Here is a 57,671-nt window from a genome sequence, read left to right as displayed (position 1 = left end):
GACTTCGGTGACTACTGCGAGCTCGACAATGTGTTGCAGCGCGGGGTGTTCTATGCCGCAGGCAAACTGTACGGACTGCGATTCATCGAACGAACCGACCTGCACGGCTATCACCCCGACGTGCGGGTGTGGGACGTGATCAACGAGGCGGGGCGCAGCATCGGCCTGTTCCTGGGTGACTTCTATGCACGCCCGTCCAAACGGGGCGGCGCCTGGATGAACAACATCGTCGATCAGTCGATGGTGTTGTCCACACAACCGATCGTGGTGAACGTCGCCAATCTGACCAAACCCGATGACGGCGCGCCCTGTCTGCTGACGATGGACCAGCTGACCACTCTGTTCCACGAGTTCGGACACGCCCTGCACGGTTTGTTGTCGGCTGTCGACTACCCGTCGCAATCGGGTACGTCGGTGCCGCGGGACTTCGTCGAGTTCCCGTCGCAGGTGAACGAGATGTGGGCATTGCATCCAGATGTGTTGTCGCAGTATGCCCGGCACCACGCCACGGGTGAACCCATTCCGGCGGCGCTGGCCGATGCGGCACGCGATGCGGCGAAGACCGAGAGCGCGCACTCCACGATCGAGTATCTCGCTGCCGCGCAGCTCGATCTGGCCTGGCATCGGATCACCGCCGACGACACGGTCGACGATGTCGCGCAGTTCGAACGAGATGCGTTGCGGGCGGCAGGTTTCACCGGTGACCTGATCCCGCCGCGGTATCGCAGCGCGTACTTCAACCACATCTTCGGCGGCGGCTATTCCGCGGGCTACTACTCCTACATCTGGTCGGAGGTACTCGACGCCGAGACCGAACAGTGGTTCCTCGCCGAGGGTGGACTGCTGCGCGACAACGGCCGGCGCTTCGCCGAGGCAACACTTTCGCGCGGCGACAGCATCGACCCGTTGGCCGCCCACGAGACGCTCATCGGGCGGACTCCACGCATCGAACCACTGCTCACCCGGCGCGGACTCGTCGCGTCCGAGGAACGCTAGCCGCGGCGATGGAATCCGGGGCCGGTTCTTGTCGCGACAGCCGCGGCGATCTAACGCGGTTCGCTCTGCTCAGTATCGCGGCTGCCGTGGTCACCATCGCGATGAAGGTGATCGCTTGGCAGATCACCGGTTCCGTCGGCCTGCTGTCCGATGCGGCCGAGTCGGTGGTGAATCTCGTTGCGGCGGTTGGCGCGTTCGTGGCCCTACGAGTAGCCGCCCGGCCGGCCGACACCGGTCACAACTTCGGCCACACCAAGGCTGAGTACTTCTCGGCCGTCATCGAGGGTGTGATGATCTTCGTCGCGGCCGGCGCGATCATCGTCACCGCGATCAACAGGTTGATCAACCCCACGGAACTGGAGGCGGTGGGCCCCGGTCTGGCCATCTCGGTCGGGGCCACGGTCATCAACGGCGTAGTGGCGGTGGTCTTGTTGCGGGCCGGGCGACGTCATCGATCGATCACCCTGGAAGCCGACGGCAAACACCTGATGACCGACGTCTGGACCACAGTGGGGGTGGTGTTCGGGGTGTTCCTGGTTGCCGTCACCGGCTGGCTTCGGCTCGATCCGCTCATCGCCATGGCCGTCGCGATCAACATCCTGGTGGTGGGCAGCCGACTGATCTGGCGCTCCGCGGCGGGGATGATGGATGCGGCGCTACCGGAATCCGACCTGGCGGTGATCGACACGACGCTGAGCCCACATCGCGACCGCGGCGTGGTCTTCCACGACATCCGCACCCGTGAGGCCGGACATCGTCGGTTCGTCCAGATGCACATGCTGGTGCCGGGTGAGTGGTCGGTGCAACACGCCCACGACCTCGCCGAAGAGGTCGAAGGTGAGTTGCGGGCCGCCCTGTCACACCTCGACGTCGCCATCCACGTCGAACCGGTCGACGATCCGCGCGCCTACGAGTCCTGGCGCCTGAGCTAGTGTCCCGTCAGTGGTGGGCGGGCTGGAACGTGCCGTGGCTGGCGGCCTCCTCGGCCCGGATCACGTGCATCACCGCGTTGATCAACGCCAGGTGGGTGAACGCCTGCGGGAAGTTGCCGAGATGCTGGCCGGTTTTGGCGTCGATCTCCTCGGCGTAGAGCTTGAGCGGGCTGGAGTAGGAGAGCAACCGCTCGCACAGCACCTTGGCGCGATGCAACTCACCGATCTCAACCAGCGCCGAGACCAACCAGAACGAACAGATGGTGAAGGTCCCTTCCTCGCCGGAGAGTCCGTCGTCGGTCTCCTCGACGCGGTAGCGCAGCACCAGTCCGTTGTCGGTCAACTCGTCGGCGATCGCGAGCACAGTGTTGCGGACCCGGTAGTCGTCCGAGGGCAGAAAGCGCAGCAGCGGGATCAGCAGTGCGGACGCGTCGAGCGCTGGGTCGCCGTAGCGCTGGGTGAACACCGCACGCTCATCGACGCCGTGTTCGAGGATGTCGGCGCGGATCTCGTCGGCGATGCCCGCCCATGTCTTTGCATACGACTTCTCGCCATGAAGGGCGGCGAGCCGGGCGCCGCGATCGAGAGCGACCCAGCACATCACCTTCGACGAGGTGAAATGCTTTGGTTCGCCGCGCACTTCCCAGATCCCGCGATCGGGTTTGCGCCAGTTCTTCACTGCCTCCTCGACCTGTGCCTTCAACACCGGCCACAGGGTCTCCGGGACCGCCTCGCTGGACTTGGTGTTGAGGTAGACCGAGTCGAGCATGGTGCCCCAGATGTCGTGCTGCGCCTGGTTGTAGGCGCCGTTTCCGATACGCACCGGACGGGCGCCGTCGTATCCGGACAGGTGATGGAGTTCTTCCTCCTCGAGGGTGCGCTCGCCGCCCACCCCGTACATCACCTGCAACGGATGGTGCTCGCCGTTGGTGGCCCCCGACACGTCGGCGATGAACGAGAAGAAGTCATCGGCCTCACGGTCGAGTCCCAGGGTGTACAGGCCCCACAGCGCGAACGTGGAGTCACGCACCCAGGCATATCGGTAGTCCCAGTTACGTTCCCCGCCTGGTGTTTCCGGCAACGATGTGGTCGCTGCGGCGAGGAGTGCGCCGGTGGGCGAGTAGGTGAGGCCCTTGAGAGTCAATGCCGAACGCTGCAGATGCGTGCGCCACGGGTGGTCGGGGAAGGTGCCGGCATTGATCCATTGCCGCCAGCACTCGGAGGTCGACCACATCTTCTGCGCCGCCTCTTCGTAGTTCTGCGGCGCGGGCTGTCGTGACCAGGACAGTGCGACGAACTTGCTGTCGCCCTCGACCAGACGTGTGCGGGCCCGGGCCTCGCGGCCTTCGAGCCCGAGCCGGAGATCGGTCGTCAGTTTGAGCGTGGGACCGGGGGCGGTGGTACCCGATCCGGTGGCGATCGCCTCGCCGTAGGCAGGCCCCGAATACTCCCACACTGTCTTGCCACGGTGATAGTCGAATGCCGGTTCGCAACTCAAGGCGAGTTCCACGGTCCCTGAGACACAACGCACCGTCCGCAAGAGAATGTGTTCGGCGTCCCAGTCGGTGGGGGTGCGGCGATGTGTGGTGGACCGACGTTCGTGGTCGTGCCAGGGACCCATCACCAAGGCATCGCGCACCACGATCCACCCGGTGTCGGTCTGCCAGGTCGTCTCCACCATCAGGCTGCCCGGCAGGTACCGCCGATCGACCGGCACGTTCACGCCGTACGGGGCCAGTCGGAAGTGCCCGGCGCTGCGATCGAGGACGGCTCCGAACACGCTGGGCGAATCGGGACGTGGCACACACATCCACTCGACCGAACCGTTACGCGCGATCAGACAGTTGGTCTCGGTGTCGGAGAGGAAGGCGTAATCGCCGATGGGTGGGAACGCGTTGTGGCTTGGTGTGGCGGGCGAGAAGGCCTTTGCCTCCGGGTCGATTCCGGTGGCATCGGAATGTGTGCTGCCGGCGGCGTCGATGTGCGTGGCGTTGTCGATGGGCAGCGCAGTGACGGCAGCGTCTTCCGGTGGAGTCATGGCTATATCATTGCGATCAGGCCCGACCGTCGCCACTCGGCCGACGTCGGGATCTCGCCGGGTTTGAATCAGCCTGAGCGAAACCCGGGTGCGCCCACGAGTCGGGCCGGAAAGACGATGAGGTGATACGTCATGTCGCTGCTCACCTGGTGGGACGGGGTCGAGGAGTGGCTGACCGGTCTCTCGTTCGTTCCGCAGCTGCTGGTGACCCTCGTGGTGGTGATCCCGTTCGCCGTGGTGGTGGCAGCGGTGCTCAATGTGCTGGTCGACGCGGTCTCGACGGTGTTCGATCGACGACGATTCGCCGACGACGATGGAAAGGGGCTGTAGGCGATGTTCCGTTCTCGCGTGACGTTGGCGTTGGTGGCACTCATCGTGCTGGTGATCTTGGCCTGGGTCCTCACCCGCTGACCTGGCCGCGGTAGTGAGGTGGCGCCGGCGCGAACGCATTGGTGGCACGGCCCCGGGCGTTGCTAGCGTCTATGAGTTCGGTGTGACGCAGCGTGGGAGGAAGTGAGCGTGACGAAGTCGGTTGGCGTGCGCTCGAGGCGCCCCGCGATGGCGGTGGCCATCGCGGCAACCCTGACGCTCGTCCTCGCGGCCTGCGGAGGCGGGTCGACCGATGAGCCCGGCGGCGAGGACATCTCCACCGGCTCGCGTCATGTGAACCTGATCGCCTACGCGACCCCCAAACCGGGTTTCGACGTGGTGATCCCGGCCTTCCGCCGCACCGAGAGCGGCCACGACATCGGGTTCTCCCAGTCGTACGGCCCGTCCGGTGACCAATCCCGCAAGGTGGCCCGTCGCGTGCCCGCCGACGTCGTCAACGTCTCGGTGCAACCGGACATGACCCGACTCGTCGACGCCGGCGTGGTGGACGCGGATTGGCAGCAGCGCGAACCCAACAACAGCGTTGCGTTCGGGTCGGTGGTCGCATTTGTGGTGCGCAAGGGCAACCCCAAAAACATCCGCGGCTGGGACGACCTGCTCAAGCCGGGCGTGCAGGTCATCACCCCCAATCCGGGCAGCTCCGGATCGGCTAAATGGAATCTGCTCGCCCCCTACGCGGTGAAGAGCAACGGCGGCCGCGACAACCAGGCAGGCCTCGACTACATCGCTGAACTGATCCGCGACCATGTGACCGTGATCCCCAAGTCGGGACGCGAGGCCACCACGGCCTTCGAACAAGGGCAGGGCGACGTCCTGATCAGTTACGAAAACGAGGCGATCATGCTGGATCGGGCCAACGCGACTGCGAGCCCGGACCAGCAGGTGGAGTACTTCGTGCCGCGCGAGACCTTCCAGATCGAGAACCCGGTGGCCGTGGTCAATACCACCTCCGACGAGCCCGCCGCACGCGCCTTCGTGGACTATCTGTTCACCGACGAAGCGCAACTCCTGTGGGCCGAACAGGGTTTCCGGCCGGTGACCGATTCCGTCGCGGCGGCGACCAAGGAGATGTTCCCGGGACAGATCGAGAAGCTGTGGACCATCGACGAACTCGGCGCGGTTCTCGGTCCGCAGGCCGGCCCTGCCGCCGACGGCTCGATCCGCACCGGCTGGGCGGCGGTGGACACGGTGCTGTTCGGTTCGGACGGTTCGATCACCGAGCTCTACGACACGGGCGGCCGACAGTGAGCACGCCGGTCACCGACAGTGGTTCCCAAAGAGCCGTTAGCAAGGCGCCGCCCCGAGGTTTCCTGGGACGCAGCCGCACATTCAGCGGGGTGAGTCCGCTGGGCATCGGCGTTGCATCATTGTGGCTGACCGTCATCGTGCTGTTGCCGCTGGCCGCGATCACCGTCTCGTCGTTCTCTGATGGGTGGTCTGGGTTCGTCGACGCCGTCACCGACCCCAACGCGCTGGCCACTTTGCGGATCACCGTCATCGTTTCGCTGGTGGCCGCATTGATCAATGTGGTCTTCGGCACCATCATCGCGTGGGTGCTGGTGCGGGACCAGTTCTGGGGCAAGGGATTCGTCAACGCCATCATCGATCTCCCGTTCGCGTTGCCGACCATCGTGGCCAGCCTGGTGTTGTTGTCGCTGTACGGCCCGAACAGCCCGATCGACGTTCACATCAACGCCACCAAACCCGCAGTGGTCGTGGCGTTGACGTTTGTCACATTGCCGTTCGTGGTGCGGCAGGTACAGCCGGTGCTGATGGAACTCGACACCGACGTCGAAGAGGCCGCTGCGGTGTTGGGCGCGACCAACTGGACCACCTGGACCAAGATCGTGCTGCCTGCGCTGCTCCCGTCGATCCTGACCGGTGCAGGCCTGGCGTTCACCCGCGCGATCGGCGAGTTCGGTTCGGTGGTGCTCATCGGCGGCAACATTCCGCGCGACACCCAGGTCGCCTCGCAATACATCCAGCAGCAGATCGAGGTCGACGACCCGGTCGGGGCGGCCGCTGTCTCGGTGATGCTACTGCTGATCGCCTTCTGTGCGTTGCTCGTGTTGCGACTGGTGGGTCACCGGCAACGGATGCGAGAGGAGCGCGACCAGTGAGATTGTCGCCGTTGACCCGCTACGGTCTGCGTGCCGTCGCGCTCATCTATCTGTTCGTGCTGTTGATCGTGCCGGTGACCCTCATCTTCTGGCGGTCGTTCGAACACGGGGTCGGGCAGTTCTGGGAGTGGATCACCACACCCGCCGCGATCTCCGCCCTCCAGTTGAGCCTGGCGATCGTTGCGATCGTGGTGCCGCTGAACGTGGTGTTCGGCATCGTGACCGCGCTGGCCCTGGTGCGCGGCCGATTCCCCGGCAAGGGGATTCTGCAGGCCGTGGTGGACCTCCCGTTCGCTGTGTCGCCGGTGGTGGTGGGCGTCGCATTGATCCTGCTGTGGGGCTACGGCGGATGGTTCGGCGGCATCGAGAGCGCCGGGTTCCGCATCATCTTCGGTTTCCCCGGTCTGGTGCTCGCCACCATCTTCGTCACGCTGCCGTTCGTGGTGCGCGAGGTGGAGCCGGTGCTGCGCGAGATCGGTACCGAGCAGGAACAGGCGGCTGCGACGTTGGGGGCCAACGGCTGGCAGACGTTCAGCCGGATCACGCTGCCGGCCATCCGGTGGGGTCTGACGTACGGCATCGTGCTGACGGTGGCCCGGTCACTGGGCGAGTACGGCGCGGTGATGATGGTGTCGTCGAATTTCCCCGGCATCTCGCAGACCCTGACCCTGCTGGTTCACTCTCGTTACGTCGACGACTACAACGAGTACGGCGCGTATGCTGCGGCCACATTGCTGATGTTGGTGGCCATCGCGGTGTTGATCGCGATGACACTCATCGAACGCGGTGCCCAGAGCCGGGTCGGCGACACCGACGAGGCGGCCGGTGACGAACCGTCGACTGGTGAGGCGCCTGCCGAAGATGTCGCGCCGGCTGTCCCGTACGGCCCTGCCTCGACCGAACCGCACAAGGAAGGCATGTGACATGTCGATCTCGGTGATACGCGCGAACAAGAGGTATGGCGATTTCGCCGCTCTCGACGACGTCTCCATCGACATTCCGGAAGGGTCGCTGACGTCGTTGCTCGGCCCGTCCGGCTCGGGCAAATCGACGCTGCTACGGGCGATCGCCGGTCTCGACAGCCTCGACTCGGGCACCGTGCTCATCAAGGGCAACGACGTCTCCACCGCATCGCCGCAGCAACGCGACATCGGATTCGTGTTCCAGCACTATGCCGCGTTCAAGCACCTCACCGTGCGCGACAACATCGCGTTCGGCCTCAAGATCCGCAAGCGTCCCAAGGCTGAGATCGCGGCGAAGGTCGACGAGCTGCTCGACGTGGTCGGGCTGACCGTGTTCCAGAAGAGGTTTCCCGCGCAATTGTCCGGCGGCCAACGCCAGCGGATGGCCCTGGCGCGTGCATTGGCCGTCGACCCGCAGGTGCTGTTGCTCGACGAACCGTTCGGTGCGCTCGACGCGAAGGTCCGGGAGGATCTCCGAAAGTGGTTGCGTCGCCTGCACGACGAGGTGCACGTCACCACCGTGCTGGTCACCCACGACCAGCAGGAGGCGCTCGACGTGAGCGACCGCATCGCGGTGCTGAACAAGGGGCGTATCGAACAGGTGGGCACACCCGACGACCTCTACGACCGACCGGCCAACGTCTTCGTCGCGTCGTTTCTGGGGTCGACGGTGCGCCTCAACGGCGAACTGGTCCGTCCGCACGACATCCGCATCGGGCGCAACCCCGAACTGGCACTGCCGGCAGCAGACTCGGCATTGGACACCGGGGTCATCAAGGCGACGGTGACGCGGGTGGTGCATCTCGGATTCGAGGTGCGGCTGGAGCTGATCGCCGCCACGACCGGTGACGAGTTCCAGGCGCAGATCACCCGAGGCGACGCGTACGCGTTGAATCTGAAACCCGGAGAGGTGATCTACGCCCGCGCGACGAAGGTGGCCGCGCTCAGCGACTCCTGAGTAGAGTCGCGGGTCGCCACCGCCCGGTATTGACGGCAGACGGCCTCGATGACGTCACGGTGGGCGCCCAGCGGTCCCGCGACCACCGCATCGCTGGTGTGGCGATCGACTGCGGCCTCGACCCGCTCGGTCAGCAGGCCGGCGGACAAGAAGTACGGGCTCACCGCGATGCGCTCCGCGCCGGCGGATCGTAGGCGACGGATGGCGGTCCGCAGACGATGATCACGCGCGCCCAGTTTGGTCGCGAACACCACCTCGACCGGTCGGTTCAGGAGCGTGGACAACTCGATCGCGCGCCGGCGGACGTGGCGGTCGGCGGCGGCGTCGGAAGAGCCCACGGCGGTGAGGATCACCCCGACACGATCGGCGACCGGATCGGTGACCCCGGCCTCCACGAGGCGGTAGGCCAAGGCCTGGGCGAGTGGTGACGAGCCGATGACGTCGGTCTGGGTGACCGCACGCCCGCGACCGGTGTGGTCGGCGATGATCGTCGGCAGGTCGATCTTGCTGTGATAGCCCGCCGCGAACAGCAGCGGAACCACCACGCAGTCGCCGGTGACCTCCTCGAGCGCCGTACCGACCAGCGGAGCGTCGAGGTCCAGATAGGCGAGTTCGGTGTCGACTCCCGGCATGACGCGGCCGACCGCGTCGCGGATGCGCGAGGCGGTGGCCGCGAACCGGGGGTCACGGCTGCCGTGTGCCACCAACAGCAGTGTCGGGTTCATCAGCTTGTCCAACCGAACGGGATTCAGACGAGCTCCGGCGTCTGCGACAGGTGCAGATGCGCCAGCGCGTCACCGACGAGGCCGGCCCCGAGGGTGTTACCACCCTGCGGATCGATCAGCAGGAAGCTGCCCGATTCGCGGTTGACCTGATAGTCGTCGGCGGCGATGGGCTCGGCGGTCTGGATGGAGATGCGGCCGATCTGGTTGAGCTCCACGGTGTCCGGGGCGTCGATCAGCGACAGGTGTTGCTCGTCGAAGAGCACCTCGAGGCCGCCGATGATCGCCTGTGTGGTGCGGGTGCCGTGCTTGAGCAGCAGACGGGCACCGGGGCGCAGCGGCTTCTCGGCCAACCAGCAGACCGTCGCGCTGAACTGCTGCAACGGTTCCGGGGCGTCGGCGACAGCGGCGATGAGGTCGCCGCGCGAGATGTCTACGTCGTCGTCGAGCAGCAGCGTGACACTGCGGCCGGTGTGCGCGGTGGCGAGCTGCCCGTCGGCGGTATCGATCTGCCGGATGGTGCTGCGGGTGCCCGCAGGCAGGATCACGACCTCGTCACCCACGGAGACCCGGCCGGCGGCGATCTGTCCGGCGTACCCGCGGTAGTCGGGGAACTCAGGTGTGCGCGGGCGGATCACGTACTGCACCGGGAAGCGCAGGCCCACCGGCCGAGGGTCGGTGACATTCGGCACCGTCTCGAGATGCTCGATGAGTGCCGGACCGTCGTAGTACGGGGTGGACTCGGACCGGGTGGCGATGTTGTCGCCGTGCAGAGCCGAGACCGGGATCGCGGTGACCTGCTCGGCCGACCAGCCCAGCGAACGGGTCAGCTCGGCGAACTCGGCGGAGATCTGCGCAAAGGCGGTGGCCGGATCGTCGACGAGGTCGATCTTGTTGACCGCCAGAACCAACTGCGGCACACCGAGCAACGCCATCACGGCGGCATGGCGCCTAGTCTGCGCGACGACACCGTTGCGGGCGTCGACCAGCAGGATCACCAGCTGGGCGGTGGACGCACCGGACACCGTGTTGCGGGTGTACTGCACGTGGCCGGGGGTGTCGGCGAGCACGAAAGAGCGTGCCGGCGTGGCGAAGTAGCGGTAGGCGACGTCGATCGTGATGCCTTGCTCACGCTCTGCGCGCAGCCCGTCGACGAGCAACGAGAGGTCGGGACCCTCCAGGCCGCGGTCGACCGAGGCCTTGGTGACGGCGTCGATCTGGTCGGCGAGAACCGATTTCGTGTCGTAGAGCAGGCGGCCGACGAGGGTGGACTTGCCGTCGTCGACGCTGCCGGCCGTCGCAATACGCAGGAGGTCGGGGGCGTGCTTCATCTCAGAAATATCCTTCGCGCTTGCGGTCTTCCATGGCGGCCTCGGAGACGCGGTCGTCGCCGCGGGTTGCGCCGCGTTCGGTGAGTCGGGAGGCGGCGACCTCGGCGAGCACGGCCTCGTTGTCGGCGGCGTCGGAGAGCACCGCGCCGGTGGTCGAGCCGTCGCCGACGGTGCGGTAACGCACCACGCGCTTCTCGACGACCTCACCCTCGCGGGGTCCGCCCCACGGGCCGGTGGTCATCCACATGCCGTCGCGCGAGTAGACCTCACGCTCGTGCGCGTAGTACAGCGGTGCCAGCAGGACCTGTTCGCGGGCGATGTAGCGCCAGATGTCCAGCTCGGTCCAGTTGCTCAGCGGGAACACGCGCACGTGCTCGCCGGGTGCATGGCGGCCGTTGTAGAGGTTCCAGAGTTCCGGGCGCTGACGCTTGGGGTCCCACTGCCCGAAGGCATTGCGCAGCGAGAAGATCCGCTCCTTGGCGCGCGAGCGCTCCTCGTCGCGTCGGCCGCCGCCGAACACCGCGTCGAAGCGGTTCTCGGTGATGGCGTCGAGGAGCGGGATGGTCTGCAGTGGGTTGCGAATGCCGTCCGGTCGTTCGGTGAGGCGACCGTCGTCGATGTACTCCTCCACCGACGCGACGTGCAGGCGCAGGTTGTACCGCTCGACGATCTCGTCGCGGAACGTGATGATCTCCGGCAGGTTGTGTCCGGTGTCCACGTGCAGCAGCGAGAACGGCAGTGGCGCAGGCCAGAACGCCTTGATCGCCAGGTGCAGCAGCACGGTGGAGTCCTTGCCGCCGGAGAACAGGATCACCGGGCGTTCGAACTCGCCGGCGACCTCACGGAAGATGTGGATCGCCTCGGATTCGAGGGCGTCGAGGGTGGTGAAGTCGTCGGCGGAGTCGACCACGGCCCGTGCGGTGTCGGGGGTGGTGGTGGACGAGGTGTCGGCGATGGTCATGCGTGCAGCCCACATTCTGTCTTGGCGCGACCGGCCCAACGGCCACTGCGCGGATCGGATCCGGGTTCGGGTTTGGCGGTGCAGGGTGCGCAGCCGATCGACGGGTAGCCGTCGTCGACGAGCGGGTTGACCAGCACGCCGTTGGAGTCGATGTAGTCCTGCATGGTCTCGTCCGACCAGGCGGCGATCGGGTTGATCTTGACCAGCCCGAAGCCCTCGTCGAAGGAGATCAGCGGCGCGTTGGCGCGCGTGGGTGCCTCCACGCGCCGGATGCCGGTGATCCAGGCGTCGTAGCCGGCGAGCCCGTTCTTGAGCGGAACCACCTTGCGCAGCCGGCAGCATTCGCCGGGGTCGCGGGCGAACAGGTTGCGGCCCAACAGTTCGTCCTGCTCGGCGACGGTGTGTTCGGGGGTCAGGTTGACCATCTCGACGCCATACACCTGCTCGACCGCGTCCCGGGTGCCGATGGTCTCGGCGAAGTGATAGCCGGTGTCCAGGAACAGCACCTTGAGCTTGCTGCCGTGCAGCGCCTCGTCGTCGATGTTCTTGGTGGCCAGGTCGACCAGCGCTGCGTCCTGCATGTTGGACGCGACCACGAAATTGTCGCCGAAGGTTTCGGCGGTCCAGCGCAGCAGGTCGGCGGGAGTGGCGTCGGGGCCGAGGTCGGCCGCGCCCTTCTCGGCGATCGCGCGTAGCTCGTCTTCGCTGAACCGTCGGCCGGTCGCTGTCGTGTCGGTGGACGTGCTCATCGCAGTGCCTCCTCGTCAGCTCGAACGGCCCACTGCGCGAACCGTTCTCCGTCGTGTCGCTGCTCCACGTACTGGCGGACCACCCGGTCGATGTAGTCGCCGAGTTCGGTGGAGAGCACCTTGTGTTGCCGCAGCTTGCGGCCGAATCCGGCGTCCTGGCCCAGGCTTCCGCCCAGGTGCACCTGGAATCCCTCGGTCTGTCCGCCGTTGCCGTCCTCGACCAGCTGACCCTTGAAGCCGATGTCGGCGACCTGCGAACGGGCGCACGAGTTGGGGCAGCCGTTGATGTTCACGGTGATCGGGGTGTCGAGGTCGGCGTTGATGTCGGCGAGGCGCTCCTCGAGCTCCGGGACCAGCCGCTGCGAACGCTTGCGGGTTTCGGTGAAGGAGAGCTTGCAGAACTCGATGCCGCTGCACGCCATCAGGTTCCGTCGCCAGTTGGATGCCCGGGCACTGAGGCCGAGCTTCGCCAGGTCGGCGATGAGCTCGTCGACCTTGTCGTCGGCGACGTCGAGCACCACGAGCTTCTGGTACGGGGTGAAGCGGATGCGGTCGGACCCGACTCGTTCGGCTGCCTCGGCCACCTTGGTCAGGATGGTGCCGGAGACACGGCCGGCCATCGCGGCGAAACCGACCGAGTTGAGGCCGTTCTTGAGCTTCTGCACGCCGACGTGGTCGCGCGGAGCGGTCAGCGGCTCGGGTGCCGGACCGTCGATCAGCTTGCGGCCGAGGTATTCGTCCTCGAGGACCTGGCGGAACTTCTCGATGCCCCAGTCCTTGATGAGGAACTTCAGTCGTGCCTTGGTGCGCAGTCGGCGGTAGCCGTAGTCGCGGAAGATGGCGACCACGCCCTCCCACACGTCGGGCACCTCGTCGAGCGGAATCCAGGCGCCCACCCGCTGCGCCAGCATCGGGTTGGTGGACAGCCCGCCGCCGACCCAGAGGTCCAGGCCCGGGCCGTGTTCGGGATGGTTCACGCCGATGAAGGCGACGTCGTTGGTCTCATGCGAGACGTCCTGCAGACCGGAGATGGCAGTCTTGAACTTGCGCGGCAGGTTCGAGTACTGCGGGTCACCGATGTAGCGGCGGACGATCTCGTCGATCGCCGGGGTGGGGTCGAGCACCTCGTCGACGGCCTCACCGGCGAGCGGGGAACCCAGGATGATGCGCGGGCAGTCGCCGCACGCCTCGGTGGTATAGAGCCCGACGCTTTCGAGCCGCTCCCAGATGGTGGGGACGTCCTCGATGCGAATCCAGTGGTACTGGACGTTCTCGCGGTCGGACAGGTCGGCTGTGTCGCGGGCGAACTCGGTGGACAGTTCGCCAAGGGTGCGCAGCTGGGCGACGTTGAGGGCACCCGCGTCGCAGCGCACCCGCATCATGAAGTGGCTGTCCTCGAGGATGTCGATGTTCTCGTCGCCGGTCCAGGTGCCGTCGTAGCCCTCGGCGCGCTGGGTGTAGAGGCCCCACCAGCGCATCCGGCCGCGCAGATCCTGCTTGTCGATCGACTCGAAGCCCTGCTTGGCGTAGATGTTCTCGATGCGGGCCCGGACATTGAGCGGGTTGTCGTCCTTCTTGACCTGCTCGTTGGGGTTCAGCGGCTCACGGTAACCGAGTTTCCACTGGCCCTCGGCGCGGCGCTTGGCCGGGCGCTTCTTACGAGCGGGGCGGTCCGCGGCCGGCGCGGCCTTGGCGGCTGCGTCGGGCGTGGTCACGGACAGATCGTCGGTGGTGGACGTCATGAAGTCTCCTGAGCTGACGCAGGCACACGTCAGCGATCACGAAAAGGTGGGCTGGAAACGTGTCGGCATCCCGCGTCGAGCGGGGGACTTCTCAGGGCCGAACTGTCGTCTGCCGACGACAGGGCAACACGTCGTCTAAGGACGACAGAATGCGCTGCAGACGCGCTTGAGATCGATGTGGCGTCGGGCTGCGAGCCACACCCCTGGGGAAGTCACGTCGTTCATAGTGCCACGATCACCCTTGCCGCGTCTACTTGGGGTTATTTTTCCTCACGATGAGGCAAATGTCCGTTACCGGTGCACCTCGAGGTCCATTCCTTTGGGGTCAAGGCGTTCGGTGCGACGTCTATTCCGCGTCCGCGAAGTGGCGCCGAAACGGTCGAGGTGGCGCTCATCACACCGCACCGAGCGCGCATGATGGACCCATGAAGGTCGAAACCGAGCCGGCAGTCGACAGCGCCGTCGAAGTAGCGTGTGGTGCGGTCGACCCGGCGACACCACTCGGCCTGTATCTGCATGTGCCGTTCTGTGCGACGCGCTGCGGGTACTGCGATTTCAACACCTACACGGCAGGGGAGTTGGGCAGCTCCTCGTCGCCTGAATCATGGCAGCAGGCGGTGGAGCGGGAGCTGGACAGCGCCGCACGGCTGCTGAATCCGGCCCGAGGGGTCTCGACGATCTTCGTCGGCGGTGGCACGCCGTCGCTGCTGGGGGCCGACGGTCTGCGGCGCCTCCTGGACGCGGTGCGTGCCCGGTTCGAGCTCACCGACGACGCCGAGGTCACCACCGAGTCGAACCCCGAATCGACCTCGCCGGAGTTCTTCGACGGTTTGTTGGCAGCCGGATTCACCCGGGTCTCGCTCGGGATGCAGTCCGCGGCACCGCATGTGCTCGCGACACTGGACCGCACTCACACGCCGGGGCGGGCGGTGGCCGCCGCCCGCGAGGCCACGGCCGCCGGTTTCCGACATGTCAATCTAGACCTCATCTACGGAACGCCGGGGGAGACCGATGCGGATCTGCACGCCAGTGTCGACGCCGTACTGTCCACCGACGTCGACCACGTGTCCGCCTACGCCCTGATCGTGGAGGACGGCACCGCGTTGGCGCGTCGGATTCGTCGTGGCGAACTGCCCGCACCTGACGACGACGTGCTCGCCGATCGCTATCAGATCCTCGACAGCCGCCTGCAGGCCGACGGATTCGATTGGTATGAGGTGTCCAACTGGTCACGCGGTGAGGACAGTCGCTGCCGCCACAATCTCGCGTACTGGTACAGCAGTGATTGGTGGGGTATCGGACCGGGTGCGCACTCCCATGTCAATGGTGTGCGGTGGTGGAACCAGAAGCATCCGGCCCGATACGCCGACGCGCTGACCGATGCGCGGCTGCCGGTGGGCGGTCACGAAGTACTCACCGACGAAGACCGCCACGTCGAGTCGGTGATGTTGACCGCGCGATGCCGCAACGGGCTGCCCGTCGAGCACCTCACCGCCGAGGAGTTCCGGCGGGCATCGGGCTTCGTCGACGACGGGCTGCTCGCCTTCGTCGGTTCGGTGGGCGCACGGTTGGTGCTCACCGACGCCGGACGGCTGCTCGCCGATCGGGTGGTGCGGGAGATCCTGTACGCCGGGTGACGGTGGCTCACCACTGGGGAGGGGTAGTCGACGGGAGGGTCCAGCCGGTGCTGCGGGTGGCCTTGCGATGGGCGCCGCCGGGCACCGGAGCCCGGCCCGGCGACGGTAGGCGTTCGGTGTCGAGTCGGTCGGCCACCGAGTCCGCGTCGGCGTCGAGGTCGATGGCGTCGAGATCGAGCATGCGGGCATGGATGATGTGCCGGTTACGGAGTGCCGAGCGCACTGCGCGGTGCAGCCCGTCCTCCAGATACAGATCGCCGCGCCACCGCACGACATGCGAGAAGAGATCGCCGTAGAAGGTCGAATCCTCGCTCAGCAGACGGTCGAGCGCGAGGACCGTGGTGACCGTGGTGAGTTCGTCGAGCCGGAACTGACGGGGCGGGATCTTGGCCCACGCACTCGCCGACATCCCATGGTCGGGATAGGGCCTCCCGTCCCTTACCCCCTTGAAGATCATCGAACACTTCCTGGTCCGGCGTGCGTGGCGACGGGCGCGTGGATGATGCGTCCGGCGGAATGCACGCAACGGTTCGTAAGATGGACGTCACCTACTGTATGGCAGAGTGCACGATCGGGAGGTGTAGTCGGATGTCGACCACGGACGATCGCAGATTTGAGATCTTGCGTGCGATCGTGACCGATTTCGTCTCCACACAGGAGCCCATCGGTTCGAAGGCGCTCGTGGAGCGCCACCAGCTCGGGGTGTCGAGCGCGACGGTCCGCAACGACATGGCGGTGCTGGAGGCCGAGGGCTACATCGCCCAGCCGCACACCAGTTCCGGCCGGGTACCCACCGATAAGGGTTACCGGATGTTCGTCGACCGGATCAGCGAGGTCAAGCCGTTGTCGGCGGCAGAGCGACGCGCGATCCTGTCGGTCCTCGATTCCGGGGTGGACCTCGACGACGTGCTGCGACGCTCGGTCAAATTGCTCGCTCAGCTCACTCGGCAGGTCGCCGTCATCCAGTACCCCGTACTGTCGACGGCCACCGTGCGGCACCTCGAGGTGGTGTCGCTGTCGCCGTCGCGGCTGTTGCTGGTGGTGATCACCGATACCGGTCGGGTCGAACAGCGCATGGTGGCGCTCGGTGACGACCTCGACGAGGACGACTACATCCGCTTGCGCGACATGTTCTCCGCGGCCTTGCACGGCAAACGTCTGGAAGAGGCGTCGGTGGCGGTCGCCGAACTGGCCAACGATGCCCCGAACGACATCCGCGATGCGGTGATCGCGGTGGCCACGATTCTCGTCGAGACGCTCGTGGAGCGTGGTGACGACCGTCTCGTTCTCGGCGGCACGTCCAATCTGGCCCGTTCGGCCGCCGACTTCGCGCCGGTGTTCGGCGGGATGGACACGGTGCTCGACGCCCTCGAAGAGCAGGTGGTGGTCTTGAAGTTGCTCGCCACGAGCCAGCGTATGGGACGGGTCACCGTCCAGATCGGGGAGGAGACGCAGACCGAGAACCTGCGTGGCACCTCGGTCGTGTCGACAGGGTACGGTGCTTCGGGCACGGTGTTCGGCGGCGTCGGCGTGGTCGGTCCCACCCGTATGGACTATCCGGGAACAATCGCGTCTGTCGCAGCCGTTGCCAAATATGTCGGCGAGGTGTTGGCCGATCGCTGACCCGTGCGGCCGCCCGCAGCGGCCCGGGAGCGATGCCGGACCACCCGAGCCCAGTGTGACCAGTGAGACGACAGGACCGAGACGACCGTGGCACGTGATTATTACGGAATCCTGGGTGTGGCCAAGGGTGCCTCCGACCAGGAGATCAAGCGCGCTTACCGCAAGAAGGCGCGTGAGCTGCACCCCGACGTCAACCCGGGCGAAGAGGACCGATTCAAAGAGGTCAGCACCGCATACGAGGTGCTGACCGACCCCGAGAAGCGCCGCATCGTCGACGCCGGCGGGGACCCGATGGCGGGTCCGGGCCAAGGCGGCTTCTCGGGCGGCGGCTTCGGAAGCGGCGGTCTGGGAGATGTCTTCGAGGCATTCTTCGGTTCCGGCGGCGGCGGAGGCTTCGGTGGGGGATTCGGCTCAGGTCGTGGACCGCGCAGCCGGGTGCAGCCGGGCGAACCCGCGTTGGTCGCCGTGGAACTCGACCTCGACGAATGCGCGGCCGGAGTCAACAAGGAGATCACCGTCGACACCGCGATCCTGTGTGACCTGTGTAAGGGATCGGGTACCCACGGCGATTCGAAACCGACCAGCTGCGACACCTGTAAGGGTCAGGGCGAGATCCAGGCCGTGCAGCGATCCTTCCTGGGCCAGGTGATGACCGTGCGCGAGTGCCCGACGTGCCACGGCGTGGGCGAGGTCATCCCCGACCCGTGTCGAAAGTGCGGGGGCGACGGCCGTGTCCGCTCCCGCCGCACGATGACGGTGAAGATCCCCGCCGGCATCGAGAACGGCATGCGCGTGCGACTGTCCGGACAAGGTGAGGTCGGCCCGGGCGGTGGGCCTGCCGGTGATCTCTACGTCGAGGTCACCGAGCGTCAGCACGAGGTCTTCGTCCGCGACAAGGACGACCTGCACTGCACCGTCCGCGTGCCGATCGCCGACGCCGCGCTCGGCAACGAGATCGACGTCGACACGATCCTCGACGGCACCGCGCGCGTCACCATCGCGCCGGGGACCCAGCCCGGACATGTGGTGAAGGTGAAGGGCCAGGGCATGCCGCACCTCAACACCGGGGTCCGCGGCACTCTACACGCGCACCTCGAGGTGGTGGTTCCCACCAAACTCGACACCGCCCAGACCGAGGCGCTGAACCAATTCCGCGAGGCATCGCATGAGCAGCCGGAGGTCGTCAGCTCCGCGACGGGCGCCGCAGCCGGTGGGCTCTTCTCGCGACTGCGTAACGCTTTCGCCGGACGCTGAACCCGACGACGAACTGACAAGAGCTACGCGTGAGTCCACCACTGTTCTGGGTCGAGGACGTACCGCGTGCCGGTACCGACGTCGTGGTGTCTGGTTCCGAAGGCCGCCATGCGGTCACGGTCACCCGACTGGCCGTCGGTGCGGAGTTGATCGCCGGCGACGGACGAGGGTCCACCGCCCGCTGCGAGATCGTGGCGATCACCGGCAAGGACTCACTGGTGGCCCGGGCGCATTCGTACGCCTACGTCGACCCTCCGCGGCCCCGCGTGACGGTGGTGCAGGCACTGCCGAAGTCGGAGCGGTCGGAACTGGCGGTCGATCTCGCCACCGAGGCCGGGGCCGACGAGATCGTGCCGTGGCAGGCGGCGCGGTGCGTGGCCCGGTGGACCGGCAAGGCCGACAAGGGGCGGGACAAGTGGCGGGCGGCTGCGGTGGCTGCCGCGAAACAGAGTCGGCGACCGTGGATTCCGTCGATCGCACCGCTGGCGTCCACGACAGATGTCCGCAGTCGCTGCGCTGACGCCATCGCCGGCGGCGGTGTGGCGGCGATCCTCCACGAGGATGGCGGCGTCGGGCTCCGCGACCTTCCGATCGCCGAGGCCTCCGAGATCGTGTTGGTCGTCGGACCCGAAGGGGGCGTCGACGACACCGAGATCGCCGATCTCACCGCGCTCGGCGCAACGCCGGTGATCCTGGGGCCGGAGATCCTGCGCACGTCGAGCGCCGCGGCCGTCGCGCTCGGCGCGATCGGAGTCCTGACCGATCGGTGGGTGACCCGGTGAGACGATGCGCCGTTCATCGGACCAAAGTGGAATACGGTACGGCGCCATCGCAATTCGGGCATGTATATCTCCCCGCAGACGGCGTCGGACCCGAGGACACGGTGCGGCCGGTGGTGCTCATCCATGGCGGCTACTGGAGCACCGAGTTCGCTCTGACCATCGAGACCGCGATCGCTCGTCTGATCGCCGAACGTGGTTGCCTGGTCTGGAACATCGAGTACCGCCGTGTCGGCGAGGAAGGCGGCGGCTGGCCGGGCACCGGCCGAGATGTGCTGGCCGCGCTGCGGGCTCTCGACGGTCCTGTCCGCGATGTCGTACCGCCCGAGATCGGCTCGCGAGTGGACTGGGATGCGGTCGCGGTGGTCGGCCATTCGGCGGGCGGACAACTCGCCGTCTGGGCGGTGGCGCAGCTGGGGGCGCGCACCGCGGGCACCACGATCACCCAGGTCATCGCTCAATCGGCGGCACTGGACCTCGAAGCAGGCGCGAACCGGCCGTCAATCCGTGGGCTGATGGGTCGACCGGTCGACGAGATCCCACATCGCTATCGGGAGGCATCCCCGCTGTGTCAGGAGCCCTTCGAGGCGCATGTGGTGGCACTGCACGGTGAACTCGACAGCGCGATTCCGGTGGAGTCGAGCCGGCGTTACGTGCAGACGGTCACCGCGGCCGGCCAATCGGCCGAACTCGTGGTGGTGCCGGGTGAGGGCCACGACGCGTTCGTGGATCCGCACAGCGTCTCCACTCGGCAGACGATCCGGTTGCTGGGTGTGTGAACCGGCGCCCGGCCTGTGTACGAGCGGAATAATGCCTGCTGATGCCCCGTTCAATCGCGTTAGACTGGCACCATCGCGGCGCAACAGCTGCACCGAACATGGACCCTGAGGAGGGATTTCATACGTGAGTGACGACACCCCGGACGCGAGCACGTCGTCGAACAGACCACCCGCGGGCCGATCTGTCACCTCCAACGTGGAAATCTCTTCCGAGGTGGTGTTCGGCCTGCTCGGAGCAAGTGACGTCAATCTCCGTACTCTCGAACAACTGCTGCCGGCGGATATCCATGTACGGGGCAACCAGGTCACGTTGACCGGCGCACCCGCCGATGTGGCGGCGTCCGAACGCGTCATCGCCGAGCTGGTCGATCTCGTCGGTCGCGGCACCCCGCTGACCCCCGACCTGGTTCGGCACAGTGTGTCGATGCTGTCGGAAGGTTCGAGTGAATCGCCCGCCGATGTGCTGTCGCTGGACATCATCTCCCGCCGCGGCAAGACCATCCGGCCCAAGACGCTCAATCAGAAGCGCTACGTCGACGCGATCGACAACCACACCGTCGTGTTCGGTCTCGGCCCAGCCGGTACCGGCAAGACCTACCTCGCCATGGCCAAGGCCGTGCAGGCGCTGCAGTCCAAGTCGGTCAACCGCATCATCCTGACCCGCCCGGCTGTCGAGGCCGGTGAACGTCTCGGCTTCCTGCCGGGCACGCTCAGCGAGAAGATCGATCCCTACCTGCGGCCGCTGTACGACGCGCTGCACGACATGATGGACCCCGAGGCGATCCCGAAGCTGATGGCGGCCGGGGTGATCGAGGTGGCGCCTCTGGCGTATATGCGTGGCCGGGCGCAACCCTTGTCGACCCGAGTGCTGACACCGGGGGGGTTCCGCCCGATCGGCGACCTGGAGGTCGGCGATCAAGTCATCGGCTCGAACGGCAAGCCCACCGAGGTGCAAGGCATCTACCCGCAGGGCTTCAAGGACATCGTGCGGGTGACCGCACAGGACGGCGCCTCCACTCTGTGCTCCACCGATCACCTGTGGTCGGTGTACACCCGCAGCGACCGACGTCGCGGCAAGGGGCCCCGGGTGCTCGCCGCCAAGGAGATGATCGGCAATCTCCGCGCGGCGCACTACCACCGCTACGAGCTGCCGATGCTGGCTGCGCCGGTCTCCATCGACGCCCAGCCGGTACCTCTCGACCCGTACGCCCTCGGACTGATGCTCGGTGACGGATGTATGGCGGGCATGACGACACCGTCGTTCACCACCGCAGACCCCGAACTCATCGACGCGCTCGTCGCCGCAGTTCCCGGCATCCGGGCCCGACAGAAATCGGACGTCGACTATGTGCTCAACCGCATCGGCACGCCGGGCGAGGTGATCACGATCGAGAACCCGGTCACGCATGCGATGCGTGCACTGGGGCTGTGGGGGAGCAAGTCGTCCACGAAGTTCGTGCCCGCCCAGTACCTGCAGAACTCCGCCGACGTCCGACTGGCCGTATTGCAAGGACTGCTCGACACCGACGGCGGACCCGTCGGCCAGTCGGGACGCACCTGCCGCGTCCAGTACACGACGGTGTCCGACCGCCTGCGAGACGACGTCATCTTCCTCGTGCGCTCTCTCGGGGGCGTGGTGTACTCACGCACCCGGAAAGCAGCTGGTCGTGCTCCGGGCAAGGCACGCGGACGTGAGGTTCCCTACCGCCATGATGCGCACGTGCTCGACATCCGGCTGCCGGCCGGCCTGGCGCCGTTCCGGCTCGGCCGCAAGGTGGAGAAGTACGCGGCGGGCGCATGCAAGGAGCCGAAGCGCTACATCGAGAGCATCGACGAGGTGGGCACCGAGGAGGCGGTCTGCATCAAGGTCGCCGCCGAGGACTCGCTGTATGTGACGGAGGACTTTCTGCTCACGCACAACACCCTCAACGACGCCTTCATCATCCTCGACGAGGCGCAGAACACCACCGGCGAGCAGATGAAGATGTTCCTCACCCGTCTCGGCTTCGGCTCCAAGGTCGTCGTCACCGGCGACACCACCCAGGTCGACCTCCCGGGCGGGGCGCAGAGCGGCCTGATGGCCGCCACCCGCATCCTCGACGGCATCGACGACATCCACTTCTCCACCCTCACCAGCCAAGACGTGGTCCGGCACCGCCTGGTTGCCGACATCGTCGACGCCTACGGCCGGGCCGAGGAGAATCAGCGGTCCGGTGGCCTGCGTGACGCCGATAGATTGCCCGGCAACCGCGCGTCGCGTCGCGCCGCCAACCACGGGCGTCGGTCATGAGCATCGAGCTGGCCAACGAGTCCGGCGTCGAGGTCCCGGCCGATCTGATCATCTCGGCCGCTCGTTTCGCGGTGGCGGCGATGGATGTGCATCCGGCGGCGGAATTGTCCATCCTGTGTGTCGATCAGGACGCGATGGCCGACATGCACATGCAGTGGATGGACCTGCCCGGACCGACCGACGTGATGAGCTTCCCGATGGACGAACTCGCGCCGGGCGGCCGGCCCGACGCAGCCGAACCGGGACCGGCCATTCTCGGTGACATCGTACTGTGCCCGGAATTCGCGGCCGAACAGGCGAAATCGGCGCGACGGTCGTTCGAGCACGAGCTGTCGATGCTGACCATCCACGGGGTGCTCCATCTCCTGGGCTACGACCACGCCGAGCCCGAAGAGGAAAAGGAGATGTTCGGTCTGCAGAACCGAATCCTCGAGGACTTCTATGCCGACCGGCATCGTCAGGCGCAGCAACGTCGACAGTCCGACCGCGACACGCGGCTGCTGACCAACATCGGCTTCACCGATCTCACTGCGGGCGACAACGCCTCCACCGAGGACGAGTGACGGTGCCTGACGACGTCATCTTCGTCGTGGCCGCGATCGTGCTGCTCTTGTTCGGCGGGATCTTCGCCGCCATGGATGCCGCCCTGTCGACGGTCTCGATAGCCCGTGTCGAAGACATGATGAAAGAACAGCGCGCCGGTGCCGTCCGATTGGCGACCGTGCTCCAGAGCAGGGGCACCTACGTCGGTCTGGCGGTGCTGCTGCGCGTCACCTGCGAAACGGCCTCGGTCGCGTTCATCGCACTTGCCTTGACCGACTGGCTCGGCGTGGGATGGGGACTGTTCGCCGCGATTCTCGGCATGGCGGTGGTGCTGTACGTGGCCGTCGGTGTCGGTCCACGCACCCTCGGCCGCCAGCATGCGTACACCATCTCGCTGGGTTCGGCGATCGTGCTGCAGGCCATCGGGTTGCTACTCAAACCGCTGACCCGGCTGCTGATCCTGATCGGTAATGCGATCACCCCGGGCAAGGGCTTCCGCAACGGACCATTCGCCACCGAGGTGGAACTGCGGGAAGTCGTCGACCTCGCCGAGGCCAGTGGCGTGGTGGCAGCCGATGAACGCCGGATGATCCAGTCGGTCTTCGACCTCGGCGACACCAACGCCCGCGAGGTGATGGTGCCGCGTCCGGAGATGATCTGGATCGAGCAGGACAAGACGGCGGCACAGGCGATGAGTCTGGCGGTGCGGTCCGGTCACTCCCGTATCCCGGTGATCGGCGAGAACCCCGACGACATCGTCGGGGTGGTGTATCTGAAGGACTTGGTGTCAGGCGAATCCTCGACGACGGCGCGGGTACACGAGGTGATGCGCGATGCCGAGTTCATTCCCGACTCCAAACCGCTGGACAAGGTTCTCGCCGACATGCAGCGCACCCGCAATCACATGGCTTTGTTGGTCGACGAGTACGGCGGCATCGCGGGTCTGGTCACCATCGAGGATGTCCTGGAGGAGATCGTCGGCGAGATCACCGACGAGTACGACACGGACGAGGTCGCACCGGTCGAGGAACTCGACGACGATGCGGTGCGGGTGTCGGCCCGGCTGCCGGTGGAAGATCTAGGCGAGTTGTTCGACATCGATATCGACGACGACGAGGTGGAAACCGTCGGCGGTCTCCTCGGCCTCGAACTCGGTCGTGTCCCACTGCCCGGGGCGCGGGTGGAGTCGCACGGACTGCTTTTGGTCGCCGAGGGTGGCCCGAACCGTCGAGGGCGTCAGCGCATCATCACCGTGCTGGTCACCCGCATGGATGAGCCCGAGACCGACGACACCCGATCTGGCCGCGGTGAGCACCATGACAGCGACATTCCCGATGATGAGGTGGCCGATCGGGATCGAGGTGGGGAATACTCCATGTCCAGCCGAGGGTCGTCGCAGCGATCGCGCGGCGAACGCACCAAGCACACCAACAGCAGCGAGGACAGAACGTGAGCACAGCCCCGGGTGAGAACACCGACCTCTCCGACGAGGACCATAAACTCGTCGTGCTCGCCCGGGGAGCACTTGCCCGCGCCGAGACGAGTACGGCGGCAGCCGTCCGTGACGGCGATGGGCGCACCTACGCCGGTGCGCCGGTCAGCACTAACTCCCTGGAACTGTCCGGACTGCAGGTGGCGATCGCGACCGCGCTGTCCTCGGGAGCGCGTGCCTTTGAGGCGGCCGTACTCATCAACGGCGCGGCCGACGATCCGGGGATGGCCACCCTGGTCGAGATCAGCGCCGACGCCTACGCGGTGCTGACCGACCTGAAGGGTGCGCCGATCGACCGGGTGGGTTCGGTCTGATGGCCGAATTCCGGTCGGGGTTCGTCTGTTTCGTCGGCCGGCCGAACACCGGCAAGTCCACCCTGACGAACGCCTTGGTCGGTGAGAAGATCGCGATCACCTCCAACCGGCCGCAGACCACCCGGCACACCATCCGCGGCATCGTGAACCGCGACGACGCGCAGCTCATCCTGGTGGACACACCCGGACTGCACCGTCCGCGGACACTGCTGGGCCAGCGACTCAACGACCTCGTCCGCGACACCTACTCCGAAGTCGATGTGATCGGCGTGTGTGTGCCCGCCGACGAGGCCATCGGCCCTGGTGATCGGTGGATTCTGTCCCAGGTGCGGCAGATGGCGCCCCGCACCACCGTGCTCGGTGTGGTCACCAAGATCGACCGCGTCACCCCAGACAAGATCGCCGCCCAGCTCATCGCGTTGTCCGAATTACTCGGGCCCGACTCCGAGGTGGTGCCGGTGTCGGCCAGATCCGGCAAACAGCTCGACGTGCTGACCGATGTGCTGGTGAGCCTGATGGAGCCCGGGCCGGCGTTCTACCCCGATGGCGAGCTCACCGACGAGCCCGAGGAAGTGCTGATGGCGGAGTTCATCCGCGAGGCGGCGCTCGAAGGGGTGCGTGACGAGCTGCCCCATTCGCTGGCGGTCGTCATCGAGGAGATCATCCCGCGCGACACCGACGACGCCACCGCAGAGTCCGACGGACCGACGATGGTCGATGTGCACGCCATCCTTTACGTCGAACGTGACAGTCAGAAGGGGATCATCATCGGCCATCGGGGGTCGCGTCTCAAAGAGGTCGGTACCGTCGCCCGGGCACAGATCGAGAAACTACTGGGCACCAAGGTGTACCTCGACTTGCATGTGAAGGTCGCCAAGGACTGGCAGCGCGACCCCAAGCAGCTCGGTCGGATGGGTTTCTAGCCGATGGGGCGTCACGAGAGTGCCGACGACACCGCAGGCGCGCCGGTTGATGACGTTTTGCCCGAACAGCACGAGGCGGAGGCCGGCAGCACCATCGCCGAAGTCCTGCGCTCACCACGGTTCTGGCTCGCACCGCTGGTTCTGGTGGTGGTGATCATGTCCCTGATGGCCGCGCTCTACATGGGCGCGGTCGCCGATCCGCAGAAAAATCTGCACGATTTCCCGATCGCGCTGGTCAACGAAGATCGTGGCGGTGAGGTCGACAACCCCGACGGCAGCACCAGCACCCAGAACTTCGGCAACGAGGTCGCCGACGGCGTGGTCTCGGCCGCGGCCGCGAGTGGAATCGCCGTCGAGCGCACCGACCGCGTCACCGCGCTGGGCGAACTCAATTCCGGCAAGACCTACGGCGTCGTGGTGATCGGGCCCAACTTCACCAACCGCGCCGTCGCATTGGGGCGGTCGGCGGTTCTGCAGGCCAAACCTGCACCGATGGCCATCGACGTGTTCATCAACCGTGGTTCGGGCACCTTCGCGTCGGCCGTCACCACCACGTTCGCCGACGAGATGTCGGCGCAGGTCAATCAACAGGTCGGCGAGCGGTTGGTGGAGACGGTGCGGCAAACGTTGGTGGCCGCTGACGTGCCCTTCTCCGGGGCCGCACAACTGGCGCTGGCCAACCCCGTCGACGTGCGGGTCATCGAACCGACTCCGCTGCCCGACGGCTCGGGTAACGGGTTGTCGGCGTTCTACTACACGTTGCTGCTGATCTTGGCCGGTTTCACCGGGGCGATGATGGTCAGCGTGGTGGTCGACGGCATCCTCGGCCAGACCCCGATCGAGTACGGGCCGTTCTACCAGTTGCGACAACGGTTGGCGATCTCGAGATGGGGCACCCTTGCCACCAAGTGGACCATCATGGTCTTCGTCGCGGTGATCCAGTCCGCGCTCTACATCGCGGTCTGCACCGCGGTGGGTACGTCGCTGCCCAACGCGTTCTCGCTGTGGATGTTCTCGGTGCTGGTGATCAGCGCCGTCGGCATCTCGGCGAGTTCGATGATGGCGGTCTTCGGAAACCCGGGTCTGATCCTCAACCTGATCTTCTTCGTGATCCTCGGACTGCCCTCGTCGGGAGGCACCGTGCCATTGGAGGCCAGTCCGCGACTGTTCGCCTGGATCGCCGCGATCGAACCGATGCATCTGGTGTACCTGGGCTGCCGCGCGATCCTTTATTTCGATGCCGACTTCGATGCCGGACTGGGGCGATCGGTGATCCAGTGCCTGGTCGGGCTGCTGGTCGGTGTGGCGTTGGGTTTGGGCGGGACCAAGCTCTACGACCGCAAGGGCTGGCACCGGTTCCCCGGCGGGATGACGTTGCCATCGCGTCTGGCACGGTTCGTCGACGGGGGCGGGCCGGCCACCATCACCACGCCGTCACCCGCGCACGTGGCCGGCGTGGCGCCCGAGCGCAGGCGCGCCGACCCGGACTGAGCGCATGTCGCGACGGTCATCGTCGGTGCACGGTGGAAGAATGATCGGGTGAGGTTCTACCGGGATGAGGCCGTGGTGCTGCGCCAGCACAAGCTGGGCGAAGCCGACCGCATCATCACGATGCTCACCCAGGAACACGGCCTGGTGCGTGCGGTGGCCAAAGGTGTGCGACGTACCCGATCCAAGTTCGGCGCCCGGCTCGAACCCTTCGCCCACGTCGATGTGCACCTGTATCCAGGACGCTCACTCGATGTGGTCACCCAGGTGCACACGCTGCACGCGTACGCCGACGCGCTCGTGGCCGATTACAGCCGCTACACCACCGCATGTGCGGTTCTGGAGACCGCGGAACGGCTCGCTGGTGAGGAACGTGCACCGGCCGCACAACTGCACCGGCTGACTGTCGGTGCGCTCGACGCGCTGGCCGAACGTAGGCGACCCAACGAACTCATCCTGGACGCCTACCTCCTGCGGGCCATGCATTGCGCGGGCTGGATGCCCACCCTCGACGTCTGTGCCCGCTGTGCCCAGCCGGGACCGCACCGTGCGTTTCACGTGGCGGCCGGGGGAGCGGTGTGCATCCATTGCCGCCCTCCCGGTTCGGCGACTCCGTCGCCGGGCGTACTGGATCTGATGGATGCGCTCTTCCGTGGCCAGTGGGAACACACCGTGGACGTCAGTTCGTCGTTGCAGCGGCAGGCCACCGGACTGACCGCGGCACATCTGCAGTGGCATCTGGAACGACAGTTGCGAACCCTGCCACTGATCGAACGTGAAGCACCCCATAGGCTGGTGGACACCGCGTGAGAGGAGACGGGCGATGGCGTTACGACCCGGTTCGCGATCCGGGAAGGTCCGACCGGCCGTCACCCGATCGGCAGATGCCGGAGTGCGTCCACCGGATGCACACCCCAGTGGGGCGACGCCACCGGAATTGCCGTCGGAGCTGATTCCGAAGCATGTCGCCCTGGTGATGGACGGCAACGGTCGCTGGGCGCAGGAGCGTGGTCTGCCCCGCACGGAGGGGCACAAGCGCGGTGAGGCCGTGCTGATGGACACTGTGTGCGGGTGCATCGAGCTCGGCGTGTCCTGGTTGTCGGCATACGCGTTCTCCACCGAGAACTGGTCGCGTAGTCCTGACGAGGTGCGATTCCTGATGGGGTTCAACCGTGACGTGATCCGTCGGCGGCGCGACGAGATGAACGAGATGGGTGTCCGGGTCCGCTGGGCGGGCCGGCGACCACGGTTGTGGCGCAGCGTGATCCGTGAGCTCGAGGTCGCCGAAGAGATGACGCGGAACAACACCGTGATGACGCTGACGATGTGCGTCAACTACGGTGGCCGGGCCGAGATCGCGGACGCAGCCAAGGAGATCGCCCGACGGGCGGCCGCCGGCGAGATCGACCCTGAACGCATTACCGAGGCGTCCTTTGCCAAGTACCTCGACGAGCCGGACATGCCCGACGTCGACCTTTTCCTGCGGCCATCAGGGGAGAAGCGGACCTCCAATTTCCTGCTGTGGCAGTCCGCGTATGCGGAGATGGTCTACCAGGACAAGCTCTTTCCTGATTTCGATCGTCGTGACCTCTGGGCGGCCTGCGTCGAATATGCCAAGCGGGATCGGCGGTTCGGCGGGGTGATGTCGACATGACCGAACTCTCGGCGCCGCGATCGACGTGGCCGTCCCGCGTTGCGGCGCTGGTTGCGGAGTTCGGTGAGGTCGTCACCGTCGACGCCGATTCGGTTGTTGTGCAGGTGGGTTCGACTCGTGCCTCGATCAGGGCGCTGGAGCTGGCCGCCGGCCTCGAAGTGCTGACCGTCACCCAGCTGGTCGCATTGGACCTCCCCAACACCGACGCGCTGCGCGACGACGTCGAGACTTGTGATGCGCAGCTGAGTTTCGGTGCGCTGCGTCGATCGGATCCCGAAGGGGTGACCACCGATGTTCTGCAGTACTACACTTTCCCGGCCGGATCGCTCGACGACATGCCGTTGCTGACCGTGCTGCATATGGTGTTGTCGGCGGGAGCTGATGCGGCACAGCAGCTCTCGGGCTAGTGTGACCGCTGACAGTCGGCGCAGTAGCCGAAGACCTCCACGGTGTGGTTGATCTCGGTGAACCCGTGCTCGGCGGCGACCTTGGCTGCCCATTGTTCGACCGGTTCGGCCTGAACCTCCACCGTGGTGCCGCAACGACGGCACACCAGGTGATGATGATGTCCCGACGAGCAGTGGCGATAACGCATCTCGCCGGAGCCGTCCCACAGCACATCGATCTGACCGGCCTGGCTGAGCGCCTGCAGGTTGCGATACACGGTGGTCAGTCCGATTGACTCGCCCCGGGCCTTGAGTTGCTCATGGAGTTCCTGCGCGGAGACGAAGTCGTCGCCCGCGGCCAGCGCATCCGCGATGGCGGCGCGCTGGCGAGTCGATCGGACGCCGGTGACGGGCCGGTCGGTTCGTGCGGTCACCGGGACACCTCGCCATCTCCGGATGCGGGTTCGATCCGCGACGACGGCTCCATCGCGTGGGTCAGGGCGTCGGTGACGATGTGGGCGAGGTGGTCGTCGACCAGCTCGTAGACGATCTCCCGGCCGCTGCGATTGCCGCGCACCACGCCGGCATCCTTGAGCACACGGAGATGCTGACTGACCAACGGCTGACTCAACGACAAGGCGCCCACCACCTCGTGCACACATTGCGGACGCTCCCGCAGTAGCAACACGATGGCGACCCTAGTGGGCGAGGCCAGCGCGCGAAGCAGGTCGCTGGCAGCTTCGTATGCCGCCGGACCCGCAGTACGCGCGTCGGCGCCGGGAGCGCAATCTCGTTCTGGTGAACCCATCGCCCCCATCCTAAAGGAAGTGGTTTTCATTTGGCGGTGGAGTGGATTCCGACAACAGATACCGGTGTGGCTACCCTGTAAGGGTTGCCGTTTCGACATGGTGTTCCTGTGACATGATGCCGAGCCGGTGGCGTCATCCCGAGAACACCGAATCGTTGGAGATCAGTTAACCGTGGCCGCCCAGTCCAACCGCGTTGAAGCCGTCGTCAACCTCGCCAAGCGTCGAGGTCTGGTCTACCCCTGCGGTGAGATCTACGGCGGAACCCGCTCCGCGTGGGATTACGGACCGCTCGGCGTCGAGATCAAGGACAACATCAAACGCCAGTGGTGGCGCACAATGGTGACCGGTCGCGAGGACGTGGTCGGCCTCGACTCGTCGGTCATCCTGCCCCGCCAGGTCTGGGAGGCCTCGGGCCACGTCGAGGTCTTCACCGATCCGCTCGTCGAATCGCTGCACACCCACAAGCGCTACCGCGCCGATCATCTGCTCGAGGCCTACGAGATCAAGCACGGCCACCCACCAGCCAACGGTCTGGCCGACATCAACGATCCCGACACCGGCCAGCCGGGCAAGTGGACCGAGCCGCGCGCGTTCAGCGGCCTGCTCAAGACGTTCCTCGGCCCCGTCGACGACGAAGAGGGCCTGCACTACCTGCGTCCGGAGACCGCGCAGGGCATCTTCGTGAACTTCAAGAACGTGATGACCACGGCGCGTAAGAAGCCCCCGTTCGGCATCGCGCAGATCGGCAAGAGCTTCCGCAACGAGATCACGCCGGGCAACTTCATCTTCCGGACCCGGGAGTTCGAGCAGATGGAGATGGAATTCTTCGTCAAGCCCGGCGAGGACGAGGACTGGCACCAGTATTGGATCGACCATCGGTTCAACTGGTACGTGGATCTGGGCATCGACCCGGAGAACCTGCGGTTGTTCGAGCATCCGAAAGACAAGCTGTCGCACTACTCGAAGCGCACCGTCGATGTCGAGTACAAATTCGGTTTCTCCGGTAACCCGTGGGGTGAACTCGAAGGTGTCGCCAACCGCACCGACTTCGACCTGTCGACCCACAGCAAGCATTCCGGTGAGGACCTGTCGTTCTTCGATCAGGCCTCGGGTGAGCGCTACACCCCGTTCGTCATCGAGCCGGCGGCCGGTTTGACCCGCTCGCTGATGGCGTTCCTGTGTGACGCCTACACCGAGGAGGAGGTGCCGAACGCCAAGGGCGGCATCGACACCCGGACCGTGCTGAAACTCGACCGTCGTCTGGCCCCGGTGAAGGTGGCGGTGCTGCCGCTGTCGCGCAACGAGAAGCTGTCCCCCAAGGCGAAGGACCTTGCCGCGGAACTGCGCAAGCACTGGAACGTCGAGTTCGACGACGCGCAGGGTATCGGCAAGCGTTACCGCCGCCAGGACGAGATCGGTACGCCGTTCTGTGTGACCGTGGACTTCGACACCCTCGACGACCAGGCGGTGACCGTGCGGGAGCGCGACACCATGAGTCAGGAGCGGGTGGCTCTGGACAAGGTCGTGGAGTACCTCGGTGGCAAGCTGCTCGGTTCCTGACCTTCGTGACACCCGATCCCTGTTGAGACCCGGAGCTTGCGGAGGGTCGTCACGAAGGGCGCGTCCAGTGCGACCTGCGGATATCTGTCATAGTTGTGGATGGAGTTGTCGTCGCACGCCCGGGCACGGGGTTCGGACTGTGGTGCGACGAGGAGAGCGAGTGAAGCGGTGACCGTCAGCGGCAAGGTCGTGCACTACGACGCAAATCGGGGATTTGGGTTTCTCGCGCCGGAGTCGGGTGGCGCCGACGTCTTTTTGCACATCAACGACATTGACATCGACGAGACGGCGCTCAAACCCGGTGCCAAGGTGGAGTTCGACGTCGAGGAGACCGACCGGGGTTCCAAGGCGGTCAACGTGGCCGTCACCGAGGCCGCACCTGCCGACGAGGCTCCCGCCGGCCGTCCGCATCGACGTGAGACACACGACCACGGACGTTCGCACGGTGGCGAGCGTCCGCGGCGGTCACGGGGTTCGCTCGACGCGTCGGCTTTCACCGAAGAGATCACGGAGTTGCTGCTCGACTCCTCCGACGACCTGACCGCCGGACAGATCGTGGCGATCCGCCAGCGCATCACCGACTTCGCGGTCGCCCGGGGCTGGGTGCTTGACTAGCTCGACCAGCGTGTCTGCCATTCCGCTCACGGCCGACTACGGTGACGAGGCCGTCGAGCGATTCGTGCCGGAAGCGCCGAAGGTCGCGAGTCTGCCCGGTACCCGCACGGATCATCGCAGCGACTTCGCGCGGGACCGTGCGCGGGTGCTGCATTGCGCCGCGCTGCGTCGTCTCGCCGACAAGACGCAGGTCGTCGGACCGCGGGAAGGCGACACCCCGCGTACCAGACTCACTCACTCGCTCGAGGTCGGTCAGATCGGCCGCGGCATCGCGATCGGACTGGGCTGCGAACCGGACCTGGTGGAACTGGCCGGTCTGGCCCACGACATCGGGCATCCGCCGTACGGTCACAACGGCGAACGTGCTCTCAACGAGGTCGCTGCCGAGATCGGTGGATTCGAGGGCAACGCGCAGAATCTGCGGATCCTCACTCGGCTGGAACCGAAGTTGCTCGACGCGAACGGTCGCAGTGCGGGACTCAATCTGACCCGGGCGTCGCTGGACGCCACCCTGAAGTACCCCTGGACGCGCCGGCCGCCGGCAGTGAAGTTTGGCGCCTACGACGACGACGCGTCGGCGCTGGACTGGATTCGCAACGGCGCCGCGGCGGGCCGGCAGTGTATCGAAGCCCAGGTGATGGACTGGTCCGACGACGTCGCCTACTCCGTGCACGACCTCGAGGACGGGGTCATCGCCGATCGGATCGACCTCCGCACGCTGGCCGATCCCATCGATCAACGTGCCTTGGCCGACATCGGCGTCAAGGAGTTCGAGGGCCTCGAGGCGGGCGCACTCATCGACGCCGCCCAGCGGTTGTCCCGGATGGAGATCGTCATGGCCGCCGGTGGTTACGACGGGAGCCTCGACAGCGCGGTCACGTTGAAGCGGCTCACCAGCGAACTGATCGGCCGGTTCGCGTCGGCGGCGATCACCGGCACCCGCGCGATGGTCGGGGACCGGTCGGTGTCGCGCTATGACGCTGACCTCACCGTCTCGCCGCTGGTGGCGGCCGAGGTCGCCATCTTGAAGACACTTGCGCTGCGGTTCATCTTCTCCAACGAACGACACAAGGCCACCCAGCGGCGCCAGCGCGAACGAATCCATCGCGTTGCGGACTGGTTGACCGCCGCCGCCCCCGGTGGGCTCGACCCGATCTTCGTGCCGTTCTGGCAGGACGCCTCCGATGACGCTGCGCGGCTGCGGGTCATCGTTGATCAGATCGCGTCGATGACCGAGGGCAGGCTCGAACGTTCGGACCGGCAGAACTCGGGAGCTCAGGCACACCTCGGCTGAGTGTGAGTAGGGCTGCGGCGACGCGGCGTGCACTCACTACACTGGTCGGCGTGCCAGGCCGAATTCCCGATCGTGACATCACGGCGATCCGTGAGCAGACACGCATCGAGGAGATCGTCGGTGATTACGTGGCGCTGCGCCGGGCCGGGGCCGACAGCTTGAAGGGGCTGTGCCCGTTCCACGATGAGAAGTCCCCGTCGTTCCACGTTCGGCCGAATCACGGACACTTCCACTGTTTCGGCTGTGGAGAGGGCGGCGACGTCTACAGCTTCCTGCAGAAGCAGGAGCACATCTCATTCGTCGAGGCGGTGCAGCAGCTTGCCGATCGCATCGGTTACCAGATCCATTACGAGGGCGGCGGCACCGCGATCATCCGTGACCGCGGAACCCGAGCACGCCTGGTGGCGGCCAATGCCGCCGCCCAGAAGTTCTACGCACAACAACTTCAGTCGCCGGAGGCGCAACCCGCCCGCGACTACCTGACCGAACGGAACTTCGACGCCGCCACCGCTGCGACGTTCGGTTGCGGATATGCGCCGGCCGGTTGGGACACCATGACGAAGGCGCTGCTGTCCCAGGGCTTCGAATTCAGCGAACTCGAAGCCGCCGGGCTGTCCAAGCAGGGGCGGAAAGGGCCCATCGACCGGTTCCATCGCCGACTGCTGTGGCCGATCCGCAATCTCGGCGGCGACATCATCGGCTTCGGGGCGCGCAAGTTGTTCTCCGATGACAACCTCGGCAAGTACATGAACACCCCGGAGACCATGCTGTACAAGAAGTCTCAGGTGTTGTTCGGGCTCGACCACGCGAAGAAGAACATCGCCAAGGGGCACCAGGTGGTGATCGTCGAGGGCTACACCGATGTGATGGCGATGCATCTCGCGGGCGTGACCACCGCGGTGGCCTCGTGTGGGACCGCATTCGGTGAGGACCATCTGGCGCTGTTGCGACGGTTGATGATGGATGACTCGTATTTTCGCGGTGAGGTGATCTATACCTTCGACGGTGACGAAGCCGGAAAGGCCGCGGCGCTCAAAGCTTTCGAAGGCGAGCAGAGTATCGCCGGACAGACGTTCGTGGCGGTGGCGCCCGAGGGGATGGACCCCTGCGAACTCCGGCAGGAACGTGGTGACGCAGCGGTGCGTGATCTGGTCGCTCGGCGGGTACCGATGTTCGAGTTCGCGATCAAGGCCTTGTTGGGCAGTCATGATCTCGACACCGCAGAGGGTCGCGTGCACGCATTGCGCGAGACGGTTCCGGTCGTCGCGCGGATCAAGGACGTCGCCCTGCGCGATGAGTACGCGCGGCAGCTTGCCGGCTGGGTGGGCTGGGAGGACGTGGCCCAGGTGCTCGGACGGGTACGTGAGGAGGGCGTGCGATACGCCCGGGCGACGGGCGGCGCAGCGCGCAACAGCGGGCGTTCGGGGCAGGTCACCTCCATCCGGCGCCAGCGACCGGAGGCGGCATCGACGCCGCCCACCGCGCGACCGCTGGCCGCCGACCCGCGTTTGTGGCCGCAGCGCGAAGCGCTCAAGGCGGCACTGCAATACCCGGCCGTCGCCGGGACCGTCTTCGATTCGCTGCCGGTGCAGTGTTTCACCGAACCCGCATATGCCTCGATTCGAACGGCGATGTCCGCGCTCGGTGGCACGTCGGCCGGTATGGGCGGCGCCGAGTGGGTGGATGCGGTGCACAACGGCATCGACGATCCGGTTCTCGGTCCGTTGGTGACCGAACTCGCCGTGGAGTCGATGCCGGTCACCGAGGACAACATCTCCCGGTACATCAGCAGCGTGTTGGCGCGGCTGCAGGAGGTCTGGGTCGGAGCCCAGATCGCCGACATCAAGTCGCGGCTGCGTCGGATGGCGCCGGGCGAGGACCCGGATGGCTACAACGCAGTGTTCGGGGACCTGGTGGCCTTGGAGGCCTACCGGCGCAGTCTGCTCGAGCAGGCCGTCGATCCCGACACCGGAGTCGGGTGACTTGTTCGGTCAGGTTGCCGCGGGTCATCACGCGGCGGTCGCGTTCCTCGCGCCCGGGCGGAGCTGCTCGGGGAAAAGTGGCCGGTGCGGGTCGTCGGCGTTGAAGGTGCAACCCCCGCCGTAGGTGTGCGGGCCGCGACAACGGTCGGGTGCCGGTTTGGGCCGTCCCCAGATGTGATCGGTTCCCCGCATGTTGTGCCCCCTTCGCGACCGTGCGTTGGGAGAATTATCACCCGACCTGTCCGACCGGGCAGGTCGGCGAGGCGCCACTGTGGCGCTCCTCACCAGTCAAGCCTGGGTGGTCAGGCCTGGGCGATGGCCGTCGTGAGCCATTGGGCCAGCCAGCTCACGGCGTTGTTGCCGTTGGCGTCGACGACCAGTGACCCGTAGCGAACGTGACTCTCACCGGAATAGAATTTTCCGGCCGAGACCGCGTCGGTGACCAGGGTGGCCGGGTCGGTGATCGCGTACTTCGCGACGATGCGGGTCACCGCGGTCGCCGAGTTCTTGAAGTCCGGTGACACGACCGGCATCCCGGAGCCCGCCTGCGGTGTGGCGGACACGACGCCACGGGCGACCTGGCCGAGCTCGCGGCCGAGGCGGGCGACCTCGGCGCGCGTATGCCCGGTGACCGGTAGGGTTTTGGCGCCCGCGCGCTGTCCCACCTCGGCGGCGGCCACCCAGGTCAGCTGTTGGATTCGGCCCACCAGGTCGGCGGTACGTTCCACGTCGACATGGGAGAGTCCCGCCGCGACCACGGACATCGCCTTGGCGAATCCGGTCTCGTCGGGGATCAGTGCGAGAACGGCAGAGATCTCGGCGAAGTCGACCGCCGCGGCGAGGGTCACCAGGGGTCGCAGGTCGGCGTTGAGCTCGGTGGCGGTCGCGTGCGCCGCCGCGAGGTCACCATCGGCGGCTTGTGGCGGCAGCGCGGCCAACCCTGCCGCGATGCCGTGCAGATCGAGTGAGGCCAGTGTGCCGGCGGCAGTCGCCGCACGGCGGACGGCGCGCACGGCCTGGTCCGGTGTCTTGCCCAAGGCCGACCCCAGCTGACCGAGGAATGGGTTCTGCCGCTTGTCGATCGAGCAGTAGAGGTCGGCGGGAGCGCAGATCGATGAGACCCGTCCGGCCAGCGTGCCCATGCCGGCCGGGCGTGGGTCGGCGATTCCGACGCCGTCGGCTCGTGGTCCGACGACGGTTTCGCCGCGGGTACCCGCACGTGGGTCGGCCAGCAGTGCGACGGCGAGCACTTTGTCAGGGGTGACCGGGCCGATCCGGTTCCCGATCGCCGACGCGAGGTCCCCGGCAGCATCCGCGCCTTGGCTGTAGCCGGTGATCGTCACCTTCGCTGTCGGATGTCGGGCGGTGAAGTCACGCAGGATGCGGGCCGCGTTGTCCAGAGCCGTGGCCTTGCTCACTCCGTAGCTCTCTCCGTTGTCGAATGCGCGAGCGAGGTAGGGCAGGAAGTAGATGTGCGCAGAGGTGCCGTGGTCGCGACGGATGCGTTCGGCGATGGGCTTGAGGGCGCCGATCGGGGTGCTGGGATCAGCGGTCTCATCAGTCTCCCAGGTCCCCGGGATGAACAGGTTGAACGTCGGCGCACCATGCGCATCAGCGGGCGCGGGCGCAGGGGCGGTCAGGAGCCCGACGGCGACCACCGAGAGTGCCGTGAGGCCGATGATGGGCATGGACGTACGCCACCGTCGGGTGGTCGTAATGCTTTCACTTGTGTTGATTCGGAGCGACTTTCGGGGAACACGAACGGCAAGCGTCATCGAGATTTCCGCGAGTGGGGGAGGGGGAGGTGGACCGGTGGGCCGATCCGGGCAACTGTGTCGTGGTGAAGGTCGATGTGATGATCTCGAACCCTACCCCGCGCCGGTTTGGATCGGGAAACTTTCCCCCCTTTGGGTGACACCGCGCGTGTCGTCGCGGTGAACACTGTGAGTCAGGCTGGCGTGCAGAGGGTTTGGAGTTGCCCGAGTGGCCTCGTGGGGACGGTGGTGCCGGTGGGGTACCACCGAGCCGTCGCGGTTGGGCACGCGAAGTGCTGTGCCGGAGTGTCGAATCCGGCGTCGTTGACTTCGTTTGGGAAACGAACGTCCAGTTTGGTGCACCGACGTCTCGGAGTCTCTGGTGGGGCGGGCGGGGCTCGAACCCGCGACCTACGGATTATGAGTCCGCGGCTCTAACCAGCTGAGCTACCGCCCCCGGCATGAGCGCTGCGCATGCCCGACGCTGCACATTACCGCACCGGCTCGCCGACCTGGTCGGCGCCGCGGCGCAACACGGCACACTAGACTGCAGGGAATCCACAGCGGATGACACGAGCACAGTGACGAACGAGGAGCGCATGGCCGGGGGCGACGGGGCGAGCGAAGACCGCGACCTCCCCGAAAGTCTGGTCGACGTGGCGGGCCGACGTATCCGCGACGCGATTCTCTCCGGTGGACTCTCCCCCGGGGCGAAGATCGTCGAGGAGACTCTGTGTGCCGATCTCGGCATCAGCCGAGCTCCGGTGCGTGAGGCGCTGCGCCTGCTGGCGCAACAGGGCCTGGTCGAGCATCAGCCGAGGCGTGGTACGCGGGTCGCGGAATGGTCTCCCCGCGACATCGTGCAGCTCTTCGAGTTGCGGCAGGTGTTGGAGAGGTTCGCGGTGGAGTCGGCGCTCCCGCTGAACGACCCGGTCGAGCAACTCGCGCCGGTGCGGGCGGCGGTCGAGGAGATGAAGACGGCCACCGATGACCTCGCCAAGGATGACGCCCATCGACATTTCCATGCTGCGGTGGTGGGTCTGGCGGGTAATCGGCAGCTCGACATCGCACTCGAGCCCATTCTGCTCAAGCTCCAGTTGCCGATGGCGGTGAACCTGCGGGCGGAGACCGTGGACCATCACGGACCCGATGACGGCTTTCGGCGTCATCTGGCAATCCTCGAGGCCTTGGAGACCAACGATCCGGTCGCCGCGGTGGCCGCGTTGCGTGACCACAAGCATCTTCGGTACCTCGATCTGGCTGCGCCGCCGGGGGATACCGCGACGTAGCTGCGGGGCGTGCACCGGTCCGTCCGCCGTCGACCCGCCTCGGCGTCGCTAACACAACCGGCACACAGACGATCCGCGGCCGCCACATATTCTGTCGGCAATCGACGCTATGGAGATTGGTGGTCGGTCCCTTAGGGGACCTGCACTCGGCCCGTCCGTCGCGGAGATCCTCGCTAATCATGTGTCCGGCAGTGGGTCGCCGACACGGACTGCGCGGATCGTCGCCGACGCGATCGATGCACGCGGCGACGACGGCACTTGGCTGTCGACCGTCGGTCGCGAGGACCTGCTGGCCGCGGCGGCAGATCTCGAGAGACGTCCCGGGGCCCGGGCGCTCCCGCTCTACGGCGTCCCTTTCGGGGTCAAGGACAGCATCGACGTCGCCGGGGTGCCCACGACGCTGTCGTGTCCGGACTATGCCTACGTCCCAAAGATGACGGCGCCGGCGGTGCAGCACCTGCTCGACGCGGGGGCGCTCTATGTCGGCAAGACCAATCTCGACCAGTTCGCCACCGGGCTCAACGGCACCCGAACGCCGTACACGGTGCCGCGCAGTGTGTACGGCGGACAGATGATCTCGGGTGGGTCGAGTTCTGGGTCGGCGCTCGCGGTCGCCCTCGGTGAGGTGCCGTTCGCGGTAGCGACCGATACCGCCGGCTCCGGGCGAGTGCCCGCCGCACTCAACGGGGTCCTGGGATACAAACCTTCGCGAGGGCTCATCAGCACCGTGGGGCTGGTGCCCGCGTGTAAATCCCTGGACTGCATCACCACGATGGCCGGTGCATCGACGATGTCGACCGGGTGATGGCGGTGATGGCGGGTCGTGACGACGACGATCCGTGGTCGCGTAGCCCGGGACCGAAGTACGCCGGCGGCCCGATTCGGGTGGGCCTGCCGCCGTTGTCCGAACTGGAGTTCTTCGGTGACGAAGCCATGCGCGCGGCGCATCTGTCATTTCGGGACAGGTTGATGCACAACGGGTTCACCGCGGCTGTCGACATCGTCGAGGTGTCGCTGGCGCCGTTTCTGGCGGCCGGTGAACTGCTCTATGCCGGACCGTGGGTGGCCGAGCGCCTGGTGGTGTTCGGTGACTTCCTCGCCCAGCGGCCCGACGCCATCATCCGGTGGTGCGCGACATCCTGCGCAGCGGCCAGAAGTACACCGCCGTCGACGCCTTCGCCGCACTGCAAGAACTCCAGCAACTGCGCGCCCAGGTTGCCCGCACATGGCGCGATCTGGACTTGCTCGTGACGCCGACCATCGGTCGCACGTTCACCGTCGAGGAGGTACTCGACCAACCGATCGAGACCAACACGATGCTCGGTCACTACACCCATTTCGGCAAAGGCGTGTCCCGTGGCCCAACCCGTGACCATCGCCGCCCTACCCGCACCGCTGCACCTCGACATCGCACGTACCGCTCTGGTCATCATCGACATGCAACGCGACTTCCTGCTGCCGGGTGGTTTCGGCGAGACCCTCGGCAACGATGTGTCGCGGCTACAGCAGGTGGTCGCACCGTTGGCCGAGCTACTCGCCGCCGCGCGTGCGGCCGGGATGCTGGTGATCCATACGCGCGAAGGTCACCTGCCGGATCTGTCCGACTGTCCACCGGCCAAGCTCAACCGCGGGACGCCGGCCAAACGGATAGGCGATCCCGGTGCATACGGCCGGATCCTGATTCGGGGCGAATACGGCCACGACATCATCGACGAGCTGGCGCCGGTCGGTGGCGAAGTGGTGATCGACAAACCCGGTAAAGGCGCCTTCTACGCCACCGACCTCGACACCGTGCTCGCCGAACATGGCGTCACCCAGCTCCTCGTCACCGGCGTCACCACCGAGGTGTGCGTGCACACCACCACCCGCGAGGCCAACGACCGCGGATACGAATGCGTCGTCGTATCCGATTGCGTCGGTTCGTATTTCCCAGAGTTCCAGCGAGTGGGCCTGGAGATGATCGCCGCGCAGGGCGGGATCTTCGGCTGGACCGCGCCGAGCGGCGTGCTCGTCGCCGCCCTCACCGATCAGCCGGCAGCGTCGCCGACGTCACCAGTGCCCGACTCCGCAGTCTCCTGAAGCGGGCACGTCACCTGTTGCCGAGAGGATCGAACCACCGATGAGTACCACCACCGACCCCGCTCCGCCCGCCGACCCGGCGTCGTCGCCGGCGCCACCGCCCGTTCCGTGGTGGACCCGCGGTGACACCAATGCGTTCTTCGGACTCGGATTCAACATCCTCGTCAACGTGCTCACGCTGACGGGGCTGATGATCGCTGTCGTCCAGATTCCCGCCGGCGACGTACTGGGCACGGTGCTGCCGGCGCTTGGCGTCGCGCTGATACTCGGCAACCTGTACTACACATTCCTCGCGCGGCGCCTCGCCAAGCGCGAACGGCGTACCGACGTCACCGCGTTGCCGTACGGACCCAGCGTGCCGCACATGTTCATCGTGGTCTTCGTCGTGATGTTGCCGGTCTATCTGACCACCAACGATGCGATGCAGGCCTGGGAGGCCGGGCTCGCGTGGGCGTTCATGATCGGTGTTATCGCGATGATCGCGCGTTCGTGGGGCCTTACGTACGCAAGCTGACGCCGCGCGCGGCGATGCTCGGCACGCTCGCGGGTATCTCGATCACGTTCATCGCCATGCGCCCGGCCGCCCAGATGTGGGAGGTCGCCTGGATCGGTCTGCCGGTGTTGGCGATCATCTTGATCGGTTTTTTCACCGACGTGCGGCTGCCCGGCAACATTCCCGTCGGGCTGGCCGCACTGTTGGTGGGCACCGCGATCGGCTGGATCGGTGGCTACATGTCGGTGCCCGATCTCGAGCAGGCCGTCTCCGACATCGCGGTCGGGATTCCGGATCAACGCTTCGACATGTTGTTCTCCGGACTCGGTGACCTCGCGCCGCTGCTCGGTACCGCCATACCGCTGGGCGTCTACAACTTCACCGAGGCGATGAGCAATGTGGAGAGCGCAGCCGCGGCAGGCGACAACTACAACCTGCGCAGTGTGCTGTTGGCCGACGGTGCAGGCGCCTGTGTCGGCGCGGCCTTCGGTTCGCCGTTTCCGCCCGCGGTCTACATCGGACATCCCGGCTGGAAAGACGCCGGCGGTCGGGCCGGCTACTCGTTGGCCAGCGGGGTGGTGATCGGGGTCCTCTGCTTCGTCGGCCTCTTCGGTGTGTTGGAGGCGTTGCTCCCGGTTCCCGCGATCGTGCCCATCCTGCTCTACATCGGTCTCTTGATCGGTGCGCAGGCATTCCAGGCCGTTCCCAGGATTCATGCGATCGCGGTGGTCGCTGCGATTCTGCCCAATCTCGCCGAATGGGGCCGGGGAATGATCGACAACGCGCTGAGCGCGGCGGGCACGACCGCCGAGGAAGTCGGCGCCGAGGCGCTCGGCAACGCGGGTCTGGTCTACGACGGCCTGAAGACGCTGGGCGAAGGCGCGGTCCTCGTCGGCCTGGTGTTGGGCACCATCGTCACCTTCATCCTGGACAAGAAATTCCACTTCGCCGCGATCGCTTGCGCCGTGGGTGCGGTGCTGTCGTTCATCGGGCTCATTCATGCGCCCGAGGTGAGCTGGGCGGCCGCCCCGGAAGTCGCACTGGGCTACCTCTTCTTCGGTCTGGTGTGCATCGCATACTGGTTCCTGCCCAACGCGCGGACACCCCGCACCTTCGACGAGGCGGACGTCGTGGCCGGGCACTGACCTCACACGGTTCGGCTTCATGCGGGTACGGGGCGCCGGAGAACGGGCGTGCAGGCGTTTTGTTCTCCGGCGCGTCCATGCGCTAGAGTCATCACTCGGTTCGAGAGCATTCCCCCATAGCTCAATTGGCAGAGCATTCGACTGTTAATCGAACGGTTACTGGTTCGAGTCCAGTTGGGGGAGCAACACAATCCCCCGTCACCTGCACCAGGTGGCGGGGGATTTCGGCTCTCCGGGATGCCCGGATCAGACCTCGGCGGCCTCGCGGTGGCGCGCCAGATCACGGCGCAGTTCGGCCACCTCGGTGCGCAGCGTCTGGATCTCGGCGGACGTCGCCGCCGCGTTGGCCTCGTCGTCGTCGGCGACACGCTGGACGATCCACGACGCGATGGTGGCGGTGACGACACCGATCACACTGATCCCGCCGAGCATGAGCAGTCCGGCGATGACCCGACCCGTCGTGGTGATCGGGTAGTAGTCGCCGTAGCCGACGGTCGTCACCGTGGTCATGGACCACCAGAGGGCGTCGCCGAAGGAAGTGATGGTGGCATCGGGAAGGCGGCCCTCGGTCTCGTAGATGGCCAGTGATGCCACGTAGATCAGGAGTAGGGCGCTGGCCGCCGTGTAGATCACCACGCGGCCTCGGATGGCGCCGCCGAGCGCCTTTTGCAGCACGGTGATGAGGATCAACAATCGCAGCAGCCGGAGTGGGCGCAACATCGGCAGGACAACGATCGCCAGGTCGGCGAGATGGCGCCAGAACCACGACCAGCGATCGGGGGTGATGGCCAGGCGTACGACGTAATCGATCGCGAAGCAGGCCCAGGAAGCGAAGATGACGACGTCGAGCACTGTGTTCATCGTCTCGCCGGGATCGGCGAGCACCTGCAATGAGTACGCGGCGAGGAACAGCACCGCCATGGCCACGAGGGGCCACTCGGCGCGTCGTTCCCACCCGGCGAGCGGGTCATGTCCTCCGACGGCAGATGCCCGGCGCTGGTGCGCGGCGGTGTCGGCGGTGTCCATGTCGAGTGCACCTTTCGTCTCGTCGGGGCACCGCGACGTGATGAGGTCGCGGCGGGTCTCGCGGGATCTCTCAAACGACCGCGCCGCCCAGGGCGGGGCAGGTCGTCGGGGGTGACCTGCCCCGCCCTGGGCGGCGCACTTCCAAAGACTACCCGACGCGGACGAATACCTCAGCCGGGCGGCCCCGGCGCGTCGTGTGCAGTCGGCGCTCGGGTGATGGGCTCAGCTCTGTTCATCCCAGATGCCGGTGGCCTCCAGGTGTCTGGTCAGGCGTGCGGCACCGTCGACGAACTGTCGTCGCGTCTGCTCGACCACCTGGGTTCGGTCTCCGGACCGATACGCCTCGATGAGCTTCGCATGCGAATCCACCGCCACCTCGCCCCATTCCGGGTCGGTCGCGTACAGCTGCGCCGGGGTGTACCGGGTGGCGCTGAGCAGGAACCAGGCCAGTTTGCCGCCCGACGCGATCAGATTGTGCACGCGGTGGAAGTCGAACTCCGCGCTGGCGACCTGACTGCCGTCACCGGAGGTCAACGCGCTGCGCAGCTGTTGGTTGTGCCATTCGAGGTCGGCGATCTGCTCGGGGGTGATCGCGTCTGCGGTACGCAACGCCAGTTTGACCGCGATCTCGCCCTGCAACCAGAACAGGTCCTCGACATCGGTACGGCTGAGTTCGGCGACGATGTAGCCACGGTGCGGCGCGAGGTTGACCATGCCCTCGCCCCGTAGGGTGAGCAAGGCCTCACGGACCGGCGTCACACTGACGCCGAGCCGCTCGGCCGTCTCGTCCATGCGGACATAATCACCGGGCCGCAGCGTGGCGGTCATGATCTGCTCACGCAGGTGGGCGGCGACCTCCTCGGAGAGCTGTGGCCGCCGGCGCAGACGTGGCGACGTCGAGCGCGCCGGACCCTCAGAGCCCGTAGGTCTTGCCGATGATGTCGCGCTGGATCTCATTTGTGCCACCGTAGACGGTCGAGATGATTGCACCGCGCATCAAACGCTCGGCGTCGAACTCGGTTGCATAGCCGTAACCACCCATCATCTGCATCGCGTCGATCGTCATCCGCTTCGACGTCTCGGTCGCCTTGAGCTTGGCCATCGAGGCCTCGCGCGGCAACAGCTTGGTGGGGTTGTCATCGGCCTGCCGGGCCACCGAGTACACCAGCTCCCGTGTGCACTCGATCTCGGTTGCGAGGTCGGCCATCCGGTGGCGCAGCGCCTGGAAGGTGCCGATCGGTCGACCGAACTGCTTACGGTCGGTGATGAACGCCAGAGTGTCGGCGAACGACCGTTCGGCCACGCCGAGTTGCATCGCGGCAAGGATCAGACGCTCGGTGTTGAGTCCGGCCATCAACTGGTTCCAGCCATTGCCCACCTCGCCGACGACGGCCGAATCGGGCACCTCGCAATCGGTGAAGTACAGGTCGTTGACCTCACGGCCGCCAAGGGTGTCGATGCCCTTGATCTCCAGACCCGGAGTGCCGGCGGGGATGTGGAATTGGGTCAGGCCCTCGTGCTTCTTGTCGGTCTTCTCGGTCCGTGCGATGAGCAGGATGGACTTGGCGAAGTGTGCATTGGAGCACCAGGTCTTCTGCCCGTTGATGACCCAGCCGCCGTCGACCTTCTCGGCCCGGCACGACAGATTGGCGACGTCGGAGCCGGCCTCGGGCTCCGACATCGAGATGGACAACGAATCGCCGTCGACGACGCCGGCCAGCACATTCTTCTTCAGCTGTTCGTCGGCGAACTTCTCGTAGGCGGCGGCAGTGATCAGGGTCGGGCCGATGCCACCGATCGGCGCGTTCCCGCGCATCGCCTCCTGCAGCAGGATGCACATCTCCACGTTGCCCGCGCCGGCGCCGCCGAAGTCCTCGGGAACCACGATGCCGGTCCACCCGAGAGCGGCCATTTTGCCGTAGAGCTCGGGCGAATGTAGTTCCGCACCGTTGTCGGTGAGCGCGTCACGTTGTGCACGGGTACCGGCTTCGCGTTGGCAGAAATCGGCGACGGCCTTGGCAAAAGCGGTCTGTTCGTCGGTGAAGGACACCATTGCTTGATCTGGCCTTTCGTGATGATCGGGCGAGCGATGCTCGATGTTGGGCTAGAAAGTATCACATCAAATATATGTAAGCAGGATAGCGGTGACCTACAACACAATCGATGCCCGCTACATTGGTCGCATGCCAAAGTCTCAACGGCCGACCTCGACCGACGAAGGCGGCATCGACGTCGCAGCGGCTGCCGATTCTGCCGGCACCGACTCGTCATCGGTCACCGATCGCGACCTCGATGATTCCCGGACGACGGAGGACATCACCTCTCTTGATGGCGATGACTTCCTCGCCGTCAACCGCTCGAAGCGCGACCGGCTACGAGCCGAGGCCGAGTCCAAAGGAGGGCGGCGCGGGGGTCGATCACGTGGCGGGTCGGATTCGGCCGACCGGGTTCCCGGAAGGGTTGCCACCGGCGGCGGGGGCCGCGGCACGCGCATCGCCTTGATCATTCTGGTCGCGCTCTCGGCGCTACTGGCCGTGACGACGGCCTACTTCGCCTACGCCTGGGTGCAGGCCGAGGATCGCGCCGACGCGGCGGGGCCGTCGGCAGCCACTCGCTCCGAGGTCATGCGCATCGCGCGGGATTATGCGGCCACGGTCGCCACCTATGATCCGGCTCGCTATGACGATCTCGACCGTCGCATTCGCGAGATCTCCACTCCGGAATTCGCGAAGACCTACATCACCTCCTCGGCGGATGCGCGGCGCGGCAACGCCTCGGTCAGTGGCACTTCGCGGGCGGTTGCCAATGATGCGGGCGTGGAGTCATTGTCCGACGGCACCGCGGTCGTGCTGGTGACACTCGATCAGACGGTCACCTCTCCGGAAGTGAGTTCGCAAGTGCCCGAGGGTATCCCATACCAGTCTCGGGTCAAGGTCACGTTGGAGCGACGCGACGGCCGATGGCTACTGGCTGATCTGGGCACCGTCTGATTGCCTGGGGGCGTGGTCGGCCAGGAGTAGCCGCAGTCCCAGGCTGCTGACGCGCTCGGCCGAGGGTCGACGGCGGGGGCGGGTCAGGTCCATCGTGACATTGAGTGCTGCCTGAACCAGAAAGCGTGCCTGCACCGGAGTCAGCTCGGGTCGATCGCGGGTCAGCCAGCCTGCCCACTCCTCGACGTTGATCCGTTGCTGGGCGCGCAGCTCGGTGCGCTGGCGCGGTTCGATGTTTCCGATCTCGCTGGCGTAGACGGCGAGGATGTCGTTGTTTGTGCAACACATGTCGCAGTAACCGGTCACCAGCGCGACGATCGCCTGTCGGGGGGTGGCGGCGCGCGCGAGCGCATCGGAGATCATCGCCGTGACGCGGTCCGATGCGCGCCAGAACGCGGCCTGCAGGATCGCGGCCTTGCTCTCGAAATGGCGGTACACGCCGGACGGGGGCAGATCGGCGGCGCGCGCGATGTCGTCGATGGTCACCTCGCGGAATCCGCGGGCGGCGAAGAGTCGGATCGACTCAGCCAGCAGCACCTCACGTTTCGACGTGGGGGACAGCCCGCCGGCGGGTCCGATCCTCGGTGTGGATTCGGGCGGGAGCTCCACATCCGTCAGTGACATCGCGGCGTCGGTGATCAGCGTCACGATCTGTCGTGCGGCCAGGACCGTCCGGTGAGTGGCGGGACTGGCGACTGCGCTGGTCATGGCGGCGGTGATGAGATCTGCTGCGGCACCGTCGAGATCCGGCCGGCACGCATACAGGACGCTGCGTATACGACGATGCTGGTCGACCACCACCGTCCGGACATACCGGGCGTCGTCGTCGACGAGGTAGTCGGCCTCCCAGTGGTAGATCCCGCCGGTCCGGCGGTTGTCCACGGCCGCTGCCGTGAGTGCGCCGAGCAACCCGCGCAGCTCGCCGGCGGGGTCTTCGGGCGACGACGGCACCGCGGCGGTTGCTGCTGCCAGGGCGCCGGCCAACGAGCGCGCGGTCTCGGCGAAAAGCGCGTACTTGTTCGGAAAATGCCGGTAGAGCGCGGGCGCGGAGATGCCCGCGGCGTCGGCGATGTCGTCGAGACGCACGGCGTGATACCCGCTGTCGCTGAAAGCCTTCGCGGCCACGCGCAGGATGACATCGCGCCTATCGGCCGGCCGGCGCCGTGGCTTGCGGCCCTGCGGGGCAGCCGGAGTCGACGAACGTGAAGCCATGGGATGCGAGCTTAGCCGGAGTCGATCTTCTCCACCCGTGATTTCTTTGTTTGGGACAAAAGTCCAGGAAAAAGGGTATTTACGTAAAGGAAAGTTAATGAGTATTCTCGTGATCTAGGTCGCACTGTGGTAGTACTGTGGGCGTCGATCCACCCGTGACAGGCGAGGGCGACAAAGCTGAGGAGTGAGGCGAACAGTGAGCGAACACGACGCTGCCGTGGACGAAGTGCGGGCCGAGGTCGACGCACGAGGGGTGGCCCGGATCGAGATCGACCGGCAGCATCGGATGAATGCGCTCAACGGCGCAGCCACCCGCACGATCATGGACGCGCTCGGCGAGTGGTCCCAGCGCGATGACGTGCGGGTGGTCATCATCGACGGCGTCGGCGGCAGCTTCAGCACCGGCGCCGATGTCATCGACATCGCGCAGACCGCGGGCGGCAACCCGACCGGTGGCCTCGATGCCACGCAGGCCCGGGGCGTCATCTCCGGCGGCTCCGAGCTCGCCCGTGCAGTGCGTGCGGTCCCGGTTCCGGTCATCGCGTCGGTGGACGGGCCGGCGGTCGGCATCGGTGCATCGTTGGCGATGGCCGCGGACCTCGTCTATGCGACCGAACGGTCCTACTTTCTGCTGGCCTTCATCAACATCGGACTGATGCCCGACGGCGGGGCATCGATGCTGGTGGCCTCCTCGATCGGGCGCGCGCGTGCCAACACCATGGCGCTGTTGGGTGAAAAGCTGCCGGCTGCGGAGGCTTTCGGTGCAGGGCTGCTCAGCGGGCTGGTCGCCGACCGTGCCGCGCTCGACGCCACTGTCGACAAGGTCATCGGAAAGCTGGCCGGCACGTCGACCAGCGCGCTGCGATTGACCAAGGCGGCGCTCGACGCCCACACGATGGGTGACTTCGAGGCCGCGCTCGACCGGGAACTCGACGGGCAGACCGAGCTGCTGCAGTCCGCCGAGTTCCAGGCTGCGATGGCGGCCTTCGCGGGCAGCGCCACATCCTGACGCGTCGGACCCTCGGCCGTGTCGCCGACCGCCACCCGACCGACATCGACACCAGCACAACACCCAACGCGACCTGCGAGAGCGGCGCACGACTGGAGGAGTATCCCCAATGACCGCAACCATCGACCCGGCCAGCGATCTGACGACCGAGCCACTGCGGTCGCGGCGTAACCACTGGAACAACCAGGTGCGTCGGCACGCCTTCATGACACCGGACGGGCCCGCGCTGAAGTTCCTCGGTCAGGTCACGACCTGGCGTGAGCTCGATGAGCGCACCCGGGCATTCGCCGCTGCGCTGAACCGCCGGGGCGTCGGATTCGGCGACCGCATCCTGTTGGTCATGCTGAACCGCACCGAGTACGTGGAGGCCACACTCGGTGCCAACCTCATCGGTGCGATCCCGGTCCCGGTCAACGTCCGCATGAGCCCCGCCGAGATCGCCTTCCTCGTTTCCGACAGCGGCGCGAAGGTGATCGTCACCGAGTCGCTGCTCGCACCGCTCGCCGACGCCGTGAGCGCGTCCACCGGAGCGATCGATTCGCTGATCGTGGTCGGCGACACCGACAACGAGGCACATCTCAAGTACGAGGAACTGATGGCGGAGGATGCCTCGGAACTTCCCGAGATCGACATCCCCGAGGAGACCGTCGCGCTCATCATGTACACCTCGGGTACCACCGGAAAGCCCAAGGGCGCCATGCTGACCCATCAGAATCTGCAGGCGCAGGCGGTGACCTGTCTGCAGGCGCTGCAGACCCGGTCCGACGACATCGGTGCCTGCGTCGCGCCGATGTTCCACATCGCCGGCCTCGGTGCGATGACCCCGCTGTTCTACATGGGTGCGCTCTCGGTGATCCACCCGCTGGGCGCCTTCGACCCGAACGACATGCTCGACACCCTCGAGCGTGAGGGCACCACCTCGATCTTCCTGGTGCCCGCACAGTGGCAGGCGGTGTGTGCCGCCCAGCAGGCCAAACCACGTGACCTGAAGTTGCGTGTGATCAGCTGGGGTGCGGCGCCGGCATCGGACACCGTGCTGCGGGCCATGAGTGAGACCTTCCCGGATGCGCTCAACGTGGCCGTCTTCGGCCAGACCGAGATGGCGCCGATCACCTGTGTCCTCGAGGGCAAGGATGCGCTGCGCAAGATCGGGTCCATCGGCAAGGTGGTGCCGGCCGTCACCGCACGCGTGGTGGACCCGGAGATGAATGATGTCAAGCGCGGCGAGGTCGGTGAGATCGTCTACCGCGGACCCAACATGATGAAGGGGTACTGGCAGAATCCGCAGGGCACCGCGGATGCGTTCCGCGGTGGTTGGTTCCACTCCGGCGACCTGGTGCGCGAGGACGAGGAGGGCTTCCTCTACGTCGTCGACCGTGCGAAGGACATGATCATCTCCGGCGGTGAGAACATCTACTGCGCCGAGGTGGAGAACGCGCTGTTCGGCCACGACAAGATCGCCGAGGCCGCGATCATCGGTCGCGCACACGAGAAGTGGGGTGAGGTGCCCGTCGCGGTGGTGGTGCTCGCCGAGGGTGTCGACGACCTCACGCTGGCGGAGATGGAGCCCTACCTCAACGAGAACCTGGCCCGGTTCAAGCATCCCAAGGATCTGGTCATCGTCGACGAACTGCCGCGCAACGCCGGCGGCAAGGTTGTCAAGCCTTCGCTGCGGTCCTCCTACGGCAGCAAGGATGCCGGCCTGGCCAACTGAACACGTTTGTGTGGGTAACCACACGGGGAACTGACATCCACGCTGGTTGTATCCACCGTGGATGTCAGTTCCCTTTGTGGTTTGTGGAGCGCCGAATACCAGACTAGAACACGTTCCATTTTTCCGGGAAAGTGACTAGGGTCTCTCCTAGATCGTCCACGTCTGGCGGGGGGCGATTCACGTCAGACGAGTCGTAGTCGGAAGTGGAGGAAGTCAGTGAAGACCAAGGGTGCGCTGCTGCGCGAGAACAACAAGCCGTGGGAGATCGAGGAGATCGAGATCGGTGATCCCCAGCGCAGCGAGATCAAGATCAGGATGGAAGCGGCCGGCATGTGCCACTCCGACCATCACCTGATGACCGGTGGTATCCCGATGGCGGGCTTCCCGATCCTGGGAGGCCACGAGGGCGCCGGTGTGGTCGAGGAGGTGGGGGAGGGCGTCACCGACTTCGAGGTCGGCGACCACGTGGTGCTCTCCTTCATCCCGTCGTGTGGAAAGTGCCCTTCGTGTAAGGCGGGTCTGGCCAACCTGTGCGACTTCGGTGCCATGCTGCTGCAGGGTGAGGCCGTCTCTGACAACACCTTCCGCATCCACACCGCCTCGGGTGAACCGGTCTATCCGATGACTCTGCTCGGTACGTTCTCGCCCTACATGGTGGTCCACGAGGCGTCCGCGGTGAAGATCGACAAGGACATCCCGTTCGAGGTCGCCGCGCTGTGCGGCTGCGGAATCCCGACCGGATACGGATCTTCGACCCGTAGCGGTGACGTCCGGCCCGGTGAGGATGTCGCCATCGTCGGCGTCGGGGGCGTGGGGACCGCGGCGTTGCAGGGTGCAGTCGTCTCCGGTGCGCGCAATGTGATCGCGATCGATCCCGTGGAGTGGAAACGCGAGCAGGCCATGAAGTTCGGTGCCACCCACGCGTTCGCCTCGGTCGAAGAGGCGGCGATGAGCATCGCCGAACTGACCAACGGGCACATGTGCCACAAGGTGATCGTCACCGTTGGCGAGGTACACGGCAAGGACGTCGACACCTGGATGGGCATCACCGCCAAGGCCGGCACCTGCGTCCTCACCGGCATGGGCAACATGATGGAGAGCGAGGTCACCCTGAACCTCGCGATGCTGACCCTGCTGCAGAAGAACTTGCAGGGCACCATCTTCGGTGGCGCCAACCCGAAGCTCGACATCCCGCAGCTGCTGTCGATGTATCGGATGGGCAAACTGAACATCGAGGACATGATCACCCGTCAGTACCGTCTGGACCAGATCAACGAGGGATACCAGGACATGCTCGACGGCAGGAACATCCGGGGTGTCATCCGCTACACCGACGAGGACCGCTGACGCGGTAGCGACAGAACGCGGCGGTACGCTGGCCGCTGTGTCGTCTCTGGATTCGTTAGCACAATGGCCGGTCGACAACGTTGCGGCCGCAATCATCACGCCGAGTGGGGTCACCGCGCAGTACGGGGACCCCACTCGCGTGTTCGAACTCGCCTCGGTCACCAAACTCCTGGTCGCGCAAGCCGTGCTGCTGGCGGTGGAGGAGGAGGCCGTGGCCCTCGACGACCCGGCAGGCCCGCCGGGCGCCACCATCGCGCATCTGTTGGCTCATGCCTCGGGGCTCGACTTCGCCAGTCGCGACGTCATTGCGCCCCTTGCGACGCAGCGCATCTATTCGAGCGCCGGGTTCGAAGTGCTCGCCGAGACGGTGGAGGCTGCGACCGGCATCGGCTTCGCGGAGTACCTGCGCCAGGCGGTCTGCGAGCCGTTGGGTATGTCGTCGACCCAATTGGCCGGGCCGGCCGGTCACGGCGCCCGATCGTGCGTTGCCGATCTCGCACGGTTCGCGGCGGATCTGCTGTCGCCCCGCCTGGTGTCTGCCGAGTCGGCGGCCCGGGCGGTATCGGTGCAGTTCCCGGGCCTGGACGGGTTCGTCCCGGGCTACGGAAAGCAGCGGCCCAACGATTGGGGCCTCGGATTCGAGATCCGGGGCCACAAGACGCCGCATTGGACCGGCGAGCAGAACTCGCCGCAGACATTCGGTCACTTCGGTCAGACCGGTACGTTCCTGTGGGTCGACCCCGAACTGCACGCAGCGTGCGTCGTGCTCGGCGACCGCGATTTCGGAGCCTGGGCCAAGCCGCTGTGGAGCGAGTTCAACGATTCGGTTGTCGACGAGATTCGGTCTCGATCTCGAACCTGAGAAAGCACACCAGAAACTGGCGCAACACGGGCACCATGGGGCACAATTGACCACACAAGTGTGATATCCGGATTCGCGAGGTGTGTTGGGGAAGACGTTCCTCGTCGAGACCGGAGGTGAAACAAGGTGCGCAATCTGAGTCAGTTTGCGGACATGACGACTGGAGTGGTGTATATCCACTCGGCGCCGGTGGCGCTGTGCCCGCATGTGGAGTGGGCTCTGTCGTCGACCCTGAATGCGCGGGCCAACCTGAAGTGGTCCGCGCAAGAGGCCGACCCCGGGACGCAACGTGCGACCGTTGACTGGACGGGGCCGGTCGGTACCGCCGCACGTCTGGTGACCGCTTTGCGCGAGTGGTCGGGCCTGCGGTTCGAGGTGACCGAGAACGCCAGTGACGGTGTCGACGGTGAACGCTTCTGCTACGTACCCGGACTAGGGCTGTGGCGCGGTTCGACGAGCGCCAACGGCGACGTCGTGATCGGCGAGATGCAGCTGCGTGCGCTCATCGAGCGTCAACCCGACAGTGTCGGACTCGCCGGCGAACTCGAGGCGGCGTTGGGCACTGCGTGGGATGACGCGCTGGAGGCCTATCGCATGGGTGGCGCCGGCGCCGAGGTGACCTGGTTGCAGCAGCGGGTGGGGTAGGCACACCTCTGCTGATCGAGTAGGTGACGAGCGGCAGCGAGGAGCCGTATCGAGATCTCCAGCTGGACAGGTGAACTCGATACGCGTTCTCGCTGTCGCTCGCCCGCTAATCGATCGTCGCTGGGGCGCTCCGGGGGATCGGGTTGGGCCGGGTCAGAGCGGGATGTTCTTGTGCCGCCCGCGACGCGCGGGGGCGGCGGCGAGCGCGTCGGCGATACGGCTGCGAGTGGTGGCCGGGTCGATGACATCGTCGACCACTCCGATCGACTGCGCGCGGCCGACACCGCCGGCGATGGCCTCGTGTTCAGCGGCGAGACGCTCGTGCAGGGCTTCACGCTCGTCGTCAGGCGCCGCGGCGAGGGCCTTCTTGTGCAGGATGCCGACGGCAGCTTTGGCACCCATGACGGCGACCTCGGAGCCCGGCCAGGCGAACACGGCCGTCGCGCCGAGCGCGCGGGAGTTCATCGCGATGTAGGCGCCGCCGTAGATCTTTCGGGTCACCAAGGTGACCCGGGGCACGGTGCATTCGGCGAACGCGTGCAGCAGTTTGGCGCCGCGGCGCACCACGCCGTTCCATTCCTGGCCGACGCCGGGCAGATAACCGGGGACGTCGGTGATGACCACCAGCGGAACGCCGAATGCATCGCACAGGCGCACGAACCGCGATGCCTTCTCCGCGCTCTCGGAATTCAGGCAACCGCCCATCCGCAGCGGATTGTTGGCGATCACACCGACGCTGCGGCCGGACAGTCGGCCGAACCCGACCACGATATTCGGTGCCCACTTGGCCTGCAGCTCTTCGAAACTGGAGATCTCGGTCTCGCCGTCGCCGGCGAGTTGTGTGTCGAGCAGATCCCGGAGGACCGGATGCACGTCGTATGCGCGCCGATTGGACTCGGGGAGAAGGGCTTTGAGATCAGTGTCGCCGGCGCGTGCCTGTTCGAGATCGAACTGGCCCTGCCGGCCGAAGGTGGATACGAGTCGGCGGGCCCGCCAGTATGCGTCGGGCTCGGAATCGGCCGTGATGTGGCTGACCCCGGATTTCTTACCGTGCGTCAGCGGCCCGCCGAGGGACTCCATGTCCACCGATTCGCCGGTGACACTCTTGACCACGTCGGGACCGGTGACGAACACCCGGCCCTCCGGGGCCATGATGACCACGTCGGTCAGCGCCGGACCATATGCAGCGCCACCGGCCGCGAAGCCGACGACCACCGAGATCTGTGGGATGTATCCCGACGCGCGAACCATCGCCTCGAAGACACCGCCCACGGCGTGCAGGGCCTCGACGCCTTCGGCCAATCGGGCACCGCCGGAATGCCAGATCCCCACGACGGGGGCCTGTTCGGCGATGGCGGTGTCGATCGCGTTGACGATGTGGGCACATCCCACCACACCCATGGCACCGCCCATCACGGTGCCATCGGTGCAATAGGAGACGGTGCGAATGCCGTCGACCGTGCCGATGGCTGCCTGCACACCTGATTTGTCGCGGGTGTGCAGCAGCGACATCGAGCCTTCGTCGAAGAAGTTGGTCAACCGCAACAGCGGATCACGGGGATCGGCTGTCTCCTCATGGCCGACGATGGGGGCCACTGTGGTCATCGCAGTCTCCTGTGGTGTCGGGAGGTCAGTAGCGACCGAAGGCGAGGGCGACGTTGTGCCCGCCGAATCCGAATGAGTTGTTCAACGCGTAGTCGATCTGCCCGTGACGGGCCTCACCGGCGACGACGTCGATGTCACATTCGGGATCCTGGTTCTCCAGGTTGAGCGTCGGCGGGATCACGCCTTCCTCGACACTCTTGATGGTGATCACGGACTCCAGCGCCCCGACTGCGCCGATGGAGTGTCCGAGAGCCGATTTCGGTGCGTACACCGCGGCCTGCTGCCCGATGGCGGCCTTGATGCCGGCAGCCTCGGCGGTGTCGCCGATCGGCGTGGACGTCGCGTGCGCGTTGATGTGGGTGATGTCGGTCTTGGTGAGACCGGCGGTCTGGATTGCCCGGGTCATCGCGCGTGCGTTGCCTTGGCCGCTGGGATCCGGAGCCACCAGATGGAACCCATCGGAGGTGATCCCGGCACCGAGCAGGCGCGCGTGAATGTGTGCGCCGCGAGCCTTGGCGTGCTCCTCGCGCTCGAGGATCAACATGGCGGCGCCCTCACCGAACACGAAGCCGTCGCGGTCCTTGTCGAACGGACGTGACGCACCCGCCGGATCGTCGTTGCGTGTGCTCATCGCCCGCATCATCGAGAACGCAGCGATCGGAATCGCGTCGATGTGACCTTCCACGCCACCGGTGACCACCATGTCGGCGTCGCCCATGACGATGTGCCGCCACGCGTGCGCGATGGCCTCGGCACCCGACGAGCAGGCTGACACCGGGGTGATCACACCGGCCCGTGCACCGACGTTGAGGCCGGTAACGGCCGCCGGGCCGTTGGGCATGGCCATCGAGACGGCCAACGGGGATACCTTGCGGTAGTTGCCGGAGGACTCGATCGCCTTCACCGCGTCGACCATCGCGTCACCGCCACCCTGACCGGTGCCGAGTACGACCGCGAGACGGTCGGGGTCGACCTCTGGCTCGCCAGCCTGAGCCCACAAGCGCTTGCTCATGACGTGGGCGATGCGCTCGACGTAGGCCATCCGGCGTGCTTCGACCCGGGTGACCTCATCAGCGGGATCTGCCAGCAGGCGTCCACCGACGCGGCACGGCAGTTCGCCGTACTTGGTGACGAAGTCGTCGGTGAGTTCGCGGATACCGGTCTTGCCGTCGAGCAGGCCTTGCCAGGTGGAGTCGAGGTCGACGCCGAGCGAGGTGGTGGCCACCATGGAGGTGACCACCACACTCGGGAAGTTCCCGCCCAGCGTGGAGTATTCGCGGAGGGACGGAGAACTCATCAGTTCTGGTCTGCCTCGACCTGGGCCTGGATGGCGGCAGCAGCCTCGGGGTTCTCGGCCTCGAGCTTCTGAATGTAGGCCACGGCGTCGCCGACGGTGCGCAGACCGGCGAGGTCCTCGTCGGGGATCTTGACGCCGTACTTGTCCTCGGTCTGCACCGCGATCTCGACCATCGACAGCGAGTCGATGTCCAGGTCGTCGACGAAGGACTTCTCCATGGTCACCTCGGACGGCTCGATGCCGGTGACTTCCTCGATGATCTCGGCGATGCCGGCAATGAGTTGTTCCTGAGTGGCGGCCACTGTGTGGCTCCCTTCTGTGTCGAACTTCTGGGTTGACCATCTGGGTCGACCCATGGGGTGACTGATCGGTGCTGATGCAGCTCCGGAGCACGCGCGGGCGCCTGCCCATGCGTGCTTGGACTACCGGGGGTCCGGTTATCCGGGGGTCACGGCGTCACGCCGCGACCGCTATCCAAGTTCGGTGATGGTGTCGAGGCCGTCGGGGTCCTTGAGCGCCGACGTCGGCGTTCCCTTCAGCTCTCGCTTGGCAATGCCCGCCAACGTGCCAGCCGGCGGCAGCTCGACGATGGCAGTGGTGGACTGCTCGCGCATGAAGGCCGAGCACAGGTCCCAGCGCACCGGCTTGGTCACCTGGGCGACCAGCTTGGTCAGCGCGTCCGCGCCGTCGGTGACCGGGCGGCCGTCGGAGTTGGACAGCAGGGTCCGCACCGGATCGGCAGGTGTGATGCTCGCCGCCGCCTCGGCGACGGCGTCCTGGGCCGGCGCCATGAATCGGGTGTGGAAAGCGCCGGCGACCGCGAGTTTGCGGATGCGCGCCTTGGCCGGCGGGGCGGCGATGAGTTCGTCGATCGCCTCGACCTTGCCCGCGGCGACGATCTGTCCGGCAGCGTTGCGGTTGGCCGGGATCAGATCGAGCTCGTCGAGGCGCGCGAGCACCTCGGCTTCGTCGCCGCCGAGGACCGCCGCCATGGTGGTGGGCTCCATCGCGCAGGCCTTCGCCATCTCCGCGCCGCGGATCGCCGCCAACGTGACCGCCTCGTCGGCGCTGATCACACCAGTGATCGCGGCAGCAGCGAGTTCACCGACCGAGTGGCCGGCGACGATGGCGTCGGGGGGCAGATCAGTGCGTTTGCGGTACTCGTCGAAGGCGAGCAACGCGGTGGCGACCACGAGCGGTTGCGTCACCGCGGTGTCGGTGATCTCCTCCGCGGTCGCGGTGGTTCCGAGCCGCTCGAGATCGAGTCCCGTCAGCTTCGACCACGTGGCGAGTTGGTCACGCGCACCCGCGAGTTCCAACCACGTGGTCAGCATCCCTGGTGTCTGAGAGCCCTGGCCGGGCGCAAGCATCGTGAGCACGTGACCAGAGAACACCGTCGGAGCCCATTTTGCGGGTGTTGAGGCCCATGAACCTTGTGGCTTTGATTTGTAGGGTTCCCACAAAGTTCATCGAAGGGGTACCTGGTTCGTCATCACTCCGAGATGCGTTATGAAACCGTGTCCTGATGACCTTGATCTGCGAAAACGCGAAAATCGGACTGTGGCTGATGTGACCTATGTGGCGTGAGAGGGTGATTCGTTTTGCAAGTGTGTCAATCGACCCACAGTGCCCGCGATCCTCAGTACATACGCGTCGCGGGGGTTTGTCGGATCGCGACCTGTGATTTCCGCAATTTTCTTCAGTCTGTAACGAACGGTATTTGGATGGATATACAGAAGGCGGGCGCAACTCTCGACCGATCCGCCGGAGTCGAGATACGCCTCCAGAGTCGCGTTCAACGTGCTTCCGCCTTTGGCCAACGGCTGTACCAACTGGTCGTTCAGCGCGGACATCGCCGTGGTGTCTCCGTTCAGGGCGCGC

General features: G+C 66.3%; 52 protein-coding genes, 2 tRNA genes and 2 pseudogenes (2 of these 56 cut by a window edge). 36 read left to right on the top strand and 20 right to left on the bottom strand.

Annotated features, from left to right (window positions below):
* Window positions 1-996: the final stretch of a M3 family metallopeptidase gene (locus tag ACIGKQ_RS01590; RefSeq protein WP_396572047.1), read on the top strand. 1,050 nt of this gene lie to the left of the window's left edge; only the last 996 of its 2,046 coding nucleotides appear in the window; the start codon falls outside the window, past its left edge; the stop codon is at window positions 994-996.
* Between the two features lie 8 nt (window positions 997-1,004).
* Window positions 1,005-1,928 carry a cation diffusion facilitator family transporter gene (locus tag ACIGKQ_RS01585; RefSeq protein WP_235722657.1) on the top strand — a complete coding sequence of 308 codons (924 nt, stop codon included), beginning with the start codon at window positions 1,005-1,007 and terminating at the stop codon, window positions 1,926-1,928.
* A gap of 7 nt (window positions 1,929-1,935) precedes the next feature.
* Here the strand turns inward: ACIGKQ_RS01585 and ACIGKQ_RS01580 are convergent, their stop codons facing one another.
* Window positions 1,936-3,966 (bottom strand): glycoside hydrolase family 15 protein, encoded by a 2,031-nt coding sequence (locus ACIGKQ_RS01580; protein WP_396572045.1) that lies wholly within the window; start codon window positions 3,964-3,966, stop codon window positions 1,936-1,938.
* 132 nt (window positions 3,967-4,098) lie between these two features.
* On the opposite strand from ACIGKQ_RS01580, the gene ACIGKQ_RS01575 reads away from it, so the two are divergent.
* The 5 genes from ACIGKQ_RS01575 to ACIGKQ_RS01555 all read left to right on the top strand — a co-directional run bounded on the left by ACIGKQ_RS01575 (window position 4,099) and on the right by ACIGKQ_RS01555 (window position 8,396).
* Entirely contained in the window at window positions 4,099-4,296 is a 198-nt protein-coding gene (locus ACIGKQ_RS01575; RefSeq protein WP_235722659.1) for a hypothetical protein, read from the top strand.
* A 228-nt stretch (window positions 4,297-4,524) separates the two neighbouring features.
* Complete coding sequence (locus ACIGKQ_RS01570) at window positions 4,525-5,604, top strand: sulfate ABC transporter substrate-binding protein (RefSeq protein ID WP_235722792.1); 1,080 nt, start codon at window positions 4,525-4,527, stop codon at window positions 5,602-5,604.
* A complete protein-coding gene (gene cysT / locus ACIGKQ_RS01565) occupies window positions 5,601-6,476 on the top strand; it encodes a sulfate ABC transporter permease subunit CysT (RefSeq protein ID WP_235722660.1) in 876 nt (291 codons plus the stop codon). The genes ACIGKQ_RS01570 and cysT overlap by 4 nt, the downstream gene beginning before the upstream one ends.
* Window positions 6,473-7,399, top strand: coding sequence for a sulfate ABC transporter permease subunit CysW (gene cysW, locus ACIGKQ_RS01560; protein ID WP_235722661.1), 927 nt, complete (start codon window positions 6,473-6,475; stop codon window positions 7,397-7,399). Before cysT ends, cysW begins: the two co-directional genes overlap by 4 nt.
* A 1-nt stretch (window position 7,400) precedes the next feature.
* A complete protein-coding gene (locus ACIGKQ_RS01555) occupies window positions 7,401-8,396 on the top strand; it encodes a sulfate/molybdate ABC transporter ATP-binding protein (protein WP_235722662.1) in 996 nt (331 codons plus the stop codon).
* Here ACIGKQ_RS01555 and ACIGKQ_RS01550 read toward each other — a convergent pair.
* The 5 genes from ACIGKQ_RS01550 to ACIGKQ_RS01530 are packed head-to-tail and all read right to left on the bottom strand — an operon-like array spanning window position 8,354 to window position 13,901.
* Entirely contained in the window at window positions 8,354-9,121 is a 768-nt protein-coding gene (locus tag ACIGKQ_RS01550) for a sirohydrochlorin chelatase (protein ID WP_235722663.1), read from the bottom strand. The two genes, ACIGKQ_RS01555 and ACIGKQ_RS01550, sit on opposite strands and share 43 nt — an antisense overlap.
* Window positions 9,122-9,144: 23 nt before the next feature.
* Complete coding sequence (locus tag ACIGKQ_RS01545; RefSeq protein WP_266062880.1) at window positions 9,145-10,449, bottom strand: sulfate adenylyltransferase subunit 1; 1,305 nt, start codon at window positions 10,447-10,449, stop codon at window positions 9,145-9,147.
* 1 nt (window position 10,450) lies between these two features.
* Window positions 10,451-11,425 carry a sulfate adenylyltransferase subunit CysD gene (cysD, locus tag ACIGKQ_RS01540; RefSeq protein ID WP_372474971.1) on the bottom strand — a complete coding sequence of 325 codons (975 nt, stop codon included), beginning with the start codon at window positions 11,423-11,425 and terminating at the stop codon, window positions 10,451-10,453.
* Window positions 11,407-12,159, bottom strand: coding sequence for a phosphoadenylyl-sulfate reductase (locus tag ACIGKQ_RS01535; RefSeq protein ID WP_235722666.1), 753 nt, complete (start codon window positions 12,157-12,159; stop codon window positions 11,407-11,409). Before ACIGKQ_RS01535 ends, cysD begins: the two co-directional genes overlap by 19 nt.
* On the bottom strand, window positions 12,156-13,901 hold the full coding sequence (locus ACIGKQ_RS01530; protein WP_396572042.1) for a nitrite/sulfite reductase: 1,746 nt from the start codon (window positions 13,899-13,901) through the stop codon (window positions 12,156-12,158). Before ACIGKQ_RS01530 ends, ACIGKQ_RS01535 begins: the two co-directional genes overlap by 4 nt.
* Window positions 13,902-14,326: 425 nt before the next feature.
* On the opposite strand from ACIGKQ_RS01530, the gene hemW reads away from it, so the two are divergent.
* A complete protein-coding gene (hemW, locus tag ACIGKQ_RS01525) occupies window positions 14,327-15,538 on the top strand; it encodes a radical SAM family heme chaperone HemW (RefSeq protein WP_396572040.1) in 1,212 nt (403 codons plus the stop codon).
* 7 nt (window positions 15,539-15,545) lie between these two features.
* Here the strand turns inward: hemW and ACIGKQ_RS01520 are convergent, their stop codons facing one another.
* The gene (locus ACIGKQ_RS01520) at window positions 15,546-15,995 is read right to left on the bottom strand and encodes a type II toxin-antitoxin system VapB family antitoxin (RefSeq protein ID WP_235722669.1); all 450 of its coding nucleotides are present in this window, start codon (window positions 15,993-15,995) and stop codon (window positions 15,546-15,548) included.
* Between the two features lie 131 nt (window positions 15,996-16,126).
* On the opposite strand from ACIGKQ_RS01520, the gene hrcA reads away from it, so the two are divergent.
* The 13 genes from hrcA (at window position 16,127) to ACIGKQ_RS01455 (ending at window position 29,084) form a co-directional block, all read left to right on the top strand.
* The gene (hrcA, locus tag ACIGKQ_RS01515) at window positions 16,127-17,161 is read left to right on the top strand and encodes a heat-inducible transcriptional repressor HrcA (RefSeq protein WP_396572038.1); all 1,035 of its coding nucleotides are present in this window, start codon (window positions 16,127-16,129) and stop codon (window positions 17,159-17,161) included.
* 87 nt (window positions 17,162-17,248) lie between these two features.
* Window positions 17,249-18,415 (top strand): molecular chaperone DnaJ, encoded by a 1,167-nt coding sequence (gene dnaJ / locus ACIGKQ_RS01510; RefSeq protein ID WP_235722671.1) that lies wholly within the window; start codon window positions 17,249-17,251, stop codon window positions 18,413-18,415.
* A gap of 29 nt (window positions 18,416-18,444) precedes the next feature.
* On the top strand, window positions 18,445-19,197 hold the full coding sequence (locus ACIGKQ_RS01505) for a 16S rRNA (uracil(1498)-N(3))-methyltransferase (RefSeq protein WP_235722672.1): 753 nt from the start codon (window positions 18,445-18,447) through the stop codon (window positions 19,195-19,197).
* 26 nt (window positions 19,198-19,223) lie between these two features.
* Window positions 19,224-19,973 (top strand): S9 family peptidase, encoded by a 750-nt coding sequence (locus ACIGKQ_RS01500; protein WP_235722673.1) that lies wholly within the window; start codon window positions 19,224-19,226, stop codon window positions 19,971-19,973.
* A 124-nt stretch (window positions 19,974-20,097) separates the two neighbouring features.
* Window positions 20,098-22,263 carry a PhoH family protein gene (locus ACIGKQ_RS01495; RefSeq protein WP_396572035.1) on the top strand — a complete coding sequence of 722 codons (2,166 nt, stop codon included), beginning with the start codon at window positions 20,098-20,100 and terminating at the stop codon, window positions 22,261-22,263.
* Window positions 22,260-22,826 carry an rRNA maturation RNase YbeY gene (gene ybeY, locus ACIGKQ_RS01490; RefSeq protein ID WP_235722675.1) on the top strand — a complete coding sequence of 189 codons (567 nt, stop codon included), beginning with the start codon at window positions 22,260-22,262 and terminating at the stop codon, window positions 22,824-22,826. Before ACIGKQ_RS01495 ends, ybeY begins: the two co-directional genes overlap by 4 nt.
* A gap of 2 nt (window positions 22,827-22,828) precedes the next feature.
* Window positions 22,829-24,259, top strand: coding sequence for a hemolysin family protein (locus ACIGKQ_RS01485; protein ID WP_266062888.1), 1,431 nt, complete (start codon window positions 22,829-22,831; stop codon window positions 24,257-24,259).
* Complete coding sequence (locus ACIGKQ_RS01480) at window positions 24,256-24,612, top strand: cytidine deaminase (protein WP_235722677.1); 357 nt, start codon at window positions 24,256-24,258, stop codon at window positions 24,610-24,612. Before ACIGKQ_RS01485 ends, ACIGKQ_RS01480 begins: the two co-directional genes overlap by 4 nt.
* Window positions 24,612-25,535 (top strand): GTPase Era, encoded by a 924-nt coding sequence (era, locus tag ACIGKQ_RS01475; protein ID WP_235722678.1) that lies wholly within the window; start codon window positions 24,612-24,614, stop codon window positions 25,533-25,535. Before ACIGKQ_RS01480 ends, era begins: the two co-directional genes overlap by 1 nt.
* 3 nt (window positions 25,536-25,538) lie before the next feature.
* Window positions 25,539-27,026, top strand: coding sequence for a YhgE/Pip domain-containing protein (locus ACIGKQ_RS01470; protein ID WP_235722680.1), 1,488 nt, complete (start codon window positions 25,539-25,541; stop codon window positions 27,024-27,026).
* A gap of 48 nt (window positions 27,027-27,074) precedes the next feature.
* Window positions 27,075-27,833 carry a DNA repair protein RecO gene (gene recO / locus ACIGKQ_RS01465; RefSeq protein WP_235722681.1) on the top strand — a complete coding sequence of 253 codons (759 nt, stop codon included), beginning with the start codon at window positions 27,075-27,077 and terminating at the stop codon, window positions 27,831-27,833.
* 13 nt (window positions 27,834-27,846) lie between these two features.
* Window positions 27,847-28,677 (top strand): isoprenyl transferase, encoded by an 831-nt coding sequence (locus ACIGKQ_RS01460; protein WP_235722682.1) that lies wholly within the window; start codon window positions 27,847-27,849, stop codon window positions 28,675-28,677.
* Window positions 28,674-29,084 (top strand): hypothetical protein, encoded by a 411-nt coding sequence (locus ACIGKQ_RS01455; RefSeq protein ID WP_266062891.1) that lies wholly within the window; start codon window positions 28,674-28,676, stop codon window positions 29,082-29,084. The genes ACIGKQ_RS01460 and ACIGKQ_RS01455 overlap by 4 nt, the downstream gene beginning before the upstream one ends.
* On the opposite strand, the gene ACIGKQ_RS01450 is transcribed toward ACIGKQ_RS01455, so the two are convergent.
* Window positions 29,081-29,497, bottom strand: a complete 417-nt coding sequence (locus ACIGKQ_RS01450; protein WP_235722684.1) for a Fur family transcriptional regulator — start codon at window positions 29,495-29,497, stop codon at window positions 29,081-29,083. The two genes, ACIGKQ_RS01455 and ACIGKQ_RS01450, sit on opposite strands and share 4 nt — an antisense overlap.
* On the bottom strand, window positions 29,494-29,871 hold the full coding sequence (locus ACIGKQ_RS01445; protein ID WP_235722685.1) for a helix-turn-helix transcriptional regulator: 378 nt from the start codon (window positions 29,869-29,871) through the stop codon (window positions 29,494-29,496). Before ACIGKQ_RS01445 ends, ACIGKQ_RS01450 begins: the two co-directional genes overlap by 4 nt.
* Window positions 29,872-30,043: 172 nt before the next feature.
* On the opposite strand from ACIGKQ_RS01445, the gene ACIGKQ_RS01440 reads away from it, so the two are divergent.
* From ACIGKQ_RS01440 to dnaG, 4 genes are all read left to right on the top strand, one after another.
* Window positions 30,044-31,432: a glycine--tRNA ligase gene (locus ACIGKQ_RS01440; protein WP_266062893.1), complete on the top strand. Its 1,389-nt coding sequence runs from the start codon at window positions 30,044-30,046 to the stop codon at window positions 31,430-31,432.
* A gap of 168 nt (window positions 31,433-31,600) precedes the next feature.
* Window positions 31,601-32,047: a cold-shock protein gene (locus ACIGKQ_RS01435; RefSeq protein WP_266062894.1), complete on the top strand. Its 447-nt coding sequence runs from the start codon at window positions 31,601-31,603 to the stop codon at window positions 32,045-32,047.
* Between the two features lie 10 nt (window positions 32,048-32,057).
* Window positions 32,058-33,341 (top strand): deoxyguanosinetriphosphate triphosphohydrolase, encoded by a 1,284-nt coding sequence (locus ACIGKQ_RS01430; RefSeq protein ID WP_372512447.1) that lies wholly within the window; start codon window positions 32,058-32,060, stop codon window positions 33,339-33,341.
* Between the two features lie 50 nt (window positions 33,342-33,391).
* A complete protein-coding gene (gene dnaG / locus ACIGKQ_RS01425) occupies window positions 33,392-35,323 on the top strand; it encodes a DNA primase (RefSeq protein ID WP_396572032.1) in 1,932 nt (643 codons plus the stop codon).
* A gap of 302 nt (window positions 35,324-35,625) precedes the next feature.
* Here the strand turns inward: dnaG and ACIGKQ_RS01420 are convergent, their stop codons facing one another.
* On the bottom strand, window positions 35,626-37,011 hold the full coding sequence (locus ACIGKQ_RS01420; protein ID WP_396572031.1) for a cutinase family protein: 1,386 nt from the start codon (window positions 37,009-37,011) through the stop codon (window positions 35,626-35,628).
* 446 nt (window positions 37,012-37,457) lie between these two features.
* Window positions 37,458-37,534: transfer RNA gene (locus tag ACIGKQ_RS01415), tRNA-Ile, on the bottom strand.
* A 142-nt stretch (window positions 37,535-37,676) separates the two neighbouring features.
* Between ACIGKQ_RS01415 and ACIGKQ_RS01410 the strand changes: the two genes are divergently transcribed.
* The 5 genes and pseudogenes from ACIGKQ_RS01410 to ACIGKQ_RS01390 all read left to right on the top strand — a co-directional run bounded on the left by ACIGKQ_RS01410 (window position 37,677) and on the right by ACIGKQ_RS01390 (window position 42,266).
* Window positions 37,677-38,366, top strand: coding sequence for a GntR family transcriptional regulator (locus ACIGKQ_RS01410; RefSeq protein WP_396572030.1), 690 nt, complete (start codon window positions 37,677-37,679; stop codon window positions 38,364-38,366).
* A gap of 109 nt (window positions 38,367-38,475) precedes the next feature.
* Window positions 38,476-39,709: pseudogene (locus ACIGKQ_RS01405) on the top strand (amidase family protein); the annotation flags it as partial.
* 13 nt (window positions 39,710-39,722) lie between these two features.
* Window positions 39,723-40,445, top strand: a complete 723-nt coding sequence (locus ACIGKQ_RS01400; protein WP_287016772.1) for a cysteine hydrolase family protein — start codon at window positions 39,723-39,725, stop codon at window positions 40,443-40,445.
* A gap of 40 nt (window positions 40,446-40,485) precedes the next feature.
* Window positions 40,486-42,083, top strand: a pseudogene (locus tag ACIGKQ_RS01395) (regulator).
* Between the two features lie 110 nt (window positions 42,084-42,193).
* Window positions 42,194-42,266 (top strand) — tRNA-Asn (locus ACIGKQ_RS01390).
* Window positions 42,267-42,329: 63 nt separating this feature from the next.
* Here ACIGKQ_RS01390 and ACIGKQ_RS01385 read toward each other — a convergent pair.
* From ACIGKQ_RS01385 to ACIGKQ_RS01375, 3 genes are all read right to left on the bottom strand, one after another.
* Complete coding sequence (locus tag ACIGKQ_RS01385; RefSeq protein WP_372474973.1) at window positions 42,330-43,109, bottom strand: potassium channel family protein; 780 nt, start codon at window positions 43,107-43,109, stop codon at window positions 42,330-42,332.
* A 222-nt stretch (window positions 43,110-43,331) separates the two neighbouring features.
* Window positions 43,332-44,066: a GntR family transcriptional regulator gene (locus ACIGKQ_RS01380; protein WP_235722695.1), complete on the bottom strand. Its 735-nt coding sequence runs from the start codon at window positions 44,064-44,066 to the stop codon at window positions 43,332-43,334.
* On the bottom strand, window positions 44,023-45,162 hold the full coding sequence (locus tag ACIGKQ_RS01375) for an acyl-CoA dehydrogenase family protein (RefSeq protein ID WP_235722696.1): 1,140 nt from the start codon (window positions 45,160-45,162) through the stop codon (window positions 44,023-44,025). The genes ACIGKQ_RS01380 and ACIGKQ_RS01375 overlap by 44 nt, the downstream gene beginning before the upstream one ends.
* A 130-nt stretch (window positions 45,163-45,292) precedes the next feature.
* On the opposite strand from ACIGKQ_RS01375, the gene ACIGKQ_RS01370 reads away from it, so the two are divergent.
* Window positions 45,293-46,099, top strand: a complete 807-nt coding sequence (locus tag ACIGKQ_RS01370) for a hypothetical protein (protein ID WP_396572027.1) — start codon at window positions 45,293-45,295, stop codon at window positions 46,097-46,099.
* Here the strand turns inward: ACIGKQ_RS01370 and ACIGKQ_RS01365 are convergent.
* Window positions 46,073-47,311 (bottom strand): TetR/AcrR family transcriptional regulator, encoded by a 1,239-nt coding sequence (locus ACIGKQ_RS01365; protein ID WP_396572026.1) that lies wholly within the window; start codon window positions 47,309-47,311, stop codon window positions 46,073-46,075. The genes ACIGKQ_RS01370 and ACIGKQ_RS01365 overlap by 27 nt on opposite strands.
* Before the next feature lie 196 nt (window positions 47,312-47,507).
* Between ACIGKQ_RS01365 and ACIGKQ_RS01360 the strand changes: the two genes are divergently transcribed.
* From ACIGKQ_RS01360 to ACIGKQ_RS01340, 5 genes are all read left to right on the top strand, one after another.
* Window positions 47,508-48,320, top strand: a complete 813-nt coding sequence (locus ACIGKQ_RS01360) for an enoyl-CoA hydratase-related protein (protein WP_235722699.1) — start codon at window positions 47,508-47,510, stop codon at window positions 48,318-48,320.
* A gap of 109 nt (window positions 48,321-48,429) precedes the next feature.
* Window positions 48,430-50,034, top strand: coding sequence for a fatty-acid--CoA ligase FadD5 (gene fadD5, locus ACIGKQ_RS01355; RefSeq protein ID WP_396572023.1), 1,605 nt, complete (start codon window positions 48,430-48,432; stop codon window positions 50,032-50,034).
* 216 nt (window positions 50,035-50,250) lie between these two features.
* A complete protein-coding gene (locus ACIGKQ_RS01350; RefSeq protein WP_266062900.1) occupies window positions 50,251-51,381 on the top strand; it encodes an NDMA-dependent alcohol dehydrogenase in 1,131 nt (376 codons plus the stop codon).
* 37 nt (window positions 51,382-51,418) lie between these two features.
* A complete protein-coding gene (locus ACIGKQ_RS01345; RefSeq protein WP_396572021.1) occupies window positions 51,419-52,243 on the top strand; it encodes a serine hydrolase domain-containing protein in 825 nt (274 codons plus the stop codon).
* Window positions 52,244-52,369: 126 nt separating this feature from the next.
* Window positions 52,370-52,888: a DUF3145 domain-containing protein gene (locus ACIGKQ_RS01340; protein WP_266062903.1), complete on the top strand. Its 519-nt coding sequence runs from the start codon at window positions 52,370-52,372 to the stop codon at window positions 52,886-52,888.
* Between the two features lie 153 nt (window positions 52,889-53,041).
* Here ACIGKQ_RS01340 and ACIGKQ_RS01335 read toward each other — a convergent pair whose 3' ends face one another.
* The 5 genes from ACIGKQ_RS01335 to ACIGKQ_RS01315 form a co-directional block, all read right to left on the bottom strand.
* Window positions 53,042-54,493: an acyl-CoA carboxylase subunit beta gene (locus tag ACIGKQ_RS01335; RefSeq protein ID WP_287016778.1), complete on the bottom strand. Its 1,452-nt coding sequence runs from the start codon at window positions 54,491-54,493 to the stop codon at window positions 53,042-53,044.
* Between the two features lie 25 nt (window positions 54,494-54,518).
* The gene (locus tag ACIGKQ_RS01330) at window positions 54,519-55,790 is read right to left on the bottom strand and encodes a KasA/KasB family beta-ketoacyl-ACP synthase (protein ID WP_235722708.1); all 1,272 of its coding nucleotides are present in this window, start codon (window positions 55,788-55,790) and stop codon (window positions 54,519-54,521) included.
* Window positions 55,790-56,092, bottom strand: a complete 303-nt coding sequence (gene acpM / locus ACIGKQ_RS01325) for a meromycolate extension acyl carrier protein AcpM (RefSeq protein WP_160901079.1) — start codon at window positions 56,090-56,092, stop codon at window positions 55,790-55,792. The genes ACIGKQ_RS01330 and acpM overlap by 1 nt, the downstream gene beginning before the upstream one ends.
* A gap of 168 nt (window positions 56,093-56,260) precedes the next feature.
* Window positions 56,261-57,169 (bottom strand): ACP S-malonyltransferase, encoded by a 909-nt coding sequence (locus ACIGKQ_RS01320; protein ID WP_266062908.1) that lies wholly within the window; start codon window positions 57,167-57,169, stop codon window positions 56,261-56,263.
* 195 nt (window positions 57,170-57,364) lie between these two features.
* On the bottom strand, window positions 57,365-57,671 hold the 3' portion of the coding sequence (locus tag ACIGKQ_RS01315; RefSeq protein WP_235722710.1) for a CdaR family transcriptional regulator. The gene runs 965 nt beyond the window's last position; only the last 307 of its 1,272 coding nucleotides appear in the window; its start codon lies off the right edge, out of view; the stop codon is at window positions 57,365-57,367.

This window comes from Gordonia sp. NPDC062954 (assembly GCF_044543825.1).
Classification (GTDB): Bacteria; Actinomycetota; Actinomycetes; order Mycobacteriales; family Mycobacteriaceae; genus Gordonia; species Gordonia tangerina.
Note: the sequence above shows the minus strand (reverse complement) of the source record. Positions and strands in the feature narration are given on the sequence as shown.

Bases quoted from the DNA above. Each gene is read 5' to 3' on its own strand.
- ACIGKQ_RS01585 (WP_235722657.1), top strand. From the start codon at position 1,005: ATGGAATCCGGGGCCGGTTCTTGTCGCGACAGCCGCGGCGATCTAACG.
- ACIGKQ_RS01580 (WP_396572045.1), bottom strand. From the start codon at position 3,966: ATGACTCCACCGGAAGACGCTGCCGTCACTGCGCTGCCCATCGACAAC.
- ACIGKQ_RS01575 (WP_235722659.1), top strand. From the start codon at position 4,099: ATGTCGCTGCTCACCTGGTGGGACGGGGTCGAGGAGTGGCTGACCGGT.
- ACIGKQ_RS01570 (WP_235722792.1), top strand. From the start codon at position 4,525: ATGGCGGTGGCCATCGCGGCAACCCTGACGCTCGTCCTCGCGGCCTGC.
- ACIGKQ_RS01555 (WP_235722662.1), top strand. From the start codon at position 7,401: ATGTCGATCTCGGTGATACGCGCGAACAAGAGGTATGGCGATTTCGCC.
- ACIGKQ_RS01550 (WP_235722663.1), bottom strand. From the start codon at position 9,121: ATGAACCCGACACTGCTGTTGGTGGCACACGGCAGCCGTGACCCCCGG.
- ACIGKQ_RS01545 (WP_266062880.1), bottom strand. From the start codon at position 10,449: ATGAAGCACGCCCCCGACCTCCTGCGTATTGCGACGGCCGGCAGCGTC.
- cysD (WP_372474971.1), bottom strand. From the start codon at position 11,425: ATGTGGGCTGCACGCATGACCATCGCCGACACCTCGTCCACCACCACC.
- ACIGKQ_RS01535 (WP_235722666.1), bottom strand. From the start codon at position 12,159: ATGAGCACGTCCACCGACACGACAGCGACCGGCCGACGGTTCAGCGAA.
- ACIGKQ_RS01530 (WP_396572042.1), bottom strand. From the start codon at position 13,901: ATGACGTCCACCACCGACGATCTGTCCGTGACCACGCCCGACGCAGCC.
- hemW (WP_396572040.1), top strand. From the start codon at position 14,327: ATGAAGGTCGAAACCGAGCCGGCAGTCGACAGCGCCGTCGAAGTAGCG.
- ACIGKQ_RS01520 (WP_235722669.1), bottom strand. From the start codon at position 15,995: ATGATCTTCAAGGGGGTAAGGGACGGGAGGCCCTATCCCGACCATGGG.
- hrcA (WP_396572038.1), top strand. From the start codon at position 16,127: ATGTCGACCACGGACGATCGCAGATTTGAGATCTTGCGTGCGATCGTG.
- ybeY (WP_235722675.1), top strand. From the start codon at position 22,260: ATGAGCATCGAGCTGGCCAACGAGTCCGGCGTCGAGGTCCCGGCCGAT.
- era (WP_235722678.1), top strand. From the start codon at position 24,612: ATGGCCGAATTCCGGTCGGGGTTCGTCTGTTTCGTCGGCCGGCCGAAC.
- ACIGKQ_RS01470 (WP_235722680.1), top strand. From the start codon at position 25,539: ATGGGGCGTCACGAGAGTGCCGACGACACCGCAGGCGCGCCGGTTGAT.
- ACIGKQ_RS01460 (WP_235722682.1), top strand. From the start codon at position 27,847: ATGGCGTTACGACCCGGTTCGCGATCCGGGAAGGTCCGACCGGCCGTC.
- ACIGKQ_RS01455 (WP_266062891.1), top strand. From the start codon at position 28,674: ATGACCGAACTCTCGGCGCCGCGATCGACGTGGCCGTCCCGCGTTGCG.
- ACIGKQ_RS01445 (WP_235722685.1), bottom strand. From the start codon at position 29,871: ATGGGTTCACCAGAACGAGATTGCGCTCCCGGCGCCGACGCGCGTACT.
- ACIGKQ_RS01420 (WP_396572031.1), bottom strand. From the start codon at position 37,011: ATGCCCATCATCGGCCTCACGGCACTCTCGGTGGTCGCCGTCGGGCTC.
- ACIGKQ_RS01410 (WP_396572030.1), top strand. From the start codon at position 37,677: ATGGCCGGGGGCGACGGGGCGAGCGAAGACCGCGACCTCCCCGAAAGT.
- ACIGKQ_RS01385 (WP_372474973.1), bottom strand. From the start codon at position 43,109: ATGGACACCGCCGACACCGCCGCGCACCAGCGCCGGGCATCTGCCGTC.
- ACIGKQ_RS01380 (WP_235722695.1), bottom strand. From the start codon at position 44,066: ATGAGATCCAGCGCGACATCATCGGCAAGACCTACGGGCTCTGAGGGT.
- ACIGKQ_RS01375 (WP_235722696.1), bottom strand. From the start codon at position 45,162: ATGGTGTCCTTCACCGACGAACAGACCGCTTTTGCCAAGGCCGTCGCC.
- ACIGKQ_RS01370 (WP_396572027.1), top strand. From the start codon at position 45,293: ATGCCAAAGTCTCAACGGCCGACCTCGACCGACGAAGGCGGCATCGAC.
- ACIGKQ_RS01365 (WP_396572026.1), bottom strand. From the start codon at position 47,311: ATGGCTTCACGTTCGTCGACTCCGGCTGCCCCGCAGGGCCGCAAGCCA.
- fadD5 (WP_396572023.1), top strand. From the start codon at position 48,430: ATGACCGCAACCATCGACCCGGCCAGCGATCTGACGACCGAGCCACTG.
- ACIGKQ_RS01335 (WP_287016778.1), bottom strand. From the start codon at position 54,493: ATGACCACAGTGGCCCCCATCGTCGGCCATGAGGAGACAGCCGATCCC.
- ACIGKQ_RS01330 (WP_235722708.1), bottom strand. From the start codon at position 55,790: ATGAGTTCTCCGTCCCTCCGCGAATACTCCACGCTGGGCGGGAACTTC.